This is a genomic window from Pseudomonas benzenivorans (assembly GCF_024397895.1).
In the GTDB taxonomy this organism is placed as follows: Bacteria; Pseudomonadota; Gammaproteobacteria; order Pseudomonadales; family Pseudomonadaceae; genus Aquipseudomonas; species Aquipseudomonas benzenivorans_A.
Genome location: NZ_CP073346.1, coordinates 3,341,353 through 3,395,754 on the forward strand (window position 1 = coordinate 3,341,353; position 54,402 = coordinate 3,395,754).

Sequence of the window (54,402 nt, forward strand, 5' to 3'; positions counted from 1 at the left end):
TCGACTGCATGGTCGGTTCCAGTGCGCTGATGCGCCAGGCCCTGACCCAGGCCGCGCATCATTGCGCCCACCGCCAGGTGGGGGGGCGGGTGCTGAATGAGCAGCCGCTGATGCAGAACGTGCTGGCCGACCTGGCCCTGGAAAGCGAGGCGGCCCTGGCCCTGACCCTGCGCATGGGCCGGGCCCTGGACCGGCCCGAGGACGAGCAGGAGAGCAAGTTCGCGCGCCTGGTCACCGCGGTGGGCAAGTACTGGATCTGCAAGCGCGCCCCGGCGATGATCAACGAGGCCGCCGAGTGCATGGGCGGCGCCGGCTACGTCGAGGACAGCATCCTGCCGCGGCTGTACCGCGAGGCGCCGGTCAACTCGACCTGGGAAGGCTCGGGCAACGTGCAGTGCCTGGATGTGCTGCGGGCCCTGGCCAAGGAGCCCGGGGTGCTGGATGCGCTGTTCGCCGAACTGGGCGACGGCCACGGCGATGCCCGCCTCAGGGCGCATATCCAGGGGTTGCAGGCGGCCTTCGCCGACAAGGCCGATATTCAGTACCGCGCCCGTCAGCTGACCGAGGACGTGGCCCTGGCGCTGCAGGCCAAGCTGCTGCTGGAAGCCGGCAATGCCGCGGTGTCCGATGCCTTTATCGCCAGTCGCCTGGGCCAGGGCGGGCGGGTCTATGGCACCTTGCCGCGGGGACTGGATGCACAGGCCCTGCTGGCGCGCAGCACGCCCCATCTGGTCTGAGCACGTGGCAAGCCCGGCCAGCGTGTTCGACCAGTTGCTCGACTGGCTCGGCGGCGGCCTCGGTCAGGCCGACGGCCGAGCATTTCAACCCTCTGGGCGGCGTGCACGGCGGCTACACGGCCACGCTGTTCGATGCCGCACTGGGACTGGCGGTCTATTCGGCCGCCGAGCCCGACGCGGTCTACGTGACGGCCAGCCTCGAGGTGACCTACCTGCGGCCGCTCGACGCGCAAGCGGTGCCGCTGAGCGTCGAGGCGCAGCTGCTGCATCGCGACGGCCGTCAGGTGATGGCCGAAGCCTCCTTGCAGGACTGCCAAGGGCGCCTCTGCGCCCGGGCGAGCGCGCGCTTCACCCAACCGCTTGACCCCGGGGCGGCCCCGAGGTCGCAGACTGACGGCGAATCCACAGTGGAGTAGCCGTCATGACCCGCCAGCAAGTCTTCCTCGACGAGTACCGCCAGGCCCGGGAGAAACGCGCCGCCGGCGATAGCCGCGGCGAGCTGCAGCATCTGGAGCGCGCCCATATTCTCGGCCAGCCGCGTTTCGTCGATCATCTGCGCAGCCACCTGTGGCTGCTGGCCTGGGCCTGGCGGCAGCGCGACTGGGCGGAGCTCGCCGCGCAATTGTTGCGCCTGCCCGGCAGCCTCGGCTCGCTGTTCGGCCTCTATCCCCTCGGCAACCCCGGAACCCGGCGAGTGGGTGCCTTGACGGCGCAGCCGCTGCCGGACGACCTGAAGGCCCTGCTGCCTTGAGCAACGCCGCGCTATCGCCAGGCCTGACGAAAGGGGCAAGATAGAGGCCTGAGTTCAGCCAGGAAGCACCATTGTGAACCCCAGCTCCGAAGACTTCATCGTCGCCCACAGCGCGGAGGAGGCGGTGGACCGTCTGGCCGCCCTGCACGAGCAAGCCACCGCCGGCCTGAGTCAGGCGCTCAAGCGCTACCTCAAGGCGCGCATCAAGCCCGACGCCGAGCAGCACCACCAGTTCCGCTATCCCGAACTGCGCCTGACCTACCAGGGCCAGGGTGAAGCGCCGGCCAGCGTGCGCGCCTTCGCCAAGGTCCAGATACCTGGCACCTACAGCGTCACCGTGACCCAGCCGGCGGCGTTCCGCAAATACCTGCTGGAGCAGCTGCGGCCGCTGATGCAGGACTTCACCGTGCAGGTGGAGGTGGGCATCAGTCAGCAGAATATTCCCTACCCTTATGTGGTCGAGCAGGGCGATGAACTGGCCGGTTCCGGGGTCACCGCCGCCGAGCTGGCGCGGGTCTTCCCCAGTACCGATCTGTCGGCCGCCACCGACGGCACCGCCGACGGCCTGAACGACTGGGAGAACACCGACCCGCTGCCGCTGGCGCTGTTCGACGCGGCGCGGGTCGATTTCTCCCTGCGCCGTCTGGTGCATTACACCGGCAGCGATTGGCGCCACGTGCAGCCGTGGATCCTGCTGACCAACTACCACCGCTACGTCGACCAGTTCATCCGCCACGGCCTGGACGTGCTGGTCGGTGACTCGCGTTTCGTGCGCATGGTGCTGCCGGGCAATGTGGTGATCGAGCGCGGCATGGCCGAGGGCGAGATGCAGGCGATCATCGAGACGGTGGTCTGGCACCGCTACCAGATGCCGGCCTACCACCTGCAGGCCGCCGACGGCGATGGCATCACCCTGGTCAACATCGGCGTCGGCCCGTCCAACGCCAAGAACATCACCGACCACCTGGCGGTGCTGCGCCCGCACTGCTGGCTGATGATCGGCCACTGCGGCGGCCTGCGCCAATCGCAGACCATCGGCGATTACGTGCTGGCCCACGCCTATATGCGCCGCGATGGCATCCTCGACCGGGTGCTGCCGCCGAACATTCCGCTGCCGGCTCTGGCCGAGGTGCAGCAGGCGCTGCAGGAGGCGGCCCGGCAGGTCACCGGCGAGCAGGGCGACGAGCTGAAGAAGCGCCTGCGCACCGGCACCGTGCTGACCTACGACGACCGCAACTGGGAGCTGCGCTGGGCCCAGGAGCGCCCGTTGATCAACCTGTCGCGGGCGGTGGCGGTGGACATGGAGAGCGGCACCATCGCCGCCCAGGGCTATCGCCTGCGGGTGCCCTACGGCACCCTGCTGTGCGTCTCGGACAAGCCGCTGCACAGCGAGATCAAGCTGCCCGGAGCGGCCGGCGCCTTCTACGAGCGGGCGGTGACCCAGCACCTGCATATCGGCATCGCCGCCCTGGACCTGCTGCGCAGCCAGCTCAACTCGCTGCACTCGCGCAAGCTGCGCAGCTTCGACGAGCCGCCGTTCCGCTAGGTCGGGTAGGGTGCGCCTTGCGCACCAGGCGTCCACACGCAACGGTGCGCAGGGCGCACCCTACCGGGTAGATATCTCCTTATTTACTGGCGTCCAGCACCACCCGGTAGCGCGCCTTGCCGGCGCGCAGGTGGTCGATGGCGTCGTTGACCTTGCTCATGGGGAAGTGCTCGACCTGCGGCAGGATCTGGTGGCGGGCGCAGAACTCCAGCATCTTCGCCATGTTCGCCGGCGACCCCACCGGCGAGCCGGACAGGCTCTTCTGCTGCGGGATCAGGTTGAACACGTGCACCGGGATGGCGCTCGGCGCGATGCCGACGAAGTGCAGGCGGCCCTTGCCGCGCAGGGTGCCGATCAGGGCCGGCCAGTCCAGGTCGGCGCTAGCGGTGATCAGCAGGAAGTCCAGGCTGCCGGCAATCGCCTCCAGTGCGGCGCTGTCGGTGGAGGCCACCACCTTGTGCGCGCCCAGGCGCTTGGCCTCCTCCTGCTTGTTCAGCGAGGAGGTGAAGGCGGTGACCTCGCAGCCCCAGGCGTTGAGAAAGCCCAGGGCCAGGTGGCCGAGGCCGCCGATGCCGACCACGCCGACCCGGTCGGTGGGTTTGACGCCGAACTCCAGCAGCGGGCTGAACACCGTGGAGCCGGCGCAGAACAGCGGTCCCACCAGGCTCGGCTCGAGGCCGTCCGGCAGCGCAACGGCCCAGGCCCAGTGGCTGCGCAGGCGGTCGGCGAAGCCACCGTTGCTGCCGATGATGGTCGGCTTCACCGTGCCGCACAGCTGGTGCGCGCCCTCGATACAGGAGCTGCAATGCATGCAGCTGCCCTTGTACCAGCCGATGCCCACGCGCTGGCCGAGCTTCAGGCCACGGGCCTGCTCGCCGAGGCGCACGATGGTGCCGACCACCTCATGGCCGGGGATGAAGGGGTAGCGGCTCATGCCCCACTCGTTGTCGATCATCGACTGGTCGGAGTGGCAGATGCCGCAGTACTCGACGGCCACCTCGACCTCCTCGGCGCCCAGCGGGCCCGGGTCGTAGCTGTGGCGTTGCAGGGCGGCGCCGGGAGCCATGGCGGCCCAGCCGGTGAAACGCTCGAGTACGGATTCGGAATTGCTCATGGGAACTGCCTCGGTGCGAAGAGAAACAACCCGCTCAGCTTAGTCGCCCTGTCGGGCGCCGGCGCCCCCATCACCGTGGGTGATGATGGGGCAACGCCGTCGGTTACACTGCGGCTCCCGCCCATCGCCGTTGGAAGCGTCATGTCCCGTCCGCCCCGTTCCGCTGCCCATCGCCGCCCATCTGGCCAGCCTGCCGCGCGCCGCGTGGCCAAGGCGCCGCCGAGCGAGCCGCGGCTGATCCTGTTGAACAAGCCGTTCGACGTGCTGACCCAGTTCCAGGACGAGCAGGGCCGTGCCACCCTCAAGGATTTCGTTGCGGTGCCCGGCGTCTATCCGGCCGGGCGCCTGGACCGCGACAGCGAAGGCCTGCTGCTGCTGACCAACGACGGCCGTCTGCAGGCGCGCATCGCCGACCCCAAGCACAAGCTGGCCAAGACCTATTGGGTGCAGGTGGAGGGCGAGCCGACGGCCGAGCAGCTGCAGGCGCTGCGTGATGGTGTGCCGCTCAACGATGGCCCGACCCTGCCGGCCGAGGCGCGGTTGCTGGACGAGCCGCAGCTGTGGCCGCGCGACCCGCCGGTGCGGTTCCGCAAGAGCGTGCCGACCCGCTGGCTGGAGCTGGTGATTCGCGAAGGGCGCAACCGTCAGGTGCGGCGCATGACCGCGGCGGTGGGGCTGCCGACCCTGCGCCTGGTGCGCGTGCGGATCGGCCCCTGGGGGCTGGAGGACTTGCAACCCGGCCAGTGGCGCGAGGTGCCGGCCCAGCTGTAGGCACGGCGCACCCTGCGCACCCTGCGCAGACGAGGCGATGGGGGGCTTCAGCCCTGGATGCCGCGCGTTACTTCGATGATGTAGGTGATGATCGGCTTGGCCAGGAAGGCGAACAGGCACAGGCCCAGGCCGAGGAACAGGATGGCGGTGCCCAGACGCCCGGCCTTGGACTTCTTGGCCAGGTCCCAGATGATGAAAAACATGAACAGCATGAGCCCGCCCACCAGCACGTACATCATCAGGGCTTCGAACTGTTCGGTTTCCATGGGCGCCTCGCGGATAGGACTGGGACAACGAAGGGCGGCGATTATACCCGCCCTGGCCGTGCCCGCAGCCGACGCCGGTCGGCCTGCGGCGATCAGCCGCGCAGGTGCTGCAGCGGCAGCTGGGTGCTGGAGAGAATCTGCTGCAGGACGAAGCTCGAGCGCACGCTGGACACCCCGTCGATGCGGGTCAGGGTGCCGAGGAGAAATTTCTGGTAGTGGTCCATGTCCGGCACCACTACCTTGAGCTGGTAGTCGGCGTCCATCCCGGTGACCAGGCAGCACTCCAGCACCTCCGGGCACTGGCGGATCGACTCCTGGAAATGCTCGAAACGTTCCGGGGTGTGCCGGTCCATGCCGATCAGCACGTAGGCGGTGAGGGTCAGGCCGAGCTGCTTGCGGTCGAGCAGGGCCACCTGGCCGAGGATATAGCCGTCGTCCTGCAGCTGCTTGACCCGCCGCGAGCAGGGCGAGGGCGACAGGCCGATACGCTCGGCCAGGTCCTGGTTGGACAGGGTGGCGTCACGCTGCAATTCGGCGAGGATACTCAGGTCGTAGCGGTCAAGTCTGTGCATGTTCTGTCTGCTTTGTTTGATAAATTGCGTTGAGTGATGCCTGGCTAGTAGAAAATTGCGCAAGCTATGCTTCATTGAGCAATATTAGCAATCATCTGTCGCGGCCGTTGCCCTAAGATTTACCTCAGTTTCACGGCCCGGACGACACGTCCACCCGGCACGCCCAATCAGGTGCGCCGGCGCCGCCGGTCCTACAGGGCCGCCACGGCACCCGGGTCCGCACTGCCCAACCAGGCGGGCGACGAAAGCGGCGACATCATTGCCAGCACAGGACACCATTGCAGAGGGGAGGCCGCGAGGTCTCCCCTTTTTCTTGCCCGCTCGCGGCGTGGCTCAGAGGATGCCGAAGGCCTGGCGCAGCAGATAGCCGGTCAAATAGGCCAGGGCGGCCGCGGTGCCGCCGGTCAGCAGGGTGCTCAGGCCCGAGATCAGCAGCGGCTTGGTGAACACCAGGCTCTTGAGCATGCCGATGGCGAAGAACACCGCAGCGGCCAGGCCCGCGCTGAGGCCGAACTGCCAGGGCAGGGGCAGGCCCGGAACGAAGTACGGCAGCAGGGGAATGGCGCCGGCGAAGATAAAAGTGGCGAAGGTCACCGCCGCCGAGCGCCAGGGGCTGGCTTCGGTCTTCTGCAGGCCGTGCTCCTCCACCAGCATGGTCTCGACCCAGAGCTCACGGTCCTGGCTGATAGTCTCGACTATGGCTTCCAGGGTCTCGCCCTCGAAGCCCTTCTGGCGAAACAGCTGGCGGACTTCCTCCTGTTCGCCGTCGGGTACCCGGTCGATGTGTTCTTCTTCCATGCGCCGGGTCTGCTCGCGGAATTCGCGTTGCGCCTTGATCGCCTCGTAGTTGCTCACCGCCATGCTGAAGCCGTCGGCCAGCAGGTTGGCGAAGCCGAGGATCAGCGCGACGGAGGCAGGGAAGCCGGCACCGAAGGCGCCGGACACCACGGCGAAGGTGGTGATGCAGCCGTCGATGGCGCCGAGCACGGCGTCGGAAATGTCCTGGGAGCGGTTGCCCGTGTTCAGGCGTTTGGCGATCACCTCCGGCTGGTGCTGGCGATAGAGCTCTTCCAGGCTGGTCTTTTTCACGGGCGGGGCCTCCGGACAAGACAGGCCCGTTAAGCATATGCGCAATCCATGGTGGGGCCCTGGGGCGCAAGCGGGCCTCAGGGTTTGACCACCTCCGGCGGGTCGGCGTGGACCAGCACCTCGGCGCGTGGGAATTCACGGGTGATCGCCGCCTCCACCTGGTCGCACAGGCCATGGGCCTGGCTCAGCGACAGCTCGCCGGGCAGCACCACGTGCAGCTGGACGAACCAGTGGGTGCCGGAGATGCGCGTGCGCAGGTCGTGGGCCCCAAGCACGCCGGGCACGCCGCAGGCCAGCAGGTGCATGCGTTCGGTCAGTTCGGGGGCCAGTTCCTGGTCCATCAGCACCGCCACGGCTGCGCGCACGATGCTGATGGCGCTCCACAGGATGTAGCCGGCGATGGCGATGGCGAACAGGGCGTCGGCCTGGGGCCACCCCAGGCTGGCGGCGATGAGCGCGAGCAAGATACTGCCGTTGAGTAGCAGGTCGGAGTGGTAGTGCAGCGAGTCGGCGTGGATCGCCGTGGAGCCGGTCAAACGCACCACATGGCGCTGGAACAGCAGCAGGGCGAGGGTCAGTGCCAGGGACAGCAGCATCACGGCGATGCCCAGGGTCTCGGCCGTCAGCGGCTGCGGATCGAGCAGCCGCTTGACCCCCTGCACCGCAACCAGCACCGAGCTGGCGGCGATGAACAGGGCCTGGCCGAGTCCGGCCAGGGCTTCGGCCTTGCCATGGCCGTAGCGATGGTCCTCGTCCGCCGGGCGCAGGGCGTAGTGCACGGCGAGCAGATTGAGCAGCGAGGCGGCGCCGTCGAGCAGTGAGTCTGTGAGCCCGGCAAGCAGGCTGACCGAGCCGCTCAGCCACCAGGCGATGGCCTTGGCCAGGGCCAGGGTCAGCGCCGTGGCCAGTGCCGCGGCGCTGGCCTGGCGCATCAGCCGCGCATGCTGCGGGGCCAGCTTCAACTTCACGGTGTGTCCGCCTGCGGGGACGACAACTACGCCGCCGGCGTTAGGCCATGGGCGGCCAGTTGCTCGAGGTTTGCGCTGTGCTGGATCAGCCGCGGGTCGTCGAGTGGCAGGCTGTGGCCGGTGTGCTGCTCGATCAGCGCCTTGAGCTTGGCATTGTCGACGCGCCCCTCGGCGTCCACCGCCTGCTTGAGGGTTTCCGGCGCCATGGAGTACTGGCCGTTGGGCAGGTAGATGGCGCCGGTGGCGAAGTCGATGCCGAAGGCGATCAGCCCGGGAATGACGAAGAACAGGATGCCGATGGCATCCAGCGCCACCACTACCGGGTCGACCCGGCCTTCGATCTGTCCGCGCCGGTCGGGGTAGAGCAGCGTGCCGCAGGCGCTCAGCTGGGTCAGCAGGGTGGCGGCGAGGACGCCGCCGATCAGGCGGGTTTGCTTGTGCATCGGGCACCTCCATATGAAAGTCGGCGCCACTATAGCAAGGCGTCTGCGGCAAAACTGCTGCGAGGTGAACGTCACCATCACAAGTCTCGGGGCGCGCGGCGTTGGCCGTTATAATCGCGGCCCTGAACTGGAGCCGTGATGAATTCCCTGCCTATCGATGCCCTGTTGCCCGACCTGCGTGAGGCCCTGGCCCGCCGCCACGAGGCGGTGCTGGAAGCGCCGCCGGGCGCCGGCAAGACCACCCGCGTGCCTTTGGCCCTGCTGCACGAACCCTGGCTGGCCGGGCAGCGCATCCTCATGCTCGAGCCGCGCCGCCTGGCCGCCCGGGCCGCCGCCGAGCGCCTGGCCAGCGAGCTGGGCGAGCGGGTCGGCGAGACCGTCGGCTACCGCATCCGCCTGGACAGCAAGGTCGGCCCGCGCACGCGCATCGAGGTGGTCACCGAGGGCATCCTTACCCGCCGCCTGCAGGACGATCCGGCCCTGGAGGGCGTCGGCCTGGTGATCTTCGACGAATTCCACGAGCGCAGTCTCGACGCCGACCTGGCCCTGGCCCTGTGCCTCAATGGTCGCGCGCTATTTCGTGAAGCAGCGGGGCGTGACGCCGACAGCGGCGAGCCGGCGCTGAAGCTGCTGCTGATGTCGGCGACCCTGGAGGGCGAGCGCCTGGCCGCGCTGCTCGGCGAGGCGCCGGTGCTGCGAAGCGAGGGGCGCATGTATCCGGTGGACATTCGCTGGGGCCAGCCCTGGCAGGCCGGCGAATGGCCCGAGCCGCGGGTGGTGCAGACGGTGCTGCAGGCGCTGGACGACGAGCCGGGCAGCCTGCTGGTGTTCCTTCCCGGGCAGGCGGAGATTCGCCGGGTCAGCCAGCAGCTGGCCGAGGCCCTGGGCGGGCGCGCCGACGTCCGCCTGTGCCCGCTGCACGGCGAGCTGGAACTGGGCGCCCAGCGCGCGGCCATCGAGCCGGCGCCGGCAGGCACGCGCAAGGTGGTGCTGGCGACCAACATCGCCGAGACCAGCCTGACCATCGACGGCGTGCGCGTGGTGGTCGATGCCGGCCTGGCGCGGGTGCCACGCTTCGATCCGGGCAGTGGCATGACCCGTCTGGACACCCAGCGCATCTCCCGCGCCTCGGCCACCCAGCGCGCCGGCCGCGCCGGGCGCCTGCAGCCGGGGGCCTGCTACCGCCTGTGGTCGCAGGCCCAGCACGAGCAGTTGGCGAGCTATGCGGCGGCGGAAATCCTCCAGGCCGATCTGGCCGGCCTGGCCTTGCAGCTGGCGCGCTGGGGCGTCAGCCCGGACGAGCTCATCTGGCTCGATCCGCCGCCGCCGGCCGCCTATGCCCAGGCCCAGGACCTGCTCAAGCGCCTCGGCGCCCTGGACGATCATGGCGTGCTGACCGCCCATGGCCAGGCCATGGCCGAGCTGCCGAGCCATCCGCGCCTCGCCCACCTGCTGCTGCGCGGCCAGGACCTGGGTCTCGGCGCCCTGGCCTGCGACCTTGCCGCGCTGCTTTCGGAACGGGACATCCTGCGTGGCGGCGGGGCGAGCCTGCCCGGAGTGAACCTGCCCGGGGCCGACCTGCACAGTCGGCTGGCCCTGCTTAACGGCGAGCACAAGGCCGCGCGCGGTGCTCAAGGCGCGGTGCAGCGGGCTCGGCAGCTGGCGCGGCAGTTCCAGGGCTACCTGAGGCCGCGCCCGGTCGGCGCGGCCGTGGCGGACCCGGAGCACCCGCGCTGGCTCGGCGCCCTGCTGGCTTTCGCCTATCCGGACCGGGTCGCCTGCCAGCGCCGTGCCGGCGGCGCCGAGTACCGCCTGGCCAACGGCCGCGCGGCGCTGCTCGCCGAGGCCGACGGGCTGATGAAGCACGAATGGCTGGTGCTGGCCGACCTGGGCAGCCGCCAGGGCCAGCGCGAGGAGCGCATCTACCTGGCCGCCGAGCTCGAGCCGGTACTGTTCGACAGCATATTGGCCGAGCAGGTTAGCGACCTGCAGGTGCTCGACTGGGATGAGCGCGAAGGCGTGCTGCGCGCCGAGCGCCAGCGCAAGGTCGGCGAGCTGGTGCTCAGCCGCGAGCCATTGGCCGATCTCGACGAGGCGCAGCGCAGTCGTGCCCTGCTGGGCCTGGTACGGCGCAAGGGCCTGGCGTTGCTGCCCTGGACTCCGGAGCTGCGCCAATGGCAGGCGCGGGTGCAGCTGCTGCGCGATCTCGACCTGGCCGCCCAGGGCAAGAGCGCGTGGCCGGACCTGTCCGATGGCGCGCTGCTGGCCAGCCTGGAGGATTGGCTGCAGCCCTACCTGGGCAAGGTCACCCGCCTCAGCCACTTCGCCAACCTGGATCTGCCGAGCCTGCTGCTGAATCTGCTGCCTTGGCCGCTGCCGCAGCGGCTCGACGAACTGGCGCCGCGCACCCTGCAGGTGCCGTCCGGCTCGCGCATCGCCCTGGACTACAGCGAGCGCCCGCCGGTGCTGGCGGTGCGCCTGCAGGAGCTGTTCGGCCTGGCCGAGACGCCGCGCCTGGCGGGCGGCCGACAGTTGGTCAAGCTGCACCTGCTGTCGCCGGCGCGCCGGCCGGTGCAGGTGACCCAGGACCTGGCCAGCTTCTGGGCCAGTACCTATGCCGAAGTGAAGAAGGACCTCAAGGGGCGCTACCCCAAGCACTACTGGCCGGACGATCCGCTGATCGCCGAACCTACCGCGCGGGCCAAACCGAGAAAATGAGGCGCCGCGGCGTTCAGTTCAGGCTCAGGTCCGCGCCGGCCGCGCGCAGCTCCTGGTAGGCGCGATCCAGGGCATCGCGCAGAGCCTCTGCGCCCGGGGCATGGCGCGAGATGATCAGCTTCAGCGGCAGGCGGTGCAGCTGGACGAAGGGCAGCTCCGGCACGCCCAGTTCGACGCGCGCCTGTTCCACCGGGTCCTGATAGTCCAGGAGGAAGTCGCCGCGTCCGCGCTGGAGCATTTCCAGCGCCGAGACATGGCTGCCGGTGCGATGCTGGCGGATGTCCAGGGCCGGGTCGTCGATCAGCCGGTTGACCGACGGCCAGTAGCTGTAGCCGCTGATCAGGATCAGTCCACGGCCGTACAGGTCGTCGGGGATGCGTGGCAGCAGGGTGTCGCGGCGAAAGTACAGATTGAGCACCGCCTCGCCGAGTTGCGTACGGCTTTCCAGGGTGTGCTCCGCCAGTTCGGGTTTGCCCGGTGCGCCGGGCCAGATATGCACGCCGCCATCCTGCAGTTCACTGTACAGGCGCGCGCTGGGGTAGGCGCGGATATGCGCCTGGTAGCCGGCCTGTTGCAGCAGGCGCTGGGTCAGGCGCAGGGCGGGCCCCTGGGGGCGGCCCTGGTCGTCGCAATAGGAGTAGGGGGGGAACTCATAGAAGCCGACCTGGATCACCGGCTGTGGACTGCCGGCGACGGTCTGGGCCTGGCTGGTCGTAGAGTACAGGGCCGCAACCAGGGCGAGGTATAGGAGTCTTGGCATCGAGTACCCGGCGGCTCTTGGCCGTCTTGTTGTTATCAGGAGTTACTGCCACCGAGAATGGCCAAGTGCCATGGCATTTGTCCAGCACGCGTTGCAGTCATCTTGTATCGGCCTGGTCGAGCGCCGGCAGCAGCAGGCGGGCCAGCACTGGCAGATGCTCGGCGATGCCGCGGGTGTCGTGCTGGCGCACCCGGGCATCCAGCGGCGTCAGGAGTGGGCTGTGGAACAGGTAGTCGAGGGTGCGACCGACGCCGGGCTCGTGCCCATCCTTTGCGAAGTGGGTGTGCCAGGCTGCCTGCCGCGGGCCACTGGCCTGCTCCAGGCTGGGAATCATCGGGTAGCTGCCGGCCAGCCGGCCCAGTGGGTCCGCCGCGTCACCATGGCTGCCCAGGGCCGGCCTGGGCTGCTGCTCCGGCGGCAACGGGTTGAGGTCGCCGCCGAGCAGCCAGGGCGTGCCGTCGTGCTGCAGGCGCGCGAGCAGCCGGGAGGCCCTCGCCACCTGGCGCTGCTGGGTGTCATCGTTCGCGGCGAAGCCATCCAGCTGGGTGTTGATGGCCGCCACTCGGCCGCCGCCGCGCACGGGCAAGTAGCTGACCAGCAGGGCCCGCTGCGGATTGAACGGGCCCCGTAGCGGATTGGCCGGTAGCTGCGGCAACTGCAGGCGCTCGGCGCGGTCGATGCGATAGCGGCTGAGGGTGCCGAGTTTCAGGTCGGCGGCGCCGATATTCCAGGGTTCGGGGATCGCCCCGGCCTTCCGGTAGTGCGCCTGGCTGCGGCAGGGGTACAGCTGGCCCAGGCGCGCCTGCAGCAGTGCCAGCTGGTCCGAATTGGCGCCGTCCTGCAACTCCTGCAGCAGGACCACGTCGGCCCGCTCCTCACGCAGCACCCGCACCACTTCCTCCAGCGCCACCGACCGCTCGCCTGCCAGGTACTGGACGTTCCAGGTCATCACCTTCAGCGCCTGGCCAGGCTGCAGCACCGGTGCCCGGGCGTTGCAGTCGACTGCGGCGGCCTCGCGCGCGGCCGGCCGCCAGGCCAGACCATAGACCAGGGCGAGAAGCAGGGCGAGGACGAGCGGCAGGCCGAACAGGGCGAGGCGCAGCGGGTGCGGCAGGGTCATGGCGGGTGGGTCGGCGGGACCTTGAACTATGCTGGGAGGACGCGAGCATACCGGAGAAGTGCCCCCGCGCCGACCCTGGCTCGCTCACAAGAGGAGGCGGGTATGAGCGAAGCACTGATTGCCCAGCGCGGGCCCTATGCGGTCGAGGTGACAGCCGGCGAAGACTACTTCTGGTGTCGCTGCGGGCGCAGCGCGAAGCAGCCGTTCTGTGACGGCAGCCACAAGGGCACCGGCCTCGCGCCGTTGAAATACCATGCCGAAACCAGTGATACCTTGTACTTTTGCGGCTGCAAGCACACCGGCACGCCACCCTGTTGCGATGGTAGCCATAACCGGTTGTAGTGAGCGCCGGGAGCCGAAGAACAAGAAATGCCGGGGGGCTGGGTATGTACCGCAAGGTGTTCGCCAACAAAGTATTCGATCGCAAGGTGGTGCTGATCACCGGCGGCTGCGCCGGTATCGGCCGCGCGCTGGCCGTGCGGCTGGCCCAGGCCGGGGCGCGCCTGGTGATCTTCGACCTGCAGCAGCAGGCCCTGGACAGCCTGGTGCAGCACCTGGACGACCACCACAACGCCGAGGCCCTGGGCCTGGTCTGTGACGTCGCCGATGCCGACGCCGTGCAGCGCGCCGTGGCTTTGGCCATCGAGCGTTTCGGCGGCATCGACGTGCTGGTCAACAATGCCGGCATCACCCATCGCAGCAGCTTCGCCGACACCGGGCTGGAGGTGTTCCAGCGGGTCATGGCGGTCAACTATTTCGGTGCCCTGCACTGTACCCAGGCGGCGCTGCCGAGCCTGATCGCCCGCGGCGGTCAGGTCATCGTGCTCAGCTCGCTGTCGGGGTTCGCCCCCTTGCTCTACCGCAGCGCCTACAACGCCAGCAAGCACGCCTTGCATGGCCTGTTCGAGACGCTGCGCTACGAACTCAAGGGCTCGGGGGTGAACGTGATGCTGGTGTGCCCGGGCTTCACCGCCACCGACCTGCGCAAGAACGCCCTGGTCGGTGATGGCTCGGTGGCCGCCCAGCCGCCGCTGGCGATGGGCAAGGTGACATCGCCGCAGGACGTCGCCGAGGCTATCTACCATGGCGCGCTCAAGCGCAAGCGCTTGCTGATCCTGTCGAATGTCGACTGGCGCGCGCGGCTGCTGGCGCGCTTCTTTCCCCGGCTCTTCGAGCGGGTGCTGCTGCCTCGTCTGTCGGGCCTCAAACCACAAAGGGCCGGCCGCGCCTGATGCGGGCAGCCTTACTGGCCCTGTTGCTGGTGTTCGGTGGTCCGCTGCAGGCGGCGGAGCCCGAGCCGCTGTTGGTAATGACCGACCTCTGGCCGCCGTTCCGCATGCTCGATGACAACGGCGAACTGCAGGGCCTGGATATCGACCTGCTGGAGCAGTTGAGTCAGCGCACCGGTCTGCGATTCGAAGTGTTGCGCGCGCCCTGGGCGCGCGGGCTGGCGGCCCTGGAGCAGGGCAAGGCGGATCTGATGACCGGCCTGGCCAAAACCGCCGAACGCGAAGCCTATGTCCGCTACCTGCCGCGCCCCTACTACGCCTGTGCGCCGCGCTTCTACACCGCCCCCGAGCAGGCGCCGGCGCTGCTCCGCTATGACCAGCTGGCGCAGTTGAATGTCGGTCAGGTGCTGGGCTCGGCCTATTTCGAACCCTTCGACTCGGACCAGAACCTGCGCAAGACCGCGGTCAACAACGAGGCCCAGCTGCTCGGGATGCTCGCCCGCGGGCGCCTGGGGGCGGTGATAGGCACCGACTGCCAGGTCGATTACGAACTGCGCGATCCGCGCTGGGCCGCGCGCATCGCCAAGGCGGCGTATCGCCCGGCGGCGCGCACCGAGCTGTACATCGGCTTCTCCCGGCGCCGGCCGCTGCAGGCCGAGTACCGACGGGTGAGCGAGGCGCTCGAACAGTTGCGCGCCGAAGGCTGGATCGCCGAGGCGGCCCGGCGTTACCGGGTACAGGTTCCCTGAAGTCCAGCGGCTATCGGCTACGCCCTTACTCCAGGTGCGCGTTCGGGTCCCAGAAGGTCGCCTCGATCTTGTGGCCGTCGAGGTCGCGGACGAAGCAGCCGTAGTAGGGCTCGCCATAGTCCGGACGCGGTCCGGGGGCGCCCTCGTCGCGGGCGCCGGCGGCCAGTGCCGCGCGGTAGAAGGCATCCACCGCGTCGCGGTCGGGGGCGATGAAACCTATGTGGCTGCCATTGCCGACGCTGGCGGGGCGTCCGTCGTGGGGCCGCTGTACCCAGAACTCGGGGTATTCGCGGCCGTAGGCCACGGCGCCCGGGTGGGCCAGAATGCGCCGGCAGCCGAGCGTTGGCAGCACCTGGTCATAGAAGGCGACGGCTTCGTCGAAGCGATTGCTGCCCAGGGAAATGTGGGAAAGGATGCTGGGATTGGCGTCGGCCATGGGACCGCCCTCCTTGGAAAACGACCCTGACAGCCTAGCCCGTTTTCAGCCTTCCGCCGGCAGGGCGCTGCGCAGCATGAACAGGCGAAACAGCACCACGGTGGCGAACAGCTGCAGGAAACCATTGAGGCTGTAGAGCAGCAGGCCGTACAGCAGGTCGGGCTGCTCGTCCGCGCCGGCCTGGGTCGCCCAGTCGACCAGCCACAGGGGCACCATCACCCCGAGCACGCACAGCAGGATCGGCCAGAAGTAGCCGGTGGTCAGTTCGAAGCTTTCCTGCAGCGCCTTCAGCGGGCCGAGGCCGCGCAGGATCAGCAGGAACTCGGCGAACGACAGCTTGATCATGATCCACAGCCCCGGAAGGATGAACAGCGAGGCGCCGAGCATGATCGCCAGGGCGCTGAGCCCGGCCAGCAGGGCGAAGCGCGGCCACAGGCCGAGGCTGGCGGCGAGCAGGTCGCGCAGGCGCGGCGGTTGGCCCTGGCTGCGGGCATCGAGGAAGAGGATCAGCGCGCCGGTGTACAAGGGGTAGAACAGCAACCCCACCAGCAGGCGATAGGGCATCGCCGACTCGAGTCCCACCTGGCTGGTCACCTGCTGCTGCACCACGGCCTCGAGCACCACCAGGGGCAGGCACAGGCTCGCGATGGCCAGCAGGTTATGGCTGAAGAAGTACAGGGCGTCGCGCAGGGCGAGGAGGGGATTCATCGGTGGGGTCGTGTCGGATGAGCTGCTCGTCACTCTAGCCGATCCCGTCGGCCGCTCAAAATAGCGACTTAGGTAGAACGGTAGCGCAGCGATGGGGCGCTCAGCCCGGCCAACAGGCGCGCCAGTTCGCCGGTGGCCAGCTCCACGGTCAGTTCCGGCGGGCCGGGGGCGAACACCGAGTCGACCTAGGGGTCGTTGCGTGGCCGCGCCAGGTCGCGGATGCCTTGCTGCATATCGATGACCAGCAGCGCCGCGGCGGGCAGGTGATGAACGTCTGTCTGAGGCATTTCGACTGTCCTGGGTCGTGGGCTGGCATACTGGGCGTCGAATTTAACCTGGGCGCCGCCGCCCGTCAGCCGCCTGCCGAGGATTCCCGGTGAAGAAAATCGCCGTATTCGCCGACGTTCAGAACCTCTACTACACCGTGCGCCAGGCCCATGGCTGCCACTTCGACTACGCCGCACTGTGGGCCGACATCAGCCGCCACGGCCAGATCGTCGAGGCCTACGCCTACGCCATCGACCGTGGCGACGCCAAGCAGCAGCAGTTCCAGCAAATCCTGCGCAACCTCGGTTTCACCGTGAAGCTCAAGCCCTATATCCAGCGCAGCGACGGCTCGGCCAAGGGCGACTGGGACGTCGGCATCACCATCGACATCATGGACGCCGCGCCGCGGGTCGACGAGGTGGTGCTGGCGTCCGGCGACGGCGACTTCGACCTGCTGCTGGACAAGGTGCGCAGCTACGGCGTCGAGGCGGTGGCCTACGGCGTGCCGGGGCTGACCGCGCAATCGCTGGTGCGCGCGGCCAGCCGCTACGTGCCGATCGAAGGCGCACTGCTGCTGAGGAACTGAGCCATGCCTGCCGAACGTATCGCCGTGCTCGACTTCGAGACCACCGGTCTGGCGCCGGCCCAGGGCGCGCGCGCCACCGAGATCGGCGTGGCCATGCTCGAGGGCGGGCGCATCGTCGGCCGCTACCAGAGCCTGATGAACAGCGGCGTGCGGGTGCCGCCGTTCATCGAGCAGCTCACCGGCATCAGCAACGCCATGCTGCGCGACGCGCCGCCGGCGGCGCAGGTGATGCACGAAGTGGCCGACTTCGTCGGCGATGCGCCGCTGCTGGCGCACAACGCCTCCTTCGACCAGAAATTCTGGGATGCCGAGCTGGCCCTGGTCGGCCGTCAGCGCCGCCAGCCCTTCGCCTGCTCACTGCTGCTGGCGCGGCGCCTGCTGCCCCAGGCGCCGAGCCACAAGCTCGGCGTGCTCAACCGCTGGGCGCGGCTGCCGGACACCGGTCAGGCCCACCGCGCCCTTGCCGACGCGGAGATGGCCGCCAACCTGCTGGGCTTCATGGCGACGCTGCTGCGCGAGCGCCATGGCATCCCCCGGGTCAGCCACGAACTGCTGTGCCGCCTGCAGAAGGTGCCGGCGGCGAAGATCGGACTGGCCCTGCTGCAGGTGCGCGAGGCCTAGAGCCGCCGGCTCGCCCCTGCGGGCTTATTGCCTTGCAACACAATGGCGGGCCGGCGCGACGCCAACTTGCGTTAGGGTGAAGTCCCGCCTCGATGCTCAGTCGGGGCGCCCATGCAGAGGAGGCATGCCCATGTTCGGCCTGTTCAAGAGCGACCCGCTGAAGAAGCTGCGCAAGCAGTACGATGCAAAGCTCGAGGAGGCGATGAACGCCCAGCGCAATGGCAACATTCGCGGCTACGCGCAGCTCAGCGAGGAAGCCGACGCGCTTTGGAAGCAGCTCGAGCCGTTGGAAAAGTCCCAGTCCTAGCCACGCGTTGCCTGCCCGCAACAGCCTGCGGCCGATGACTGAGCCGAGCGCCAGTAGGCGCCGGCCTGTTAAACTGCGCGCCTTTGCTCTCGCGCGCTGACGCCCGGTTGAATCACCATGACTTTCGCCTCCCTCGGCCTGATCGAGCCGCTGCTGCGCAGCCTCGCCGGCCTCGACTACCAGACCCCGTCCCCCGTCCAGACCCAGGCCATTGGGCCGATCCTCAAGGGCCGCGACCTGATGGCCGCGGCGCAGACCGGCACCGGCAAGACCGCCGGCTTCGCCCTGCCGCTGCTGCAGCGGCTGATGATGGAGGGACCGGTGGTGTCCGCCAACTCGGTGCGCGCCCTGGTGCTGGTACCGACCCGCGAGCTGGCCGAGCAGGTGCAGCAGAGCTTCCAGGCCTACGGCCAGCACCTGCCCCTGCGCAGCTACGCGGTGTACGGCGGGGTCAGCATCAATCCGCAGATGATGAAGCTGCGCAAGGGCCTGGACGTGCTGGTGGCCACCCCCGGGCGGCTGCTCGACCTGTACCGGCAGAACGCGGTGAAGTTCAACCAGCTGCAGACCCTGGTGCTCGACGAGGCCGACCGCATGCTCGACCTGGGCTTCGCCCGCGAGCTGGACGAGCTGTTCTGCGCCCTGCCGAAAAAGCGCCAGACCCTGCTGTTCTCGGCGACCTTCTCCGAGGCGATCCGCGCCATGGCCAAGGAGCTGCTGCGCGACCCGCTGTCCATTGAGGTCAGCCCGCGCAACGCCGCGGCCAAGTCGGTCAAGCAGTGGCTGATCCCGGTGGACAAGAAGCGCAAGGCCGAGCTGTTCCTGCACCTGTACCAGGCCAAGCGCTGGAGCCAGGTGCTGGTCTTCGCCAAGACCCGCAAGGGCGTCGACGAGCTGGAGGCGCAGTTGCTGCAGGCCGGCATCGACGCCGAGGCGATCCACGGCGACAAGCCGCAGCCGACCCGCCTGCGTGCCCTGCAGCGCTTCAAGCAGGGCGAGGTGCGGGTGCTGGTGGCCACCGACGTGGCGGCCCGCGGCCTGGACATCGACGACCTGCCCCTGGTGGTCAACTTCGACCTGCCGATCGTCGCAGAGGACTACGTGCACCGCATCGGCCGCACCGGCCGCGCCGGCGCCACGGGTCAGGCGGTCTCCTTGGTGTGCGCCGACGAGGTGGAACACCTGGCGGCCATCGAGACCCTGATCAACCAGGTGATCCAGCGCGTCGACGAGCCGGACTTCATCCCCGACCACAGGGTGCCCGTCACCCAGGCCGGCGGCCTGGTGCTGAAGAAACCGAAGAAGCCCAAGCAGAAACTCATACCCGGCGCGGGCAAAGCCGTCGGCAAGGGCAAGGTGCACCTCGGCAACTGGTTCGAGGAGGACGACACGCCCAAGGCCAAGGCGGTGCGCAAGGTGCCGAGCCTCGGCGGCAAGCCGGCCAAGGGCGGCCGCAAGCCGTAGGGTGCGCCGTGCGCACCGGGTATCTGTGGTTAGTGGTGCGCGCGGCGCACCCTAGCGGTTGTGCAGCCAGTCGAGCATGCCCAGCCCGGCGGCCCGGCCGCTGGCGAAGCAGGCGGTGAGCAGGTAGCCGCCGGTCGGCGCCTCCCAGTCGAGCATCTCGCCGGCGCAGAACAGCCCCGGCATCGCCTCGAGCATCAAGCCTTTGTCCAACGCCTCGAATGGCACGCCGCCGGCGCTGCTGATCGCCTCATCCAGCGGCCGTGGCCGCACCAGGGTAAGCGGCAGGGCCTTGAGCGCGGCGGCCAGGCGCGCCGGCTCGGTGAAGCAGCCTTTCGCCGCCAGCTCGCGCAGCAGGGCGGCCTTGACCCCATCGATGCCGACCTGGCGATGCAGGTGCTTGGCCATGGAGTGGGCGCCGCGCGGCTTGCTCAGCGCCGCCTGCACCTTGGCCAGCGGGCTCTGCGGCAGCAGGTCGAGTGTCACGGTGGCGCGGCCTTGCTGGTTGATCCGCTGGCGAATGGCGGCCGACAGGGCGTAGACCAGGCTGCCTTCCACCCCGGTTTCGGTGAGCACGAACTCGCCCAGGCGCGGCGGTTCGTCGCCCAGGCGCAGGCTGACGTTCTTCAGCGGCGCGCCGGCGAACTTCTCCCGCAGCAGCTGACTCCAGCCCGTTACCTCGAAGCCGCAATTGCTCGGCTGCAGCGGCGCGGTCTTGATGCCGCGGGCCTGCAGCAGGGGCACCCAGGCGCCATCGGAGCCCAGTCGCCCCCAGCTGCCGCCGCCCAGGGCCAGCAGGGTGGCGTCCGCCCGCAGGTTGATCTCGCCGGCGGGCGTGGCCAAGCGCAGGGCGCCGTCCGCCTTCCAGCCCAGCCAGCGATGGCGGGTGTGGATCTGCACGCCCAGCTCGCGCAGGCGCTTGAGCCAGGCGCGCAGCAGCGGTGCGGCCTTCATGTCGGTGGGAAACACCCGCCCCGAGGTGCCGACGAAGGTGTCGATGCCCAGGCCGTGAATCCAGGCGCACAGGGCCTCGGCGTCGAAGTCTGCGAGCAGTCGGCTGATCTCGTTCTGGCGCTGGCCGTAGCGGCCGAGGAACGCACTCTTGGCTTCCGAGTGGGTGATATTCATGCCGCCGACCCCGGCCAGCAGAAACTTGCGCCCCACCGACGGCATGGCGTCATACAGCTCGACCCGAATGCCGGCCAGGGCCAGGACCTCGGCGGCCATCAGGCCGGCGGGGCCGCCGCCGATGATGGCGGCGCGGGGAACGGAATGAGGGGCCGAGTCGGTCATGGGCAGGTCGCTGGCAGGTGAAAAGCGCGCATTCTACCCCAGCGCATTGCCGGTGCCTCGACCGAACCGGCGGCAGGGCGCGGCATGTACCACGCCCCGCGCTCAGGCCGGTTGGCTCGTCGGCGGACGCTTCAGAACCACTGGTCGTTGCGTTTGCGCCGGCGGGTCATCGACGGCAGGATCAGCCCGAGCAGCAGGCCGGCGCCGGCGATGCCGCCGCCGTAGACCAGGTAGCGCATCAGCAGGCGGCTGTTCTCATCGCCGAGGCGGGCCTGGGTGCTGCGCAGCTCCGACTGGGTCGCGCTCAGCTCGGCGGCCAGGGCCTGGCGGGTGCTCTGCAGTTCGTCGATCAGCGCCTTGCGCGAGTCCAGGGTTTCCTGCATGCCCTGGACCCGGGTCTTCCAGCTGTCGTCGATGCCCTTGAGCTGGGCGCCGAGCTCGGCCACCTGCTGCTCCAGCTGGGGCAGGCGCTCGGCCTGACCGGGCATTTCCTGCAGGTCGCGGCTGGGAATCCACACGCTGTCGCCGGATTCGCTGCGCACCTTGCTGTAGTCGCCCTGGGTGGCGAGCAGCTCGACCTTCTGCCCGGACTTGAGGGTGCCGACGATGCGATAGCCGTCGGTCGGGCCGCTGCGCACGTAGGTCTGCAAACTGTCGCTGACCCAGCGCTCGCTGCCGGCGGCCTGGGCCAGGCCACTGGCCAGCAGGCCGAGCAGGGCGCCGGCGAAGACGCGGCGCAGGCGCCGGGAAAGGCCGGAGCCCTGAGCGGAAAGGTGATGAGCTGGGGACATGGCGATCTTCACATGAATAAGGGTAAAGGCCCCGCTGACCGGGCCGGTGAAAGCAGGGCCGCAGCCCCGCGCGTGGTGCCAGCCGATCCGGCTGGCGCGCCCGGTGCGGTCGGGCGAGAGGAGGGGGAATCGATCTGGACCCGCCGCGTCATCCCTGAGGCCTCCCGCACACAGACAGCGCATGCCGCCGTGGGTTCACTCGTTTCGGCGAGGCGTCCTGCCGGGCGGCCGCGTCGATAGGGACTGGCGATGGCCAAGACGGGGGCACGAGGCGAGCCGGGGCAGGCCTGGCTCGACGCCATTGAGCGGTGCGATCAGCTCGGTGCCGGGGTCTTGCGTGGGCGCCTGGTCCCCGCCTTGGCCTTGCCCGGCCGGCGCTTCTTCTTCCAGGGCGCCGCGTCCGATCCGGCCGCCGCCGGGCCGCTGATGTTCAGGCGCAGGCCGGTGCAGCGCTCGACCTGCTTGCTCATCCAGGCCGACTGCTTGGCGACGAAGTCCTCCAGGCTCATCTCGCCGCTCTGCACCATGTCCAGGGCCTGCTCCCAGATGGCCGTGGTGCCGGGGTCGGCGATGGCGCGGGGCACCGCATCGATCAGGCTGAAGGCCGCCGGGGTGGCGGCCAGGGCCTTGCCTTGCTTGCTCAGATAGCCGCGCTCGAGCAGGCCCTGGATGATCCCGGCGCGGGTCGCCTCGGTGCCGATGCCGGTGGTGTCCTTGAGCTTCTGCTTGAGCCGCGGATCGTCCACCAGCTTGGCGACGTTCTTCATCGCCTTGATCAGGTCGCCCTCGGTGAAGGGTTTAGGCGGCTGGGTCTGCTGGTCCTTAAGCTGCACCTTGGCGACGGCGCAGACCTGGCCCTCGCGCAGCGGCGGCAGGGCCTGCGCCTGGGCCGCGTCGTCGCCCTTGGCCGCCGCCAGCGCTTTGGGCAGGGCGCGCTTCCAGCCGGGCTCGACGATCTGCTTGCCCACCGCGCGCAGGGCCTGGCCGGCGCAGTCGAAGTCGGCCTGGGTTCGGTCGTATTCGTGGTTGGGCAGGAACTGCGCCAGGTAGCGGGCGCGGATCAGTTGGTAGACCGCGCGCGGCTTGCCGCTCAGGCGCGCCGAGGCGAGCGCCGCGGCGGTGGGGATGATGCCGTGGTGGGCGCCGACCTTGGCGTCGTTCCAGGCCCGCGAGCGACGCTGCGCATCGACATGTGGCAGCAGCTCGGCCAGGGCCGGGTCGGCGCGGCCCAGGGCCTCGAGGATCGCCGGCGCCTCGCCGTGCTGGCTCAGCGGCAGGTAGCCGCAATCGCTGCGCGGGTAGGTGATGAGCTTGTGGGTCTCGTAGAGCGCCTGGGCGATGTCCAGGGTCTCCTGGGCGCCCAGGCCGAGGCGCTTGGAGCAGACCTCCTGCAGGGTGCCCAGGTCGAACGGCAGCGGCGCGACCTCGCGCAGCCGCTCGGTGCGCAGGCGCACCAGGCGGGCGCTGGCGGCGGCCGTCATGGCATGCGCCGCCTCCCGGGCCAAGGCCGGGTTCAGGCAGCGGCCCTGCTCGTCGCAGGCGTCCGGGTTGGCGCGCCACTGGGCGGTGAAGGCGATGCCGTCGCTGGCAAGCTGCACCTCGATGGCCCAGTAGGGCACCGGCACGAAGGCGGCGATGCTGCGGTCGCGGTCCACCACCAGGCGCAGGGTCGGCGTCTGCACCCGGCCCACCGGCAGCACGCCTTGGTAGCCGGACTGGCGGCCGAGCAGGGTGAACAGCCGGCTCATGTTCATGCCGATCAGCCAGTCGGCGCGCGAGCGGCCGAGCGCCGCGTGGTACAGGTTGAAGGTCTCGGCGCCGGGCTTGAGGGCCGCCAGGGCCTTGCGGATCGAGGCCTCGTCCAGCGCCGACAGCCACAGGCGCTGGATCGGCCCGCGATAGCGGCAATGCTCCACCAGCTCGCGGGCGATCATCTCGCCCTCGCGGTCGGCATCGGTGGCGATCACCAGCTCCCTGGCCTCGCCGAGCAGCCGCTTGACCGCCTTGAACTGGCCGGCGGTCTTGCTCTTGACCAGCATCTTCCACTGCTGCGGGACAATCGGCAGGTCGGCGAGGTTCCAGCGCTTGTAGCGGGCGTCGTAGGCGTCCGGCGGCGCGGTTTCCAGCAGGTGGCCGATGCACCAGGTCACGGTGACGTTGCTGCCGAGCCAGCAGCCGTCGCCACGCCGGCTGGCGCCTAGCACCTGGGCGATGTCCTTGGCCTGGGAGGGTTTTTCACACAAGAAGAGACGCATGGCGGCTGGCATCGATGATCGCGATGGTGCCAAGCATGGGCAGGAAAGGCCGTTTGGGCAATATTTATCTGTATGTTTGTACAGCTATTGAGCTATGCATCGTTCAGCCCAGGTTGTGCTCGGCCCAGACGCTGGCCGCACTGTGATGGAGGATGCCGTGGCGCCGCGCCAGGGCTGCGCGGTCCTGGTCGTAGCCGCCACCGATCACTCCCATCACCGGGATGTCCCGGCCGAGGCAGTGCCTGAGTACCGCCTCGTCGCGGGCCGCGAGGCCCTGGTCGGTCAGCTGCAGGTAGCCGAGGGCGTCGTCCCGGTGCACGTCGACGCCGGCGTCGTACAGCACGATGTCCGGCTGGTACAGCGGCAGCAGGTAGTTCAACGCATCGTCCGCCACCTTCAGATAGTCGGCGTCGCCCATGCCTCGGGGCAGCGGGATGTCCCAGTCGCTCCGGGCCTTGCGTGCGGGGAAGTTCTGCTCGCAGTGCAAGGACACGGTGATCGCCTCCGGGCAGTCGGCGAGCAGGCGGGCGGTGCCGTCGCCCTGGTGCACGTCGCAGTCGAAGATCAGCACGCACTGGGCCTTGCCGGCCGCCAGCAGGTAGCGGGCGATCACCGCCAGGTCGTTGAAGATGCAGAAGCCGGCCGGATGATCGTAGTGGGCGTGGTGGGTGCCGCCGGCCAAGTGGCAGGCCAGGCCGTGCGTGAGCGCCAGCTCGGCGGTCAGCAGCGAGCCGCCCACGGCGCGCACCGTGCGCCGGGCCAGGGCTTCGCTCCAGGGCAGGCCGAGGCGGCGCTGGTCCTCGCGGGGCAGCTCGCCGCTCAGGTAGCGCTCGATATAGGCCGGGCAGTGGGCCAGGGCCAGCACCTCGGCAGGGCAGAGTTCGGGGCGCAGCAGCTCGGCATCGGCGACCAGGGCGCTGTCCACCAGGTGGTCGCGCAGCAGGCGGAACTTCTCCATGGGGAAGCGGTGCCCGGCCGGGAAGGGTGGGCTGTAGTCGTCGTGGTAGACCAGCGGCAGGCGCATACAATAGGGCTCTTTATGTAGCGTCCGAGTATGGCGGCGCTGCGCCTGGCGACTCAAGTGGAGGGCCGATGCCTGCTCCAATCGAACTGCATACTTCGCGCCTGTTGCTGCGCCGCTGGCGCGCCGAGGACCGTGGGGCCTTCGCCGCGCTGAACGGCGACCCCGAAGTGATGCGGCATTTCCCCGCCTGCCTCGGCCGAGAGGAAAGCGACCGCCTGGCCGAGCGCCTCGAGGCGGACTTCGCCGAGCACGGCTTCGGCTTCTGGGCCTTGGCGCGCAAGGACGATGGCGCCTTCATCGGCTTTACCGGCCTGCGCCCGGTGACCTTCGACGCGCCCTTCTGCCCGGCGGTGGAGATCGCCTGGCGCCTGACCCGCGACCACTGGCGCCAGGGGCTGGCCAGCGAGGCGGCGCGAGCGGCCCTGGCCTGGGGCTTCGGGCCGCTGGGCCTGGAGCAGATCGTCAGTTTCACCGCGGTGGAGAACCTGGCGTCCCAGGGCGTGATGCGGGCCATCGGCATGCAGCATGAGCCGGCGCAGGACTTCGCTCATCCGGCGCTGCCGGCAGGCCATCGACTGTCCCGGCATGTGCTCTATCGCCTGAGCCGCGCCGACTGGGAGGCAGGCCGATGAACGAGATCGAGCAGGTGCGCGCCTACCACCAGCTGAGCAAGCACCAGCCGCAGCGCTTCGCCCCGGGCCCGGGCCAGCTGGACTGGGCGACCCAGCCGGCGCCGTTTCGCCGCTACGCCGGCGCCCGGTTGATCGAGCTGTACCAGCGTCCGCTGGAGGAGTCGCCGGGCTACGACGCGGTGTTTGCCGCGCCCCTGGGCACGCCGGCGCCGCTGAATCGGGCCAGCGTCTCCCAGCTGCTGTATGACAGCCTGGCGCTGTCGGCCTGGAAGGAGGCCGGCGGCAGCCGCTGGTCGCTGCGGGTCAATCCCTCGTCCGGCAACCTGCACCCGACCGAGGCCTACCTGCTGCTTCCCGCCGGCAGCCTGGAGACGGGGGCGCTGCTGGCCCACTATGCGCCGGATGCCCATGGCCTGGAGGTGCGCGCCGAGCTGCCGCCGGCCTTGGCCGCGCAACTGGCCCAGGCGCTGCCGGCCGGCGGCCTGCTGCTCGGCCTGGCCAGCATCCCCTGGCGCGAGGCCTGGAAGTACGGCGAGCGGGCCTACCGCTACTGCCAGCACGACCTCGGCCACGCCCTGGCCGCCGTCGCCATCGCCGCCAGCGTGCTGGGCTGGCAGGTGCGCCTGCTGCGCGGGGTGGCCGAGGCGCGTCTGGACGCCATCCTGGGGTTGGATCGCGACGGTTTCCACGAGTCCGAGCACGGCGACTGCCTGCTGTGGGTCGGCCCGCCCCAGGACGCCGAGTTCGCCTTGCCCACGCCGTTGCTGCGGGCCCTGGCGTCCCTCGAGTTGAGCGGCGCGCCCAATCGCCTGTCGCGCCAGTATCGCCAGTGGCCGGAACTGAGCCGCGTCCACTCCCTGTGCCGCGCCCCGGCCCTGACCGCGGTGAGCTGGCGCACGGAGCCGGGCCGTGAGCTGGCGGACAACCCCGGCCTGCCGCTGCGGCCGATCCTGCACCGGCGGCGCAGCGCCCAGGCCATGGACGGCAAGAGCGGCATCCAGGCCGAGCTGCTGCTGGCCTGGCTGCGCCGGCTGCTGCCGGAGCACTCGCCGGTGCCCCTGGGGCTGAGCGGCGAGCCGGCCCAGGTCGACCTGCTGCTGTTCGTCCACCGGGTCCAGGGGCTGATGCCTGGCCTGTACTGGCTGGCGCGCTGCGACGGTCAGGTGCAGGACGGCTTGCGCGAGGACTTTCTCTGGCAGCGGGTCGATCCCGAGCTGCCCCTGTACCGCCTGCTCGAGGGCGACGCCCGCGGCCTGGCCGGTTTCCTGTCCTGCGGCCAGGACATCGCCAGCGACGGCTGCGTCGCGGTGGCCATGCTGGCGCGCTTCGACCAGGCCCTGTCGGCGGGCCCCTGGCGCTATCCGCGGCTGTACTGGGAGTGCGGGCAGATCGGCCAGCTGCTGTACCTGGAGGCCGAGGCGGCGGGGCTGTCGGCCACCGGCATCGGCTGCTATTTCGACGAGGCGGTGCATGAATTGCTCGGACTTGCCGACAGCCGCTGGCAAAGCCTTTACCATTTCACCCTTGGCCGGGCCGTGTGGGACGAGCGCTTGAGCGACCTGCCGGCCTACCCTGAATTACGATTGCCGCCGCACTAGCGCGGCCCGAGGAGACGCAGCATGAGTCAGGTATTGGACGAATTGGTCGCCCTGTTGAGCCTGGAAGCCATCGAGGAAAACCTCTTCCGCGGGGTCAGCCAGGACCTGGGCTTCCGCCAGCTGTTCGGCGGCCAGGTGCTCGGCCAGTGCGTGTCGGCGGCCAGCCAGACGGTCGAGGACGATCGCCACGTGCACTCGCTGCACGGCTATTTCCTGCGTCCGGGCGACGCCAGCCTGCCAGTGGTCTACCAGGTCGACCGGGTGCGTGACGGCGGCAGCTTCAGCACCCGACGGGTGATGGCGATCCAGAAGGGCAAGCCGATCTTCAGCTGCAGTGCTTCATTCCAGTACGACGAGGAAGGCTTCAATCACCAGAATCTGATGCCCGATGTGCCGGGCCCGGAAGGCCTGCAGTCGGAGACCGAGCTGGCCAGCCTGGTGGCGGACACGCTGCCCGAGCGCATCCGCGAGCGGGTGGTGGGCGCCAAACCGATCGAGATCCGCCCGGTGACGGTGGCCAATCCTTTCGCCCCCGAGCGCAGCGAGCCGGTCAAGCACGTGTGGTTCCGCGCCGCCGGCGAGCTGCCGGACGACCCCCAGCTGCACAAGTACCTGCTGGCCTACGCCAGCGACTTCAATCTGCTGACCACCTCGATGCTGCCCCACGGCGTGTCGGTGTGGCAGAAGTTCATGCAGGTCGCCAGCCTCGACCATTCGCTGTGGTTCCACAGCAATCTGCGCATGGACGACTGGTTGCTCTACTCGATGGACAGCCCCTGGGCCGGCAACGCCCGCGGCTTCTCCCGCGGCAGCATCTTCAACCGCCAGGGCCAGTTGGTCGCCTCGGTGGCCCAGGAAGGCCTGATTCGCCTGCGCGAGGACTGGAAGTGAAACTGGCCGCGGCGCGCCACTGGGTGTTCGACATGGACGGCACCCTGACCCTGGCGGTGCATGACTTCGCGGCGATCCGCCGGGTCCTTGGTATTCCCGTCGAGGCGGACATCCTCCACCACCTGGCGGCGTTGCCCGAGGATGAGGCGGCGGCCAAGCATGCCTGGCTGCTGGAGCACGAGCGGGAGCTGGCGCTGGCTGCGCGACCGGCCCCCGGGGCGGTGGAACTGGTGCGTACGCTGCGAGACCGCGACTGCCAGCTCGGCATCCTCACCCGCAACGCCCACGAGCTGGCCCTGCTGACCCTGCAGGCGATCGGCCTGGGCGACTGCTTCGACACCCGCGATGTGGTCGGCCGCGGCGAGGCGCCGCCCAAGCCCCATCCCGGCGGCCTGCTGCAGCTGGCCGAGCGCTGGCAGGTGGCGCCGAGCGAGCTGGTGATGGTCGGCGACTTCCGCTTCGACCTGGAGTGCGCCCGCGCCGCCGGGGCCTGCAGCGTGCTGGTCAACCTGGCGGAGAACCTCTGGCCCGAGCTCAGTGATGGCTTCGCTCGCGATTGTGCCGAGCTGTTGGAACAGGTGCGCTGAGGTCTAGCCCAGCGCCGTGGGGGCGACCAGCAGTTCGGCGCGGGCCAGCAGTTGCACGTGACCGCCGACCCTGACCCGACCCTCCACGCCGACGCACACCTCCAGGGTGCTGGGCCTGTGCAGGAAGCGGCCCTGGTTGAGACGGAAGGCTTCGCCGCGTGCATGCAGCCCCTGTTCGACCAGGTAGGCCGCGACCGGGCCGGCGGCGCTGCCGGTGGCAACGTCCTCGATCACCCCGGCCGGGTCCCAGGTGCGCCCCTCGCGGTTGTCGACATCGAGCAGGAACACGAAGGCGGCGCCGCACGCGCGCAGCTCGGGGTCGAGCAGTCGGCGCTGCTTGGCCCTGGCCAGCCCGGCGGCCGTGACCGGCAGCAGCAGGTAGGGCAGGCCGGTGCTGACCACTGTGGGTGGGTAGCGCAGGTCCAGCTGGTCGTCAGCCAGGCCGAAGGCATCGGCCACCGTACGAGCAGCGGCGGTATCCAGCCGTTGGCCGAATTCGGCCTGGCCCTGGTCCATCTCGGCGTAGAAGCCCGGGCCATGGCGCCGGGTGGTGACGTGCACGCTCTTGGCACTCAGCTGCAGGGTCCATTCGGCGAGTTCGGCGAGTTCGGCAGGCGCGTGCAGGTGGTGCAGCAAGGCGGCCGCGCCGATGATCGGATGGCCGGCGAAGGGCAGTTCCTCTTCTGCGGTGAAGATCCGCGCCTCGAACTGTCCTGTGCCGTGACCGGGCAGCAGAAAGATCGACTCGAATTGGCGCAGCTCCTGAGTCAGCCGCTGCATGGCGGTGGCGGACAGGGTGCGTGCATCGGGGAATACCGCCAGACCGTTGCCCGTCAGCGGCTGTTCGGCGAAGACATCCAGTTGCCAGTAGTGCATGGCTGAGTCCTTGTGGTGATTTGCCGTCGCAGCCCAGTCCGCGACAGCGCTGGGGCGCGCATGGTATCAGGCCGCTCAGGGGCAACGACCGCCGGACTCCAGGTCCCTGAGGATCGGGCAGTCCGGGCGCTGGTCGCCCTGGCAGTGCTCCATCAGCTCCTGCAGGGTGTCGCGCAGGCCGCTCAGTTCGGCGATCTTGTGGTTGAGCTCGGCGATATGCCCGGCGGCCAGGGCCTTGACGTCGGCGCTGGCGCGCCCGCGGTCCTGCCACAGGGCCAGCAGCTGGGCCACCTCGGCGAGGGAGAAGCCCAGGTCGCGGGCGCGCTTGATGAAGGCCAGGCGGTGCAGGTCCTGGGCACCGTACTGGCGGTAGCCGCTGTCGGTCCGGCCGGCGGCCGGCAGCAGGTCGATGGACTCGTAGTAGCGGATCATCTTGGCGCTGAGCCCGCTCTGGCGCGCGGCCTGGCCGATATTCATGGGCGCTGCTCCTCGTGCCGGGGCTTCCAGGTCTTGAGCAGCAGGGCATTGCTCACCACGCTGACGCTGGAGGCGGCCATGGCGGCGCCGGCGATCATCGGGTTGAGCAGGCCGGCGGCGGCCAGGGGGATGCCCACCAGGTTGTAGATGAAGGCCCAGAACAGGTTCTGGCGGATCTTGTTGTAGGTGCGCCGGCTGATGTCCAGGGCGGCCGGCACCAGGCGCGGGTCGCCGCGCATCAGGGTGATGCCGGCGGCGTGCATGGCCACGTCGGTGCCGCTGCCCATGGCGATGCCGACATCCGCGGCGGCCAGGGCCGGGGCGTCGTTGATGCCGTCGCCGACCATCGCCACAGTCCCGCGTGCCTTGAGCTCGCCGACCAGGCTGGCCTTGTCCGCCGGCAGCACCTCGGCGTGCACCGCGTCGATACTCAGGATCTGGGCCACCGCCTGGCAGCTGCCGCGGTTGTCGCCACTGATCAGGTGGCTGGCGATGCCACGGGTCTTGAGCCGGGCGACCGCCTCGGCCGCGCCGTCCTTGAGGGTGTCGCCGAAGGCGAACAGGCCCAGCACCCGGGGTTCGGGGGACTGTTCCAGCAGCCAGGACAGGGTGCGACCCTCGGCCTCCCACTGCTGCGCCTGCTCGGCCAGCTCGCCCGGCTGCAGCCCGTTGTCCTCGAGCAGGCGGCGATTGCCCAGGGCCAGGCGCCGCTCGCCGATCTGCCCGGCGATGCCGCGGCCGGCCAGGGCCCGACTGTCGGCCACCTCGGGCAACTCCAGCCCGCGTTCGTCGCAGGCGTCCAGCACCGCCTTGGCCAGGGAGTGCTCGCTGCCGCGCTGCAGGCCGCCGGCCAGTTGCAGCAGCTGCCCCTCGTCGCCATCGACGGCCTGCAGGTGGGCGATCTTCGGCGTGCCTGAGGTCAGGGTGCCGGTCTTGTCGAAGGCCACGGCGGTCACGCCGTGGGCCACCTCCAGGGCTTCGGCGTCCTTGATCAGGATGCCGTGGCGCGCGGCCACGCCGGTGCCGGCCATGATCGCGGTCGGGGTGGCCAGGCCCAGGGCGCAGGGGCAGGCGATCACCAGCACCGCCACGGCATTGAGCAGGGCCGTGGCCAGGGAGGCGCCGAGCAGCAGCCAGGTCAGCAGGGTGGCCAGGGCGATCAGCAGCACCGCCGGGACGAATACCTGGCTGACCCGGTCCACCAGCTTCTGGATCGGCGCCTTGGCCGCCTGGGCGTCCTCCACCAGGCGGATGATCTTGGCCAGCACGGTTTCCGCGCCCAGGGCCGTGGTTTCCACCAGCAGGCGGCCCTCGCCGTTGATCGCCCCGGCGGTGACCGTATCGCCCGGCTGCTTGGCCTGGGGCAGGCTCTCGCCGCTGATCAGCGCCTCGTCGGCGTGGCTCTGGCCCTCGAGCACCTGGCCGTCCACCGGAAAGCGCTCGCCGGGCTTGACCAGCACCCGGTCGCCCAGGGCCAGCTCGCTCAGCGCCACCATCTTCTCGCGGCCGTCCTTGACGCGCAGCGCCTGGTCCGGACGCAGCGCCTGCAGGGCGCGGATGGCGCTGCTGGTCTGGCGCTTGGCGCGGCTCTCCAGGTACTTGCCGAGCAGGATCAGGGCGATGATCACCGCCGCGGCCTCGAAGTACAGCGCCGGCATCTGTCCGGCCGGGGTCACCGCCCACTGGTACAGGCTCAAGCCGTAGGCGGCGCTGGTGCCGATGGCCACCAGCTGGTCCATGTTGCCGGCGCCGGCGCGCAGGGCCTGCCAGGCGGCGCGGTAGAAGCGCGCGCCGAGGATGAACTGCACCGGCGTGGCCAGGACGAACTGGACCCAGGCCGGCAGCATCCAGTGCAGGCCGAAGGGCTCGAGCAGCATCGGGATCACCAGCGGCAGCGCCAGGGCGATGGCCGCCAGCAGGTGCCAGCGCTCGCGCTGCAGCAGTCGCTCGGCGCTGGGGCGGGTCGGCTTGTCGATATCCAGCAGGCTGGCCGAGTAGCCGGCATCGGCGATTGTCCGCACGAGCGACTGCGGATCGGTTCCCGGCGCGATGCGCAGTTGCGCCTGCTCGCTGGCGAGGTTGACGCTAACCGCCAGCACCCCCGGATGCTTGGCCAGGGCGCGCTCGACGCGGCCGACGCAGCTGGCGCAGGTCATGCCGTCGATGGCCAGTTCCAGAGGCTCGCTCGGCACCTGGTAGCCGGCGCCCTCGACCGCGGCGATCAGCGCGGCCAGGCTGTCCTCGGGGGCCTCTATGCGCGCCTGCTCGCTGGCCAGGTTGACGTTGGCACTGGCGACCTGGGGCAGCTTGCGCAGGGCGCGCTCGACGCGGCCGGCGCAGCTGGCGCAGGTCATGCCGGCAACGGGTAGATCGAAGGTGGTCAGGCTGGACATGGACGGTCTCCCTTGGGTTCGCCCCTAGGATCAACCTTGACCCATGGGTAAGGTCAAGCCCCGTTCACGGCCTGCCCGGTGCCGCCAGCAGGTGGAACCCACTGGCGTCCTGGGCGATGCGCAGGCGCCGTACTTCGCCGGCCCGCAGGCTGAGGTGCTGGCGGCTGGGTGGAGCGATGCCCGGTTGGCAGCTGCCGGTGCCCAGGGTGGCCAGGCGCAGCGCGACCTCGCCGGGTGGCAGGTTGAAGGCCACTGACTGGCCCTGATGCAGGCGGGCGGCCAACTGGTCGTGCAGGTACAGGCCGATTTCACAGGGCGTGGCCACGACCAGGCGCTCGCGCGAGACGATCAGCATTGCGTGGCCTTCGGCCTGGGCGGTGGACGGTACCAGGATCGAGGCGACCGAGCCCAACAGGCCGGCGAGCAGGGCAAGGTTGCGGCGCGACATGCTGCGGCTCCTTTTCAACGGGGAAGCCCTGAGCTTGGTCGAGCATCGCCTGGCGGGCAAGCGCAGGGCTTGACCTTGTCCTTGGGGCAAGGCGGACACTGGCCTCGGGCAAGCGGCTATCCCGGCCGGGCCATGGGCAACATGAGGAGTGAGCGATGCAGGTGTTCAAGGTGCAGGGCATGAGTTGTGGCCATTGCGTGCGGGCCATCACCCAGGCCATTCAGGATCGCGACCCGGCGGCCGAGGTACAGGTCGACCTGGCTGAAGGCGAGGTGCGGGTGGCCAGTCCGCTGCCCAGCGAAGAGCTGCTCGAGGCGATCTTCGACGAGGGCTATGCCGTCAGCCTGGCCTGAGCGGCGGAGGGGCGAGCGGGCTCATACCCGCCAGTCGCGGATCAACCCGCGCAGCACCGCATCGATCAGCCCGCCGGCCTCCTGCAGCGGGTCGAACAGCGCCGGGTCGCGGGTCCAGTCGGTGAACAGGCCGACCACCTGGGCATGCAGGGCGCGGGCGCCCAGGCGCGGGGTGACGCCTGGCTGCAGGCGCGCCTGACAGGCGGGGCGGCTCAGCAGCTTTTCCACCAGGCCGATGAACAGGTTGACGAAGTCGCCGTGCTGGCGCTCGGCCTCGCGCAACTCTTCGGTGAACTCGCAGCGGTGCAGGAGGATGGTGAAGATGCGCCGCCTCTGCTGGTCGCGGGCCAGGTTCTCGATGGCCTCGATGATCAGGTTGCGCAGCGACAGCAGGGGGTCGCCGCCGTCGCAGCCGGCCAGGCGCTCGGCCAGCTGTTCCGGCGGCAGGCGCACCTGGTTGAGCAGGGCGTTGAACAGGTCCGCCTTGTTGGCGAAGTGCCAATACACCGCGCCGCGGGTCACCCCGGCCTGGCGGGCGATGTGTTCCAGGCTGGTATGGGCCACGCCCTGTTCCAGAAACAGGTTCTCGGCGGCGGCGAGAATTTCGGCGCGGGTCTGCTCGGCTTGCTCTTTGGTGCGGCGCATGGCGGTCGGGGGTGTTCCGGCTAGGCTCAAGGTTTGTGCAACAGTCTGTCGTGATTTTAGCGCCAGTCAGTCGTTTACAAACAGTCCTGTATGTAACTAGCATCCCCTCCCTTCTGCACTCTGCCCCGCGCTGTCCCGGAGACACCCATGTCCTTTGTTCGCCACCTTCCTCTCGCCCTCGGCGTTCTCGCCTGCAGTTACTGGCTGCCAGCCGTCCAGGCGGCCGATGCGCCGCCGCCCCCGGAAGTGCTGGTGGAAACCGTCGAGGCCGGCGAGTTGCCCCTGGTTTTCGAATACGCGGCACGCACCGCGGGCTTTCGCGAGGTGCAGGTGCGCGCCCAGGTCAGCGGCATCCTGCAGGAGCGCACCTACCTGGAGGGCAGCCAGGTCAAGCAGGGCCAGGTGATGTTCCGCATCGACCCGCGCACCTACCAGGCCGCCCTGGCGCGGGCCAAAGGCGCGCTGGCCCAGGAGCAGGCGCGCTACCGGCAGACCGAGCGCGACCTCAAGCGCATCCGCGAGCTGCAGCAGAAGGGCTTCGCCAGCGAAAGCGAGCTGGACAATGCCATCTCCAACTTCGAGCAGAGCAAGGCCAATATCCAGGCCGCCGAGGCCGAGGTGCAGTCCAAGCAGATCGACCTCGACTACACCACGGTGAAGGCGCCGATCTCGGGCATCACCAGCAAGGAAACGGTGTCCGAGGGCAGCCTGATGGTGGCCGGCGATCCGAATGCCAGTCTGCTGGCCCGGATCACCCAGCTCGACCCCATCTACGTCAACTTCGCCGCCCCTGACCGCGACGTGGAAAACGTGCGCGGCAGCCTGCAGAGCGGCGCCCTGACCCTGGACGGCGAGCAGATGCGTGTGGAGATCCAGTTCGGCGACGGTTCCAGCTACCCGCTGGAAGGCAAGGTGGATTTCACCGACAGCCTGGTCGACCGCAGCACCGGCACCGTCAGCGTCCGCGCCGTGGTGCCCAATCCGGGGCAGCAGCTGCTGCCAGGCCAGTTCGTGCGGGTGCTGGTCAAGGGCCTCAGCCTGCCCGACGCCATTACCGTGCCGGAGCGCGCGGTCGCCCAGGGCCCGCGCGGCACCTTCGTCTACGTGGTGGACGAACAGGGCATCGCCCGTCAGCGCCAGGTCGGCACCGGGCGCACCGCCGGCGGCCGCTGGGTGATCGAATCGGGCATCAGTGCCGGCGAGCGGGTGATAGTCGAGGGCCTGCCCAAGGTGCGCCCGGACGCCCCGGTCAGGGTCGCCGAAGCCGCCACCGACAAGCAGTCCTGAGGAGCGTTGCCCGTGATCTCACGCTTCTTTATCGACCGCCCGGTGTTCGCCGCGGTCATCTCGGTGGTCATCATGCTGGCCGGCCTGATGGCCATGCGCGCGCTGCCGATCGCCCAGTACCCGGAGATCCTGCCGCCCCAGGTGTCGGTCAGCGCCAGCTATGCCGGGGCCAGCGCCCAGGTGATCGCCGAAACCGTGGCCGCGCCGCTGGAGCAGTCGATCAACGGCGTCCAGGGCATGATCTACCAGCAGTCCAACTCCGGCGGCAATGCCATGAGCCTGGCGGTGTACTTCCAGGTCGGCACCGACCCGGATCAGGCCACCATCGACGTCAATAACCGGGTGCAGGCGACCCTGGCCAAATTGCCGGAAGAGGTGCGCCGGCAGGGGGTCAAGGTGGAGAAGAAGTCCTCGGACATCCTCCAGGTGGTCAACCTGTTCTCCCCCGACGGTTCGCGCGATCCGGTGTATATCAGCAACTACGCGCTGATCAACGTGATCGACGAACTCAAGCGCCTGCCCGGGGTCGGCGATGCCCGCCAGTTCGGCTCCAAGGACTACTCCATGCGCATCTGGCTGCGCCCGGACAAGCTGGCGCAGTACAACCTGACCCCCAGCGACGTGGTCGCGGCCATTCGCGAGCAGAACTCGCAGTTCGCCGCCGGCAGTTTCGGCCAGCAACCGCTGCAGCAGGAACAGGACTTCACCTACACGGTGACCACACAGGGCCGCTTCACCGACCCCGCGGAGTTCGAGAGCGTGATCCTGCGCTCGGATGCCACCGGCGCCAGCCTGCTGCTCAAGGACGTGGCGCGGATCGAGCTGGGCGCCCAGGACTACTCGCTGATGACCTCGCTCAACGGCCAGCAGAACGCCGCCTTCGGCATCTACCTGCAGCCGGGGGCCAACGCCCTGGACACCGCCCAGGCCGTGCGCGACACCCTGGCGCGCCTGGCGCAGAAGTTTCCCGAGGGCATCACCTACAAGATCCCCTACGACACCACCCAGTTCGTCAAGGTGTCCATCGAGGAGGTGATCCACACCTTCTTCGAGGCCCTGGTACTGGTGGTGCTGGTGGTCTTCCTGTTCCTGCAGAACTGGCGCGCCACGCTGATCCCGTTGCTGGCGATCCCGGTATCGCTGATCGGCACCTTCGCCGGCATGTACCTGCTGGGGTTCTCGATCAACCTGCTGACCCTGTTCGGCATGGTGCTGGCGATCGGCATCGTGGTGGACGACGCCATCGTGGTGATCGAGAACGTCGAGCGGGTGATGCGCAGCGACAAGCTGGGGCCGCGCGAGGCGACCATCAAGGCCATGCAGGAGGTGACCGGGCCGATCGTCGCCATCGTCCTGGTGCTCTGTGCGGTGTTCGTCCCGGTGGGTTTCCTCGGCGGCCTGGCCGGGGAGATGTACAAGCAGTTCGCCATTACCATCGCCGTGTCGGTGGTGATCTCCGGCATCGTCGCCCTGACCCTGAGCCCGGCGCTCTGCGCGCTGCTGCTCAAGCCCGGGCAGCATGAGCCGGCGGCGCCGCTGCGCGCCTTCAACCGGCTGTTCGAGCGCCTGACCGACGGCTACAGCGCCGGTGTGCGCTTCTTCCTCAAGCGCACGGCGGTGGGCCTGTTGCTGTTCGGCGCGATGATCGCGCTGATGCTGGTGTTGTTCGGCCGGGTGCCATCCTCCCTGGTGCCGAGCGAGGATCAGGGCTACGTGATCAACGCCTACTTCCTGCCGCCGGCGGCGTCCCTGACCCGCACCGAAGCGCTGACCAGCGATGTCACCGAGCAGCTGATGGCCCATCCGGCGGTGGAGAACGTGGTGACCTTCGCCGGCTTCGACATCCTTACCTTCGGCACCCGCAGCAATGCCGGGGTGTCCTTCGTGCCGCTCAAGGACTGGAGCGAACGCACCACGCCGGAACTCGACGCGCGCAACCTGCCCCGCGAGTTCATGGGCATGGGTGCGGCGCAGAAGGATGGCGTGGTGATGACCTTCAACCCGCCGCCGATCCGCGGCATGAGCACCACCGGCGGTTTCGAGGGTTATATCCAGGACCGCAGCGGGGCCGGCACCGCGCAGCTGGCGCAGAAGGTCACGGCGTTCCTCGAGGCGGCGCGCCAGCGTCCCGAGCTGGCGGGGGTGCAGAGCACCTTCAGCGCCAACGTGCCGCAGTACTACATCGACCTCGATCGCACCAAGGCGCGGGCCCTGGGGGTGCCGATCAACGAGGTGTTCACCGCCATGCAGGCGACCTTCGGCAGTTACTACGTCAACGACTTCAGCCTGTACGGCCGCACCTTCCAGGTCAGCCTGCAGGCCGAGGCGGACTTCCGCCGCAAGCCGGAGGACCTGTCCCAGGTCTACGTGCGCGCGGCCGGTGGCGAGCTGGTGCCGCTGTCGACCCTGGTCAAGGTGCAACGGGTGCTCGGTCCCGACACCTACGCGCGCTTCAACGTCTACCCGGCGGCGAAGATCCTCGGCGGGCCGGCGCCCGGCTACAGCTCCGGTCAGGCCCTGGCGGCGGTGCAGCAGGTGGCCGACGAGGTGCTCGGCAGCGACTACAGCATCGGCTGGACCGGCTCGGCATTCCAGGAACAGGCGACCCAGGGCTCGGGCAGCACCGCCTTCGTCTTCGGCCTGATCATGGTGTTCCTGATCCTAGCGGCCCAGTACGAGCGCTGGACCCTGCCGCTGGCGGTGGTCACCGCGGTGCCCTTCGCGGTATTCGGGGCGATCCTCGCGGTGTGGCTGCGCGGCATCGAGAACGACGTGTACTTCCAGGTCGGCCTGCTCACCCTGATCGGCCTGGCGTCGAAGAACGCCATCCTCATCGTCGAGTTCGCCGTGCTCTGCCGGCAGCAGGGCATGGGCATCCTCGAGTCGGCGCTGGAGGCGGCGCGCCTGCGCTTCCGGCCGATCATCATGACCTCCCTGGCCTTCATCCTCGGCGTGCTGCCGTTGGCCATCAGCAGCGGCGCCGGCTCGGCCAGCCGTCATTCGATCGGCACCGGGGTGATCGGCGGCATGCTGGCGGCCACCGTGCTGGCGATCTTCCTGATCCCGATGTTCTACCTGCTGGTCGAATCCCTGGCCGAGAAACTGACCGGGAGGCGCAAGGAGAAGCTGTAGGGTGCGCCGCGCGCACCGAAGCAGGCCGGCGTCTTCTGGTGCGCACGGCACACCCTACTCGGCAGATAGCCGGGCGCATCCTGCGGGAGAGCGAATGAACCTACGCCTGTTGCTGATCCTCGGCGCCTTGTGCGCCTTCGGCCCCCTGGCCATCGACTTCTACCTGCCGAGCTTTCCGACCCTGGCGCGCGCCTTCGCCACGGATGTCGAGCATGTGCAACTGTCGCTGGCCGCGTACTTCGTCGGCCTGGCCATCGGTCAGCTGATCTACGGCCCCCTGGCCGACCGTTTCGGTCGCCGCCGGCCGCTGCTGGCCGGCGTGCTGCTGTTCGCCCTGGCCTCCCTGGCCTGCGCATTGGCGACCAGCCTGGAGACCCTGGTCGTCGCGCGCTTCGTCCAGGCCCTGGGTGGCTGCGCCGGCATGGTGGTGACCCGTGCGGTGGTGCGCGACCTGTGCGACCCGATCGCCTCGGCCAGGGTGTTTTCCCAACTGGTGCTGGTGATGGGCGTCGCGCCGATCCTGGCGCCGCTGGCCGGCGGCCTGCTGCTGAGCAGCCTGGGTTGGCAGTCGATCTTCGTCTGCCTGGCGCTGTTCGCCACACTCTGCTGGCTGGCGGTGGCGCTGTGGCTGCCGGAGACCCTGAGCCGGAAGGTAACGCCAGCCCCGCTGAGTGGCGCTTTGGGCGAGTACCGCCGGCTGCTCGGTGATCGCCCCTTTATCGGTCACGCCCTGACCGGCGGCCTGTCGATCGCCGGGATGTTCGCCTATATCGCCGGCTCGCCCTTCGTCTTCATCGAACTCTACGGCGTGCCGGCGGCGCACTACGGCTGGCTGTTCGGCAGCAATGCGGCCGGCTTCATCCTCGCCGCGCAACTGAATGCCTGGCTGGTGGCGCGCCATGGGCCGGGTTACTGGCTGCGGCGCCTGGTGTGGTTTTACCTGGGCTGCGGCCTGGCGTTGCTGGTCATCGCCCTCAGCCAACCGCCGGTGCTCTGGCCGCTGCTGGTTCCATTGTTCGGCTGCATCGCCAGCCTCGGCGTGCTCCTGCCGAACGCCACGGCCTGCGCCATGGCCGGCCAGGGCCGCCATGCCGGCAGCGCCTCGGCCCTGCTCGGCAGTCTGCAGTTCGCCATCGCCGCCAGCGCGGCGGCCCTGGTCGGGGCGCTGCACGACGGCAGCGCCTGGCCGATGGCGACAGTGATCTGCGGCTGCGGCGTGCTGGCCACGCTGGCGTCGCTCTATACCCTGTGGGCCGAGCGCCGCCTGGAGCGTCCGCTGGTCGACGGTCCGGTCTAGCTTGCCGCGAGGGGCAGGGGGTGGGGCGCCTGCAAGCGCGCCTCGAGGGTGGCGACGAATGCCCGGGCCTCGGCCTCGCTGCGAAAGCTCACCTGGTTCTTGCCGAAGCGGACTTGCCAGCAGGAGCCTTGGGACTTGCTCGGTGACTGAATGCTGATGTTCACGATCGGGCACCTCCTCGTACGGGAAAGGCCAGTCTAGTTAGCTGCGCTGAATTTTCCCCGGGCAGTTGCCGGCGGGCGACCGGTGGTCAGCGCTGCTGCGCGCTGCGCTGCACCGCGAGCCCGGCCAGCTGGGCGAATCCGCTGACCAGGGCGATGTCGCCGCTGCTCGGCCGGCTGGGCCGGTCGTAATAGATGGCCAGGGTGCCGATGGCGCGGCCCTGGTCATCCTTGAACGGCACCGACCAGCAGGCACGCAGCCCGGCCGCGCGGGCCTCGGTGCGGTAGTCGCGCCAATAGGGGTGGTTGTCGAGGTCCTCGGCGATCACCAGCTCGCCGCTGTAGGCTGCATGGCCGCAGGAGCCGACCTCGGCCCCGGCCTGGACCCCGTCGATGGCCTGCCGGTAGGCCTCGGGCAGATCGGGGGCGGCGGCGAGGTGCAGGCGCTGCTGCGGGTCCTGCAGCATGATCGCCGCGCGCACCTGCGGGATCAGCGCCTGCAGGCGCCGGCAGGTGTCTTCCAGCACCCGCTCCAGCGGCTGGCGCTCGAACAGCGCCTCCAGCAGGGCAACGCGGGCCTGCTGCAGCTGCTGCTTGAGGTGATGCTCGTGGTTGTCGCGCAGGCTGCCGCTGAGGCTGCCGTCCGGCCGGCGGCTGAGCTGCAGGTCGACCCAGCGCGGCTGGCCATTGCGGGTCAGCAGGCGGTAGTCGCCGCGCAGGCCGGTCTGTCCGCCATTGGCAACGGCGTTCAGCTGTTCGGCCAGACGCGTGCCGTCCGCACTCTCGAAGAAACGCACCAGCTGCCGTCCGAGGCTCTCGTAGCCGACGTAGCCGCTGAGGCGTTCCCAGGCCGGATTGAGGAAGCTCAGGTGCCCAGCGGCGTCGATCTTGACGATGACTTCGGCCAGCTGTTCGACCAGCTCGCGGTAGCCGGCCTCGCTGGCGCGCAGCTGGTCGTCGAGCTTCTTGTGCTCGCTGATGTCGATATCCATGCAGTACAGCTCGGGGCGGTCGAGGCTGTCGCGGCGCAGCGAGCGGCTGGAGTAGACCCATACCGGACTGCCGTCCTTGCGCTGCAACTGCATTTCCGCCGCCGGGGTCGGCGGACCGCCGAGCAGCCAATGGTTGATCGCGCTGGCCACCTGGTTGCGCGCCGGCAGCGGCACGATCAGGTCCTCCAGGCGGTTGCCCATGGCCTCCTGCACGCTGTAGCCGTACAGCTGGGTACTGGCGGCGTTCCAGTAGACCACCCGGCGCTCGCGGTCGTAGCCCTGCACGGCGATGCGCGGGGTCTGCTCGAACAGCTGCCGGAAGCGCTGCTCGCTCTCGCGCAGGGCCGCCTCGTCGCGCTTCTGGCTGCTGATGTCCTGTAGGGTGCCGAGGATCTGGCCGTCGCCGTCGACCTCGCCGCGCAGCATCAGCCAGGTGACCTGCTGGCGGTGCGGCTGGTGCAGCCGTGCACTGATGGTCAGCGCCTTGTGTTGGGCGATCAGCGCCTGGAACGCGCGCTGAACGGCCTGGCGATCGGCGGGGTGGAGCCAGTTGAGCAGTTGTTCGAGGCTGCTCGAGGCGTTGCCGGCATCGCGGCCCAGCAAACCCAATGCCTCCGGACTCCAGTGGAAGCGGCCGTGGTACTCCCAGCTGCCCAGGGCGGCATTGCGCTGGGCTTGCTGCAGCAGCCGGCTGTTGCGCGTCAGCACGCCGAGCAGTTGGCCGTGGGCCTGACGTTCGCGGTAACTAACGAAGAAGATCAGCAGACCGCTGAGCAGCACGAAGGCCAGGCCCTTGGCGGACTGCAAGCTGAGGATTAGTTTGGGGTCGGTCACCGCGAGCGTCAGCAAGTAATCGCCGGACAGGATCCAGGCGGTGCCGAAGAGGGCATAGACGCCAGCCAGGCGCAGTGGGGCTACTAGTTCGGGTCGCATCCTTACCGCCGATATATCGGATGTGCGCGAGCGCATGTCGGACCTGCCGCGTGCGGCCTGTCGCGATGCTGATTGCAGTCTAGTTGGAAGGTGAGCGGCCGGGGGCGAGGTGCATCGAAGGCGCCTGGCCCGAGCGGCCAGGCGTCAAGATAGCAGGACTGCGAACTAATTGCCGTCGTTAGCGCGTCCCAGTTCCAGGTAATTGACCCGGTGCAGCTGGCCCTGGCTGTCGAGGTAGGTGATGGTGGCAGGCACCACGCCCGTCTTGTCCGAGTTGTCGGTGATGTGGATGACCTTGCGTACATCCAGGGTCATGCCGTAGTGGTAGTCCACCGCCGGGACCTGGCTGTAGTCCGGACCCTGGGTAGGCTGGGCGAGCGCCGTAGCCGAGCAGCCGACGGCGACGATGAGTGCTAAGGGGATTAGGCGTTTCATCTTGGAGACCTCCTGACGTTGCCCCACGTAGTTTTTGACGTGGCAACGGCGACGCCGTTACGGGTCCCTGCTGACCGTTGGTCGGCAGGGACCCGTGCGGAGCGAAGCGCCGGCTCAGAAGCCTTCGAGGACGATCTTGCCCTTGGCCTGGCCGCTCTCCAGCAGGCTGTGGGCGCGGCGCAGATTGGCTGCGTCGATACGCCCGAAGTGCTCGCCGAGGGTGGTTTTCAGGGTGCCGGCGTCGACCAGCTGGGCCACCCGCTCGAGCAGCCGATGCTGCTCGATCATGTCCGCGGTCTCGAACAGCGAGCGGGTGAACATCAGCTCCCAGTGCAGCGACAGGCTCTTGCGTTTGAGCTTCATGACATCCAGCGGTTGTGCCGGGTCGTCGATCAGCGCCAGGCGACCTTGTGGCGCCAGGGCCTCGACCAGCTCGTCGAAATGCTGGTCGGTCTGGGTCAGGCTGGCGACGTGGGTCACCTGGTTGATCCCGATGCGCTCGAGTTCAACGCTGAGGGGCTGGCGATGGTCGATGACATGGTGGGCGCCGAGCTCGCGCACCCAGGCCTGGGTCTCGGGGCGCGAGGCCGTGCCGATCACCGTCAATCCGGTCAGCTGGCGGGCCAGTTGCACCAGGATCGAGCCGACGCCGCCGGCGGCGCCGACGATCAGCAGGCTCTGGCCCTGATCGCCGTTGCACTCGGCAATCTGCAGGCGCTCGAACAGCAGTTCCCAGGCGGTGATCGCCGTCAGCGGCAGCGCCGCGGCCTCGGCGAACGTCAGGCTCTTGGGCATGTGGCCGACGATGCGCTCATCGACCACGTGCAGTTCACTGTTGGCACCGGCGCGGTTGATGGCGCCGGCGTAGAAGACCCGGTCGCCCGGCTGGAACAGGCTGACTTCGCTGCCCACGGCGCTGACCACGCCGGTCGCATCCCAGCCGAGCACCTTGGCCTCACCGTTCTGCGGCGCCACGTTCTTGCGGATCTTGGTATCCACCGGGTTGACCGAGATGGCCTTGACCTCGACCAGCAGGTCGCGCGGCCCCGGGATCGGCTCGGGCAGTTGAACGTCCTGCAGCGCCTCGGGCTGGTCGGCAGCAAGGGATTGGTAATAGGCGATGGCTTTCATGGGGGCTCCTTGGCGGATAAGTGGCGTCTGTTGCAGTTCGGACTGTTCCAGCAGGCTCAGTTTCGCCATGGCGGCGGTGCCCTGGACGGGGCGTGTGGCTGGGGCGGCCAGCAGGGGCCGCGGCCGTGGCCTGGCTGGACGGCGATTCGCGAGGTGTCCATGCTCGGTTATTTGATTGACGAGAAAAACAGCCTGCAGATAGAGTCTCTTTCAATATTTTTTTGATAATGGTGCCTCGATGCTGCGTTTCGATGACCTGCAGCTGTTCGTGCGCACGGCCGATCTCGGCAATCTCTCGGCGGCCGCGCGGCGGCTGGACATTTCGCCGGCAGTGGCCAGTGCCGGCCTCAAGCGCCTGGAGCGGCAGCTGGAGGTGCGCCTGTTCAACCGCTCCACCCGCAGCCTGCGCCTGACGCCCGAGGGCGAGCTGTTTCTCGGCCATGCCCGGCTGGCCCTGCAGAGCCTGGACGATGGTCGGCAGCAGCTGGCGGGTAGCAGGGTCGGCATCAGCGGCCCGCTGCAGCTGTCGGCGCCATCGGACTTCGGCCGCAACACCCTGCTGCCCTGGCTCGACGAGTTCCAGCTGGCCCATCCGCAGCTGCAACTGCGCCTGCTGCTCGGCGACCGGGTCAGCGACCTGTTTCGCGACCCGGTGGACATCGCCCTGCGCTACGGTGCGCCCGACGATTCCAGCCTGGTGGCCCTGCCGATCGCGACGGGCAACCGCCGCGTGTTGTGCGCGGCGCCGTCGTACCTGGCGCGGCATGGCGAACCGCAGACGCCGGAAGAACTGGCCGGGCACAATTGCCTGCTCTATATGCTGGGCGGCCGGGTGCATGAGCGCTGGCGCTTCCAGGATGGCAAGCGCGAGCAGAGCGTCAACGTGACCGGCGACCGTTGCAGCGATGACGCCGATGTGGCGCGACGGTGGGCGGTGGCCGGCTTCGGCCTGGTCTACAAGTCCTGGCTGGACGTGGCCGGCGATGTGCAGGCCGGCCGGCTCAAGGTGCTGATGACGCAGTGGCAAGGCGAGTCGACGCCGCTCAACCTGATCTGCGCCCATCGCGCCCAGCTGAGCAAGCCGGTGCACCTGCTGCGTGAGTTCGTCCAGGCTCGCTGTGCCGACCTGCTGGCGCGGGCGCCCTGGGCGACCTAAGCTTGCGCCGGACCGGCTGCGGCAACCCGCCACAGTCCGGCGCCCTTGCCGCGCCTCCTCCACCTGCTAGAGTCGCCCGCCATGAAACTGGCCCGCTCCGACCGTTCGCTGCTCGCCTGGATGCTGTATTTCAGCGTCCTGTTCAGCGCGCTCGCCTGCAGCATCGGCCACGGTCAGATGGCCGGCCTGCAGCTCAGCGGTCTGGACGGCGTCTATTGCTCCCTGGACGGTGGCAGCGCTTCGGGCAGCGATTTCGGCGACGCCGGCCTGGCGTCGCAGGGGGCTGCCGGCGGTGCCGGTTGCGCCCTGTCCTCGACCTTCAGCGCACTGATCCTGGCGGCCTTCTTCGGCCTGCTCGGGTTGCTTTGCGCCGCCCGCCAGCCGGCGGTCGTGACCTTGCGCGCCGCCCGGCCGGTGCGCTTTCTCTGGCCCTCGGCCAATCCCCGCGCCTCTCCTTCGTTGTAGCAACCTGTGCCGGCACAGCTGGCGCCCGTCCCATGCCCGGACTCCTGGCACCCGTAGCGCTCGAATGCCGATGCGTCCTGCGGGCGCGAGTCCTCCGTTGCGCTACACCGGAGCCTGACCATGCACCCATCCACTGCTTCGTTCTACAACCTGGCCTGGCGCTGGCATTTCTATGCCGGGCTGTTCGTCATTCCGTTCCTGATCCTGCTGTCGCTGACCGGGATCATCTACCTGTTCAAGCCGCAGCTGGATCAACTGATGTACGCCGACCTGCTGCAGGTGCCGGTGGCCGAGCAACGCCTGAGCGCCGACCGGCAACTGGCCGCGGTGCGCCAGGCCTATCCCCAGGCGACCGTGAGCAAATATCTGCCGCCCCGCGGGGAGGGGCGGAGCGCGCAGTTCGTCATCGCCGAACAGGGGCGCGAGCTCAACCTGTTCGTCGATCCCTACCGCGGCACGCTGGTGGGCAGCCAGGACGCCCGGGACAACCTGCAGGCCATCGCCCGCCGCCTGCACGGCGAACTGATGATCGGCACCCTCGGCGATCGCCTGATCGAGCTGGCCGCCGGCTGGGGCATCGTCCTGGTGGTGTCCGGACTCTACCTCTGGTGGCCGCGCCTGGCCAGCCGCGGCCGCCTGTTCTGGCGCGACCTGCATGCGGTCACCGGCTTCTGGGGCTCGCTGCTGCTGCTGTTCATGCTGCTCACCGGGATGACCTGGACCGGCTTCTGGGGCGAGCGTTTCGCCGGTGCCTGGAACCACTTCCCGGCGGCCATGTGGAACGAGGTGCCGCAGTCCGACCTGCAGGCCCGCAGCCTCAACAGCAGTGCCCGACAGACCGTGGCCTGGGCGGTGGAAAACACCCCGCTGCCGCTTTCCGATCCCCATGCCGCGCACCAGGCGGCGGGCTCGGTCGACGCTTCTCCCACCGCCCAGATCGGCCTGCAGCAGGTGGTCGACACCGCCGCGGCGCGCGGCGTGCAGAGCGGCTACAGCATCAGCCTGCCCAGGGGCGAGACGGGGGTGTACAGCGTTGCCCTGTTCGCCGACGACCCGCGCCACGATGCGACCCTGCACCTCGACCAGTACAGCGGCGCGGTGCTGGCCGACGTGCGCTGGCAGGATTACGGTGTGGTGGCGCGGGTGGTGGAGACCGGCGTGGTGCTGCACGAGGGCAAGCTGTTCGGCCTGGCCAACCAGCTGCTGATGCTCGGCGTCTGCCTGATGGTGCTGCTCAGCGCCGTCAGCGGCCTGATCATGTGGTGGCGCCGGCGTCCCCAGGGCAGTCTCGGCGTGCCGCCGCTGCGTCACGATCTGCCGCGCTGGAAGACGGCCATCGTCATCATGTTGCTGCTCGGCGCTGTCTTTCCGCTGGTGGGGGCATCGCTGCTGCTGATCTGGGCGTTGGACTGGCTGCTACTCTCGCGTTTGGGGTCGACGCCCAAGCTGCAGGCCGGTTGAGCCATGACCGCACTGGCGTCCTTTCGCTTCAGTTGGAATACGAGACTCACCATCCCAAGGAGAAACACCATGCCCATGAAGAAAACCCTGCTGCTGGCCGCGTTGCTCGGTACCAGCCTGTTGGCCGGCGCCCATGAATACAGCGCGGGCGAACTGCACGTCGCCCACCCCTGGTCGCGGGAGATGCCGCCGGTGGCGCCGACCGCCGCGGCCTATTTCGTGGTGCACAACCGGGGCCAGCAGGCCGACCGCCTGGTCGGCGTGCAGACGCCGGTGGCCGGCAAGGCCGAGATGCACGAGCACGTGCACGCCGATGGGCTCATGAAGATGCAACAGGTGCAAAGCGTCGAGGTGCCGGCCGGGGGCGAACTCAAGTTCGCGCCCATGGGTTACCACGTCATGCTGTTCGACCTGAAGCAGCAGGCGAAGGAAGGCGAGCGCTTCCCGCTGACCCTGACCTTCGAGAAGGCGGGGGAAATCCAGGTGGACGTGGCGGTAGAGAAGGAACCGCCGGCCGAGGAAACCGCTCACCACTAAGAGGCGCGGTGCGCCGAGGTGACCCGGCGGATCTAGCGCTAGCGCTGGCCGCTCAGCAACAGGCTCACCCGGCCTTCTGCCTTGAGACTGTCGAAGGCCGCGCGGGTGCGGTTCACGGTTTCATCGGCGGTCGCCAGGCTGTAGGCCATGTACAGTCCCATCGAAATGGCGTCCAGGGTGTAAGCCGGCTCGAGGCTGGCGCAGTCGACGCGCACGTCTTCGCACAGCATGGCGACATCGCGCTCCGGCATGGCCACCAGCTCGATCTGTTGGTTCAGTAGTTTCTGAAAGTTGTCGCGGTTGGTCGCCGAGACCACCAGCTTGCTGAAGCCCTGGTTGCGCAGGTATTTCTGCCGCACATCGTCGCGCAGCACGCCAATGCTGTATTGCCGGGCGTCCGTCAGGGTGCGCACCTGGATGTCCTGGCGGGCCCGCAGTTTGTACAGGTGGTAGTCGATGCGGGTGATTTCGCCCACCCATTTGAACAGCGGCTCGCGCTCCGTGGTGCGGGCGATCAGGTAGATCAGCACGTCGGGCTGCTGCAGCGCCATGTCGTAGGCCCGCGCCCAGGGATAGAGCGCGAGGCTGTAGTCGCTCAGCCCCGCCCGTTGCAAAGTGGCTTCCACCACGGCGCTGGCAGGCCCCGCCACGCGGCCGTTTTCCAGGTAGCTGTACGACGTGTCCTCGGTGACGACCTGGATGCCCTGTGCCTGGCAGCAGGCACAGGCCAGGGTCAGCAATACGGCACTGCAGACGGATTGAACGAATGTCATGGGCAGCCTCCTAAGTGTCGTCACTGGGCTATTCGGTCGCGGCCCAGGCGCTTGGCCCGGTATAACGCCTCGTCGGCGCACTGCAGCAGCTGATCGAAACGGTCCATGAGTTGGGGGTCGTACTGCGCGACGCCGATGCTCAGGGTCAGGTAGGGCTCCACCTGCGAGCTGCTGTGCGGCACGGCCTGGGCGGCGAGGTCCTGGCGCAGGCGTTCGGCGGCCTTGTGCGCCTGGTCGAGGTCGGCGCCCGGCAGCAGCACGGCGAACTCCTCACCGCCGAGCCGTGCCACCAGCTCGCCGGCGCGGCCGAAGACGTGCTTAAGCCGTTCGGCCAGCCGTTGCAGGCACTGGTCGCCCTGGGCATGGCCGTAGGTGTCGTTGTAGAGCTTGAAGCAATCGATGTCGCACATCAGCACCGATAGCGGTTGGTTCAGGCGGGTGGCGCGGCGCAGCTCGATCTCCTTCATCTCATCGAAGTGCCGCCGGTTGGCCAGTCCGGTCAGCGGATCGCTGCGGCTGAGCTCCTCGAGGCGGCTGTTGGCCTGGCGCAGTTCGGCCGTGCGCTCTTCCACCAGCTCGGCCAGGCGATCGCGGTGGGCGGCGAGGTCGAGTTCGTCGCGCCGCTGCTGCTGGAGGTAGTCAGACAGCTTGCCCTGCAGGTTGTTGACTCCGGCCTCCAGCAGGCTCAGCTCGTCCCGGCGCGAGGCCTTGCGCTCGATGCGCAATAGCCGCTTGAGGTTGGCGGGCGACAATTCGCCCAGGTGCTGCGCGATATGCCGCACATGCACGGTGACCGAGCGGTTGAACATCCACATGATCAGCCCTGCCAGCAGCAGCGACTGGATCACCTGGGTGATCACGATGCTGGTCACGTCGCTCAGCAGGCGCTGCCAGAGCAGCCGCTCGTCGCCCTCGATGACCAGCTCGCCGAGGTTCTGCGTGGCGCCGGGGTAGGGCTCATAGGTGAGCGTCTGCTGCAGCGATGGCACCAGTGTCGAGGGCTGGCGCTCGGCGCGCTGCTGGGTCAGGACTTCGGGGGGGCGGCCGGCGCGCAGGATGCTCAGTTGCACCCGGCCTACCGGCGCGGCTTGGGCGACGCTGTCCAGCTGGGTCTGCAGGGCATCGCGATCCATCTCCCAGATCGCCTTGGACAGGGTGCGCTGAAACACCTGATCGATCAGCTTCAGCTCGGCGGTCATCGCCGCCAGGTTGCTGTTCCAGGCCGACACGCTGCGCAGGGTTACGGCAAGCAGGGTGAACAGCAGGCAGAAGATCAGCGTCGCCAGCACCAGGCGGCGGCCGAGCGAGCTGCAGGCCAGCGCTGGGGCGGGCTTCTGGTCGAGGCGCGGTTTGGCAGCCGCTGAGTCCATGCTAGAGCCACCGCTGGGCGATGGCATCGTAGGTGCCGTTGTCGCGGATGGTTTTCAGGCCCTGGCGAAAGCGCTCGACGAGCGCGTCCGAGGTCTGCGGGCTGAAGGCCATGCTCAAACCCTGGTCATCGCCCAGGTCGGGCAGGCTCAGCACCGGCACCAGCGTCTCGTCCGGATCGTCCCCGGCCCGGCGCACCAGATAGAAAGCGTTGAGTTCGTTGGCAATCCACAGGTCGATACGCCCCAGCGTCAGTTTTTCGTAGTTGTGCGCATACCTGTTGCTCGACTGCAGGTTCTCGCCGACGGCAAAGCCCTTGTCCAGCAGGTGCTGTTCGCCGGCATCGTCCTTGACGGTACCGATCTGGTAGCGGCGCGCCTCGTCGAGTTGCCCGAGCTGGATGTCGCGCTGGGGCAGCGTGAACAGATACCAGCGGACCGGCGCGATGGTGCCGACCCACTTGAACAGCTTCTCGCGCTGGCGGGTGCGGGCGATCGAATAGATCAGTACGTTCTCGGTGTTCTGCGCGATGTCGTAGGCCCGGGCCCAGGGCATGGACTGGATATGCGCCTGCACACCGACTTCCTGCAGCACGGCCTGCACGACTTCGGTGCTCATGCCGGTGAGTCGACCGTCCTGGGTCATGTTGTAGGGGGGCAGTTCCTCGGTGAGGATCTGAATCGCCTCGCCGGCCGGGGCCAACGAAGGCAGGCAGGCCAGCGCCGCAATCAGCCAGCGGCGCGTGGTGGGTCCGATGAGCTTGATACATTCCATGTGTTCGGCAACCTGCAAGGGCAAACAGGTAAGGTGTGTGGCCACTATATTGCTATCTGTGGGGTGGTGCACTCACTTCTGTTTCGGCGCCTTGGGCAAAAACTTCAACCTCGGCGCGCGCAGCCGATCACCGGCGATTCAGGTCAGCCGCGCGTCCAGGCTGTTCTGCGCCAGGCGCTCGGCCTGCTCGCGGGTCATGCCCAGGTGCTCGTGCAGGGCGGCGAAGTTCTCGCCGGCGTAGCCGCCGAAGTAGGCCGGATCGTCCGAATTGACCGTGACCTTCACGCCGCGCTCGAGCATCTCGAGGATGTTGTGCTGACCCATGTCCTCGAACACCCGCAGCTTGACGTTGGACAGCGGGCAGACGGTCAGGGGGATCTGCTCGTCGATGATCCGCTGCATCAGCCGCTCGTCCTCGATGGCGCGCACGCCGTGGTCGATGCGCTGGATCTTCAGCAGGTCCAGGGCCTGCCAGATGTACTCGGGCGGGCCTTCCTCGCCGGCGTGGGCGACGGTGAGGTAGCCCTCGCTGCGCGCCTTGTCGAACACCCGCTGGAACTTGCTCGGCGGATGGCCCTTTTCCGAGCTGTCCAGGCCCACGGCGATGAAGGCCTCGCGGAACGGGCGGGCCTGCTCCAGGGTCTTGAACGCCTCCTCCTCGGAAAGATGCCGGAGGAAGCTGAGGATCAGACCGGAACTGATGCCCAGTTGTTGTTGGCCGTCCTTGAGCGCCTGGCGGATGCCGCCGAGCACCACCTCGAAGGGTATGCCGCGGTCGGTGTGGGTCTGCGGGTCGAAGAACGGCTCGGTGTGGATCACGCCTTGCGCCTTGCACTTCTGCAGGTAGGCCCAGGTCAGGTCGTAGAAGTCCTGCTCGTGACGCAGCACGTCGGCGCCCTGGTAGTAGAGGTCGAGGAACTCCTGCAGGTTGTTGAAGGCGTAGGCGCCGCGCAGGGCCTCGACGTCGTTCCAGGGCAGGGCGATCTTGTTGCGTTCGGCCAGGGCGAACAGCAGTTCCGGCTCCAGCGAGCCTTCCAGGTGCAGGTGCAGTTCGGCCTTGGGCAGGGCGTTGAGCCAGTCGTACATGGTCGGTTCTCTCGGTCAGGCGTGGGTCGTCGACAGTCTAACCGCTCGGTCAGGATGGCGGGAGCGTCATGGCCGCCCTCGGCGGCCAGACGCCTGGGCCATGGCACTCAGCCGGCGATCAGTGCCTTGGCCGCCTGGCGGTGATCGGCGATCAGCCGGGCCACATCCAGGCCTTCGACCTGGCCGTCGATGACCCGCCAGCGGCCGCCGATCATCATCCGGTCGGCGCGGTCGGCGCCGCACAGCAGCAGGGCCGACAGCGGGTCGTGGCTGCCGGAGAAGCGCAGCTCGTCGAGCTTGAAGAAGGCCAGGTCGGCCTGCTTGCCCACCGCCAGCTCGCCGATGTCGCTGCGCCCCAGCAGCTTGGCCGATCCCTTGCTCGCCCAGCCCAGGGCCAGTTCCGGGGTGATCCGCTCGGCGCCGTAACGCAGGCGTTGCAGGTACAGGGCCTGGCGCGCCTCGAGGATCAGGTTGGAGGCGTCGTTGGAGGCCGAGCCGTCGACGCCTATGCCGATCGGTGCGCCGGCCGCCTGCAGCTCCAGGGTCGGGCAGATGCCCGAGGCCAGGCGCATGTTCGAGCAGGGGCAGTGGCTGATACCGGTGCCGGCGGCGCCCAGGCGGGCGATTTCCTCCGGGTTGAAGTGGATGCCGTGGGCCAGCCAGGTGCGCGGGCCGAGCCAGCCGACGCTGTCCAGGTAATCGACGGTGCGCAGGCCGAAGCGCTGCAGGCAGAACTCCTCCTCGTCCAGGGTCTCGGCCAGGTGGGTGTGCAGGCGCACGTCGAGCTTGCCGGCCAGCTCGGCGCTGGCGCGCATGATCGCCGGGGTCACCGAGAAGGGCGAGCAGGGCGCCAGGGCGATCTGGATCTGCGCGCCGGCGCCGCGCTCGTGGTATTGGCCGATCAGGCGCTGGCTGTCGGCGAGGATCACCTCGCCCTGCTGCACCGTCTGCTGCGGCGGCAGGCCGCCATCGGCCTCGCCCAGGCTCATCGAGCCGCGGGTGAGCATGGCGCGCATGCCCAGCTCGCGGACCACCCCGACCTGCACGTCGATGGCGTGCTCCAGGCCGTCGGGGAACAGGTAATGGTGGTCGGCCGCGGTGCTGCAGCCCGACAGCAGCAGTTCGGCCAGGGCCACCTTGGTCGCCAGGGCCAGCTGTTCCGGGGACAGCCTTGCCCACACCGGGTACAGGGTCTTGAGCCAGGGGAACAGCGGCTGGTTGACCACCGGCGCCCAGGCGCGGGTCAGGGTCTGGTAGAAGTGGTGGTGGGTATTGATCAGGCCGGGCAGCACCACGTGCTCGCGGGCGTCGAAGGCATGGCTGCAGGGGGCTGCGGGCTGTTGGCCGGCGGCCAGCATTTCGACGATCAGGCCGTCTTCGACCACCAGGCCGCCGGTGGCGTCCAGGTCGTTGGCGGTGAAGATGGCCAGGGGGTTCATGATCCAGGTACGGGTGGCTGCCATGAGCAGGCTCCTCTGAGGGTGAGTTCAGGTTAGCCAGCTCAGTGTTGACCCTGTCTGCTGATCCAGGTGCGTGCGAAGACGCGCTGTCGAAGATACCTGTCCGAAAGGTCAGGATCAACCCCCGGCTGTGACCTGCGTCAGAGGCGCCGCGTTGTGATGCGTCCGCGGCTGATGCCGGCGAGCAACTGCTGCAACTCGTCGACGCGCGCCTCGGGCAGGGCCAGTTGCAGTTCGGCACCCTCGGCGTCGAACTGCTCATGCTCCAGCAGTGCCTCCAGGTCGCTCAGGCGCGCCTTGAGCAGCGGCAGTTCGGCGAAGGCGCAGTGGAAGGCGAGGCGGCTACGCTGCACCAGTTCGGCGCGTTCGCCGGCCTGCAGGCATTTGCTGGCGCTGCCGCCGTAGGCCCTGGCCAGGCCACCGGTGCCGAGCTGGATGCCGCCGTACCAGCGGATCACCAGCACCGCCACCTGGTCGCAGTCCTGGCCCTCGATGGCGGCGAGAATCGGCCGGCCGGCGGTGCCGCCCGGTTCGCCGTCGTCGTTGAAGCGGTACTGCTGGCCGACCTTCCAGGCCCAGCAGTTGTGGCTGGCGCTCGGGTCGCTGGCACCCTCGATAAAGGCCTGGGCCTCGGCCGCGCTGGCGACCGGGGCGGCGAGGGCGAGGAAGCGGCTCTTGCGGATGTCCTCGCGGTACTCGCAAGGCGCGAGCAGGGTGAAGGCCATCAGACTGCCGCGGGCGGCGTCAGGCCGCAGCCCTTGAGGATGATGCGCACCAGGTTGTCGCCGGCTTCGGCGAACTCCTGCTTGGTCAGGCGCGAGCGGCCGGTGACGCGGCAGATCTGCGAGGCGAAGTCGGCGTAGTGCTGGGTGCTGCCCCACAGCAGGAAGATCAGGTGCACCGGGTCGACCGGGTCCATCTTGCCGGCGGCGATCCAAGCCTCGAACACCGCGGCGCGGCCGCGAAACCAGGTGCGGTAGTCCTGATCGAAGTAGGCCGACAGGCATTCGCCGCCGCTGATCACCTCCATGGCGAAGATCCGCGAGGCCTTGGGGTAGCGGCGGGAGAAGTCCAGCTTGGCGCGGATATAGCGGTCCAGGGCCTCGGCCGGGTCGTCGTCGACGCTCAGGCTGTTGAAGGCGCTGTCCCACAGCTCGAGGATATTGCTCAGCACCGCCAGGTACAGCCCCAGCTTGTTGCTGAAGTAGTAGTGCAGGTTGGCCTTGGGCAGGCCGACGGTCTGGGCGATGGTGTTCATGCTGGTGCCCTTGAACCCGTGGCGGGCGAACTCCTCCTCGGCGGCGGCGAGGATCGCCTCTTCGTTCTTCTGGCGGATGCGCCCGGCGGGCTTGTCGGCGGAGTTGGCGCTGTGCGGGGGAATTGCAAGGGTCATAGACGGTACCGAAATCTTCGTGAGGCGGAGCCTGTGCACAGATAACCCAGTGTCGCCGGGGTGACAAGCGCCTGGGGCGGAAAAAACACAGTCGCGGGCCGACTGCCGTCGCCTGGTCGGCGGTCAACCGCGGCGCTTGGTGCCGATCAGGGCCGCCGTCCGCCCAGGTACCAGCCCAGCGCCGCCCAGAGCGCGGCCAGGCCGGCGCCGACCAGGGCCGCCACCAGCACGCCCTGGGCCAGGCCGTCGAGCAGCGCCTTGAACCAGGCGCTGAGGGCGTCGCCGCCGCGGTAGACCACGGTGTCGATGAAGTTCTTGGCCTTGTACTTGCTGTGCGCATCGAGCGGGGCGAAGAGCATTTCCCGGCCCGGACGGACGAAGGCGTACTCGCCGACCCGCCGAACGATCATCAGCGCCGCCAGCACGGCGAAGGTCGGCGCCAGGGCCAGGCCGACAAAACCCAGGCAGACCAGCAGCGGTACCCCTGCCAGCAGGGCGCGCAGGCCGAGCTTGTCGGCCACCCGGCCGGTGACGAACAGCTGGGCCAGCAGCGACAGCGCCTGCACGGTGAAATCGATCAGGCCGAACACCCGCACCTGCTCGATCGGGTCCGGAAAGCGCTGTTGCACCAGGCGTGCCTGTTCGAAGTAGAGGAAGGTGCTGGCGCTGGCCAGGAGGATGACGAAGGCGGCGACGCCCAGCAGGTAGGGTGAGGCCAGCACCCGACCGATGCCGCTGAAGGGGTTGCCCGGCACCGGCTCGCGCGGGTCCTCGCTGGGCGGCGCGCCGGGGCGCCCGGCGCCGCCGAGCGGGCGCCAGGCCATCAGCAGATGCTTGGCGGCCAGGGCGCCGGCTAGCAGCAGGGCGGCGCCCAGCAGCAGGCCACTGTGGCCGATGGCGCCGACCGCCAGGGTGCTCAGCGCCGGTCCCAGCAGGCCGCCGCAGCTGGCGCCGGCGGCGATGAAGGCGAACAGCCGGCGGGCCTGGGCGGCGTCGAACACGTCGCTCATCAGGCTCCAGGCCACCGACACCACGAACAGGTTGTAGACCGACAGCCACACGTAGAACAGCCGCGCCAG

At 69.0% G+C, this 54,402-nt stretch carries 57 protein-coding genes (2 of these 57 cut by a window edge); 26 read left to right on the top strand and 31 right to left on the bottom strand.

The features are described from left to right. From KDW96_RS15660 to amn, 4 genes are all read left to right on the top strand, one after another. A protein-coding gene (locus KDW96_RS15660; RefSeq protein WP_255837153.1) for an acyl-CoA dehydrogenase family protein crosses the window boundary here: on the top strand, positions 1–737 show its 3' portion. Its footprint begins 913 nt before the window's first position; 737 of the gene's 1,650 nt are visible here — the last part of the coding sequence; its start codon lies beyond the left edge, outside the window; it ends in the stop codon at positions 735–737. A 101-nt stretch (positions 738–838) separates the two neighbouring features. Beyond that, the gene (locus tag KDW96_RS15665) at positions 839–1,153 is read left to right on the top strand and encodes a PaaI family thioesterase (RefSeq protein WP_255837154.1); all 315 of its coding nucleotides are present in this window, start codon (positions 839–841) and stop codon (positions 1,151–1,153) included. A 5-nt stretch (positions 1,154–1,158) separates the two neighbouring features. Continuing rightward, a complete protein-coding gene (locus KDW96_RS15670; protein ID WP_255837155.1) occupies positions 1,159–1,488 on the top strand; it encodes a DUF3703 domain-containing protein in 330 nt (109 codons plus the stop codon). A gap of 73 nt (positions 1,489–1,561) precedes the next feature. Next, on the top strand, positions 1,562–3,034 hold the full coding sequence (amn, locus tag KDW96_RS15675) for an AMP nucleosidase (RefSeq protein WP_255837156.1): 1,473 nt from the start codon (positions 1,562–1,564) through the stop codon (positions 3,032–3,034). Between the two features lie 79 nt (positions 3,035–3,113). On the opposite strand, the gene ahr is transcribed toward amn, so the two are convergent. Continuing rightward, entirely contained in the window at positions 3,114–4,148 is a 1,035-nt protein-coding gene (gene ahr / locus KDW96_RS15680; RefSeq protein WP_255837157.1) for an NADPH-dependent aldehyde reductase Ahr, read from the bottom strand. 204 nt (positions 4,149–4,352) lie between these two features. Here ahr and KDW96_RS15685 point away from each other — a divergent pair, with 204 nt between their 5' ends. After that, the gene (locus KDW96_RS15685; protein ID WP_255840541.1) at positions 4,353–4,919 is read left to right on the top strand and encodes a pseudouridine synthase; all 567 of its coding nucleotides are present in this window, start codon (positions 4,353–4,355) and stop codon (positions 4,917–4,919) included. A gap of 47 nt (positions 4,920–4,966) precedes the next feature. Here KDW96_RS15685 and KDW96_RS15690 read toward each other — a convergent pair whose 3' ends face one another. The 5 genes from KDW96_RS15690 to pmcY all read right to left on the bottom strand — a co-directional run bounded on the left by KDW96_RS15690 (position 4,967) and on the right by pmcY (position 8,257). Continuing rightward, positions 4,967–5,185 carry a DUF2788 domain-containing protein gene (locus tag KDW96_RS15690; protein WP_255837158.1) on the bottom strand — a complete coding sequence of 73 codons (219 nt, stop codon included), beginning with the start codon at positions 5,183–5,185 and terminating at the stop codon, positions 4,967–4,969. Positions 5,186–5,277: 92 nt separating this feature from the next. Next, positions 5,278–5,757, bottom strand: a complete 480-nt coding sequence (locus KDW96_RS15695) for an Lrp/AsnC family transcriptional regulator (RefSeq protein ID WP_255837159.1) — start codon at positions 5,755–5,757, stop codon at positions 5,278–5,280. Between the two features lie 333 nt (positions 5,758–6,090). Beyond that, a complete protein-coding gene (locus KDW96_RS15700) occupies positions 6,091–6,846 on the bottom strand; it encodes a VIT1/CCC1 transporter family protein (RefSeq protein ID WP_255837160.1) in 756 nt (251 codons plus the stop codon). A 77-nt stretch (positions 6,847–6,923) separates the two neighbouring features. Beyond that, positions 6,924–7,778, bottom strand: coding sequence for a cation diffusion facilitator family transporter (locus KDW96_RS15705; protein WP_370295460.1), 855 nt, complete (start codon positions 7,776–7,778; stop codon positions 6,924–6,926). A 62-nt stretch (positions 7,779–7,840) separates the two neighbouring features. Further along, positions 7,841–8,257: a periplasmic Zn2+ metallochaperone PmcY gene (pmcY, locus tag KDW96_RS15710; protein ID WP_255837161.1), complete on the bottom strand. Its 417-nt coding sequence runs from the start codon at positions 8,255–8,257 to the stop codon at positions 7,841–7,843. A 138-nt stretch (positions 8,258–8,395) separates the two neighbouring features. On the opposite strand from pmcY, the gene hrpB reads away from it, so the two are divergent. Next, positions 8,396–10,975 carry an ATP-dependent helicase HrpB gene (gene hrpB, locus KDW96_RS15715; protein WP_255837162.1) on the top strand — a complete coding sequence of 860 codons (2,580 nt, stop codon included), beginning with the start codon at positions 8,396–8,398 and terminating at the stop codon, positions 10,973–10,975. Positions 10,976–10,988: 13 nt separating this feature from the next. On the opposite strand, the gene KDW96_RS15720 is transcribed toward hrpB, so the two are convergent. Beyond that, a complete protein-coding gene (locus KDW96_RS15720; protein ID WP_255837163.1) occupies positions 10,989–11,735 on the bottom strand; it encodes a substrate-binding periplasmic protein in 747 nt (248 codons plus the stop codon). Positions 11,736–11,832: 97 nt separating this feature from the next. Continuing rightward, positions 11,833–12,855: an endonuclease/exonuclease/phosphatase family protein gene (locus KDW96_RS15725; protein ID WP_255837164.1), complete on the bottom strand. Its 1,023-nt coding sequence runs from the start codon at positions 12,853–12,855 to the stop codon at positions 11,833–11,835. Between the two features lie 102 nt (positions 12,856–12,957). On the opposite strand from KDW96_RS15725, the gene KDW96_RS15730 reads away from it, so the two are divergent. From KDW96_RS15730 to KDW96_RS15740, 3 genes are read left to right on the top strand one after another with little or no spacing between them, the layout of a single operon-like run. Further along, on the top strand, positions 12,958–13,197 hold the full coding sequence (locus KDW96_RS15730; protein ID WP_255837165.1) for a CDGSH iron-sulfur domain-containing protein: 240 nt from the start codon (positions 12,958–12,960) through the stop codon (positions 13,195–13,197). 44 nt (positions 13,198–13,241) lie between these two features. Then, positions 13,242–14,087 carry an SDR family oxidoreductase gene (locus tag KDW96_RS15735; RefSeq protein ID WP_255837166.1) on the top strand — a complete coding sequence of 282 codons (846 nt, stop codon included), beginning with the start codon at positions 13,242–13,244 and terminating at the stop codon, positions 14,085–14,087. Next, a complete protein-coding gene (locus KDW96_RS15740; protein WP_255837167.1) occupies positions 14,087–14,833 on the top strand; it encodes a substrate-binding periplasmic protein in 747 nt (248 codons plus the stop codon). The genes KDW96_RS15735 and KDW96_RS15740 overlap by 1 nt, the downstream gene beginning before the upstream one ends. 25 nt (positions 14,834–14,858) lie before the next feature. Here the strand turns inward: KDW96_RS15740 and KDW96_RS15745 are convergent, their stop codons facing one another. Next, complete coding sequence (locus KDW96_RS15745; protein ID WP_255837168.1) at positions 14,859–15,269, bottom strand: VOC family protein; 411 nt, start codon at positions 15,267–15,269, stop codon at positions 14,859–14,861. Positions 15,270–15,314: 45 nt separating this feature from the next. Continuing rightward, positions 15,315–15,977, bottom strand: coding sequence for a YciC family protein (locus KDW96_RS15750; protein WP_255837169.1), 663 nt, complete (start codon positions 15,975–15,977; stop codon positions 15,315–15,317). A gap of 376 nt (positions 15,978–16,353) precedes the next feature. Here KDW96_RS15750 and KDW96_RS15755 point away from each other — a divergent pair, with 376 nt between their 5' ends. The 4 genes from KDW96_RS15755 (at position 16,354) to rhlE1 (ending at position 19,222) form a co-directional block, all read left to right on the top strand. Further along, entirely contained in the window at positions 16,354–16,830 is a 477-nt protein-coding gene (locus KDW96_RS15755; RefSeq protein ID WP_255837170.1) for an NYN domain-containing protein, read from the top strand. A gap of 3 nt (positions 16,831–16,833) precedes the next feature. After that, the gene (locus KDW96_RS15760; RefSeq protein WP_255837171.1) at positions 16,834–17,451 is read left to right on the top strand and encodes a 3'-5' exonuclease; all 618 of its coding nucleotides are present in this window, start codon (positions 16,834–16,836) and stop codon (positions 17,449–17,451) included. A gap of 130 nt (positions 17,452–17,581) precedes the next feature. After that, positions 17,582–17,758: a DUF6435 family protein gene (locus KDW96_RS15765; RefSeq protein WP_255837172.1), complete on the top strand. Its 177-nt coding sequence runs from the start codon at positions 17,582–17,584 to the stop codon at positions 17,756–17,758. A 117-nt stretch (positions 17,759–17,875) separates the two neighbouring features. Then, on the top strand, positions 17,876–19,222 hold the full coding sequence (gene rhlE1, locus KDW96_RS15770) for an RNA helicase RhlE1 (RefSeq protein WP_255837173.1): 1,347 nt from the start codon (positions 17,876–17,878) through the stop codon (positions 19,220–19,222). 51 nt (positions 19,223–19,273) lie between these two features. Here rhlE1 and KDW96_RS15775 read toward each other — a convergent pair whose 3' ends face one another. From KDW96_RS15775 to KDW96_RS15790, 4 genes are all read right to left on the bottom strand, one after another. Continuing rightward, positions 19,274–20,512, bottom strand: coding sequence for a TIGR03862 family flavoprotein (locus KDW96_RS15775; protein ID WP_255837174.1), 1,239 nt, complete (start codon positions 20,510–20,512; stop codon positions 19,274–19,276). 131 nt (positions 20,513–20,643) lie between these two features. Continuing rightward, a complete protein-coding gene (locus KDW96_RS15780; protein WP_255837175.1) occupies positions 20,644–21,303 on the bottom strand; it encodes a TIGR04211 family SH3 domain-containing protein in 660 nt (219 codons plus the stop codon). A 314-nt stretch (positions 21,304–21,617) separates the two neighbouring features. Next, positions 21,618–23,558 carry a DNA topoisomerase III gene (locus tag KDW96_RS15785; RefSeq protein ID WP_255837176.1) on the bottom strand — a complete coding sequence of 647 codons (1,941 nt, stop codon included), beginning with the start codon at positions 23,556–23,558 and terminating at the stop codon, positions 21,618–21,620. A 103-nt stretch (positions 23,559–23,661) separates the two neighbouring features. Then, a complete protein-coding gene (locus KDW96_RS15790; protein ID WP_255837177.1) occupies positions 23,662–24,582 on the bottom strand; it encodes a histone deacetylase family protein in 921 nt (306 codons plus the stop codon). 68 nt (positions 24,583–24,650) lie between these two features. Between KDW96_RS15790 and KDW96_RS15795 the strand changes: the two genes are divergently transcribed. From KDW96_RS15795 to KDW96_RS15810, 4 genes are read left to right on the top strand one after another with little or no spacing between them, the layout of a single operon-like run. Further along, on the top strand, positions 24,651–25,214 hold the full coding sequence (locus KDW96_RS15795; RefSeq protein WP_255837178.1) for a GNAT family N-acetyltransferase: 564 nt from the start codon (positions 24,651–24,653) through the stop codon (positions 25,212–25,214). Next, positions 25,211–26,812: a SagB/ThcOx family dehydrogenase gene (locus KDW96_RS15800; RefSeq protein ID WP_255837179.1), complete on the top strand. Its 1,602-nt coding sequence runs from the start codon at positions 25,211–25,213 to the stop codon at positions 26,810–26,812. Before KDW96_RS15795 ends, KDW96_RS15800 begins: the two co-directional genes overlap by 4 nt. Positions 26,813–26,833: 21 nt before the next feature. Next, a complete protein-coding gene (gene tesB / locus KDW96_RS15805; RefSeq protein ID WP_255837180.1) occupies positions 26,834–27,703 on the top strand; it encodes an acyl-CoA thioesterase II in 870 nt (289 codons plus the stop codon). Next, positions 27,700–28,290 carry an HAD family hydrolase gene (locus KDW96_RS15810; RefSeq protein WP_255837181.1) on the top strand — a complete coding sequence of 197 codons (591 nt, stop codon included), beginning with the start codon at positions 27,700–27,702 and terminating at the stop codon, positions 28,288–28,290. Before tesB ends, KDW96_RS15810 begins: the two co-directional genes overlap by 4 nt. A 3-nt stretch (positions 28,291–28,293) precedes the next feature. Here KDW96_RS15810 and KDW96_RS15815 read toward each other — a convergent pair whose 3' ends face one another. The 4 genes from KDW96_RS15815 to KDW96_RS15830 all read right to left on the bottom strand — a co-directional run bounded on the left by KDW96_RS15815 (position 28,294) and on the right by KDW96_RS15830 (position 32,484). Beyond that, positions 28,294–29,166: a PhzF family phenazine biosynthesis protein gene (locus KDW96_RS15815; RefSeq protein WP_255837182.1), complete on the bottom strand. Its 873-nt coding sequence runs from the start codon at positions 29,164–29,166 to the stop codon at positions 28,294–28,296. Between the two features lie 75 nt (positions 29,167–29,241). Further along, positions 29,242–29,643 carry a Cu(I)-responsive transcriptional regulator gene (gene cueR, locus KDW96_RS15820; RefSeq protein ID WP_255837183.1) on the bottom strand — a complete coding sequence of 134 codons (402 nt, stop codon included), beginning with the start codon at positions 29,641–29,643 and terminating at the stop codon, positions 29,242–29,244. Next, positions 29,640–32,036 carry a heavy metal translocating P-type ATPase gene (locus tag KDW96_RS15825; protein WP_255837184.1) on the bottom strand — a complete coding sequence of 799 codons (2,397 nt, stop codon included), beginning with the start codon at positions 32,034–32,036 and terminating at the stop codon, positions 29,640–29,642. Before KDW96_RS15825 ends, cueR begins: the two co-directional genes overlap by 4 nt. A gap of 64 nt (positions 32,037–32,100) precedes the next feature. Next, positions 32,101–32,484, bottom strand: coding sequence for a hypothetical protein (locus tag KDW96_RS15830; protein ID WP_255837185.1), 384 nt, complete (start codon positions 32,482–32,484; stop codon positions 32,101–32,103). 155 nt (positions 32,485–32,639) lie between these two features. Here KDW96_RS15830 and KDW96_RS15835 point away from each other — a divergent pair, with 155 nt between their 5' ends. Then, on the top strand, positions 32,640–32,837 hold the full coding sequence (locus KDW96_RS15835; protein ID WP_255837186.1) for a heavy-metal-associated domain-containing protein: 198 nt from the start codon (positions 32,640–32,642) through the stop codon (positions 32,835–32,837). A gap of 21 nt (positions 32,838–32,858) precedes the next feature. Here the strand turns inward: KDW96_RS15835 and KDW96_RS15840 are convergent, their stop codons facing one another. Beyond that, complete coding sequence (locus tag KDW96_RS15840; protein ID WP_255837187.1) at positions 32,859–33,482, bottom strand: TetR family transcriptional regulator; 624 nt, start codon at positions 33,480–33,482, stop codon at positions 32,859–32,861. A 147-nt stretch (positions 33,483–33,629) separates the two neighbouring features. On the opposite strand from KDW96_RS15840, the gene KDW96_RS15845 reads away from it, so the two are divergent. The 3 genes from KDW96_RS15845 (at position 33,630) to KDW96_RS15855 (ending at position 39,198) form a co-directional block, all read left to right on the top strand. Continuing rightward, entirely contained in the window at positions 33,630–34,769 is a 1,140-nt protein-coding gene (locus KDW96_RS15845) for an efflux RND transporter periplasmic adaptor subunit (RefSeq protein ID WP_255837188.1), read from the top strand. Between the two features lie 12 nt (positions 34,770–34,781). Further along, the gene (locus tag KDW96_RS15850) at positions 34,782–37,901 is read left to right on the top strand and encodes an efflux RND transporter permease subunit (RefSeq protein WP_304665557.1); all 3,120 of its coding nucleotides are present in this window, start codon (positions 34,782–34,784) and stop codon (positions 37,899–37,901) included. Positions 37,902–37,995: 94 nt separating this feature from the next. Next, the gene (locus KDW96_RS15855; protein WP_255837189.1) at positions 37,996–39,198 is read left to right on the top strand and encodes a Bcr/CflA family multidrug efflux MFS transporter; all 1,203 of its coding nucleotides are present in this window, start codon (positions 37,996–37,998) and stop codon (positions 39,196–39,198) included. On the opposite strand, the gene KDW96_RS15860 is transcribed toward KDW96_RS15855, so the two are convergent. From KDW96_RS15860 to KDW96_RS15875, 4 genes are all read right to left on the bottom strand, one after another. Beyond that, positions 39,195–39,362 (bottom strand): hypothetical protein, encoded by a 168-nt coding sequence (locus tag KDW96_RS15860; RefSeq protein ID WP_255837190.1) that lies wholly within the window; start codon positions 39,360–39,362, stop codon positions 39,195–39,197. The genes KDW96_RS15855 and KDW96_RS15860 overlap by 4 nt on opposite strands. Before the next feature lie 86 nt (positions 39,363–39,448). Then, complete coding sequence (locus KDW96_RS15865) at positions 39,449–41,284, bottom strand: bifunctional diguanylate cyclase/phosphodiesterase (RefSeq protein WP_255837191.1); 1,836 nt, start codon at positions 41,282–41,284, stop codon at positions 39,449–39,451. A 165-nt stretch (positions 41,285–41,449) separates the two neighbouring features. After that, positions 41,450–41,719 (bottom strand): DUF2790 domain-containing protein, encoded by a 270-nt coding sequence (locus tag KDW96_RS15870; RefSeq protein WP_255837192.1) that lies wholly within the window; start codon positions 41,717–41,719, stop codon positions 41,450–41,452. A gap of 114 nt (positions 41,720–41,833) precedes the next feature. Further along, positions 41,834–42,850 carry a zinc-binding alcohol dehydrogenase family protein gene (locus KDW96_RS15875; protein WP_255837193.1) on the bottom strand — a complete coding sequence of 339 codons (1,017 nt, stop codon included), beginning with the start codon at positions 42,848–42,850 and terminating at the stop codon, positions 41,834–41,836. A gap of 30 nt (positions 42,851–42,880) precedes the next feature. On the opposite strand from KDW96_RS15875, the gene KDW96_RS15880 reads away from it, so the two are divergent. The 5 genes from KDW96_RS15880 to KDW96_RS15900 all read left to right on the top strand — a co-directional run bounded on the left by KDW96_RS15880 (position 42,881) and on the right by KDW96_RS15900 (position 46,469). Further along, positions 42,881–43,075, top strand: coding sequence for a hypothetical protein (locus tag KDW96_RS15880; protein ID WP_255837194.1), 195 nt, complete (start codon positions 42,881–42,883; stop codon positions 43,073–43,075). A 13-nt stretch (positions 43,076–43,088) separates the two neighbouring features. Continuing rightward, a complete protein-coding gene (vimR, locus tag KDW96_RS15885; protein WP_255837195.1) occupies positions 43,089–44,006 on the top strand; it encodes a transcription regulator VimR in 918 nt (305 codons plus the stop codon). Between the two features lie 81 nt (positions 44,007–44,087). Next, positions 44,088–44,471: a DUF2946 family protein gene (locus KDW96_RS15890; protein ID WP_255837196.1), complete on the top strand. Its 384-nt coding sequence runs from the start codon at positions 44,088–44,090 to the stop codon at positions 44,469–44,471. 120 nt (positions 44,472–44,591) lie between these two features. Then, positions 44,592–45,932, top strand: coding sequence for a PepSY-associated TM helix domain-containing protein (locus tag KDW96_RS15895; RefSeq protein ID WP_255837197.1), 1,341 nt, complete (start codon positions 44,592–44,594; stop codon positions 45,930–45,932). A gap of 69 nt (positions 45,933–46,001) precedes the next feature. Then, a complete protein-coding gene (locus KDW96_RS15900; RefSeq protein ID WP_255837198.1) occupies positions 46,002–46,469 on the top strand; it encodes a copper chaperone PCu(A)C in 468 nt (155 codons plus the stop codon). A 38-nt stretch (positions 46,470–46,507) separates the two neighbouring features. On the opposite strand, the gene KDW96_RS15905 is transcribed toward KDW96_RS15900, so the two are convergent. From KDW96_RS15905 to KDW96_RS15940, 8 genes are all read right to left on the bottom strand, one after another. Next, positions 46,508–47,242, bottom strand: coding sequence for a substrate-binding periplasmic protein (locus KDW96_RS15905; protein WP_255837199.1), 735 nt, complete (start codon positions 47,240–47,242; stop codon positions 46,508–46,510). A gap of 20 nt (positions 47,243–47,262) precedes the next feature. Beyond that, complete coding sequence (locus KDW96_RS15910; RefSeq protein WP_255837200.1) at positions 47,263–48,612, bottom strand: GGDEF domain-containing protein; 1,350 nt, start codon at positions 48,610–48,612, stop codon at positions 47,263–47,265. A gap of 1 nt (position 48,613) precedes the next feature. Beyond that, positions 48,614–49,384 (bottom strand): substrate-binding periplasmic protein, encoded by a 771-nt coding sequence (locus tag KDW96_RS15915; RefSeq protein WP_255837201.1) that lies wholly within the window; start codon positions 49,382–49,384, stop codon positions 48,614–48,616. Positions 49,385–49,522: 138 nt separating this feature from the next. After that, positions 49,523–50,470 carry an adenosine deaminase gene (locus KDW96_RS15920; protein ID WP_255837202.1) on the bottom strand — a complete coding sequence of 316 codons (948 nt, stop codon included), beginning with the start codon at positions 50,468–50,470 and terminating at the stop codon, positions 49,523–49,525. 107 nt (positions 50,471–50,577) lie between these two features. Further along, a complete protein-coding gene (locus tag KDW96_RS15925; RefSeq protein ID WP_255837203.1) occupies positions 50,578–51,933 on the bottom strand; it encodes an 8-oxoguanine deaminase in 1,356 nt (451 codons plus the stop codon). Between the two features lie 137 nt (positions 51,934–52,070). Beyond that, positions 52,071–52,655 carry an IMPACT family protein gene (locus KDW96_RS15930; RefSeq protein ID WP_255837204.1) on the bottom strand — a complete coding sequence of 195 codons (585 nt, stop codon included), beginning with the start codon at positions 52,653–52,655 and terminating at the stop codon, positions 52,071–52,073. Continuing rightward, positions 52,655–53,323 (bottom strand): TetR/AcrR family transcriptional regulator, encoded by a 669-nt coding sequence (locus KDW96_RS15935; protein WP_255837205.1) that lies wholly within the window; start codon positions 53,321–53,323, stop codon positions 52,655–52,657. Before KDW96_RS15935 ends, KDW96_RS15930 begins: the two co-directional genes overlap by 1 nt. Before the next feature lie 146 nt (positions 53,324–53,469). Then, positions 53,470–54,402: the 3' portion of an NTP/NDP exchange transporter gene (locus tag KDW96_RS15940; RefSeq protein ID WP_255837206.1), read on the bottom strand. The gene runs 345 nt beyond the window's last position; the window shows 933 of its 1,278 coding nt (coding positions 346–1,278); its start codon lies beyond the right edge, outside the window; its stop codon occupies positions 53,470–53,472.

Bases quoted from the DNA above. Each gene is read 5' to 3' on its own strand.
- KDW96_RS15670 (WP_255837155.1), top strand. From the start codon at position 1,159: ATGACCCGCCAGCAAGTCTTCCTCGACGAGTACCGCCAGGCCCGGGAG.
- ahr (WP_255837157.1), bottom strand. From the start codon at position 4,148: ATGAGCAATTCCGAATCCGTACTCGAGCGTTTCACCGGCTGGGCCGCC.
- KDW96_RS15690 (WP_255837158.1), bottom strand. From the start codon at position 5,185: ATGGAAACCGAACAGTTCGAAGCCCTGATGATGTACGTGCTGGTGGGC.
- KDW96_RS15695 (WP_255837159.1), bottom strand. From the start codon at position 5,757: ATGCACAGACTTGACCGCTACGACCTGAGTATCCTCGCCGAATTGCAG.
- KDW96_RS15705 (WP_370295460.1), bottom strand. From the start codon at position 7,778: ATGCGCCAGGCCAGCGCCGCGGCACTGGCCACGGCGCTGACCCTGGCC.
- pmcY (WP_255837161.1), bottom strand. From the start codon at position 8,257: ATGCACAAGCAAACCCGCCTGATCGGCGGCGTCCTCGCCGCCACCCTG.
- hrpB (WP_255837162.1), top strand. From the start codon at position 8,396: ATGAATTCCCTGCCTATCGATGCCCTGTTGCCCGACCTGCGTGAGGCC.
- KDW96_RS15720 (WP_255837163.1), bottom strand. From the start codon at position 11,735: ATGCCAAGACTCCTATACCTCGCCCTGGTTGCGGCCCTGTACTCTACG.
- KDW96_RS15725 (WP_255837164.1), bottom strand. From the start codon at position 12,855: ATGACCCTGCCGCACCCGCTGCGCCTCGCCCTGTTCGGCCTGCCGCTC.
- KDW96_RS15730 (WP_255837165.1), top strand. From the start codon at position 12,958: ATGAGCGAAGCACTGATTGCCCAGCGCGGGCCCTATGCGGTCGAGGTG.
- KDW96_RS15735 (WP_255837166.1), top strand. From the start codon at position 13,242: ATGTACCGCAAGGTGTTCGCCAACAAAGTATTCGATCGCAAGGTGGTG.
- KDW96_RS15740 (WP_255837167.1), top strand. From the start codon at position 14,087: ATGCGGGCAGCCTTACTGGCCCTGTTGCTGGTGTTCGGTGGTCCGCTG.
- KDW96_RS15745 (WP_255837168.1), bottom strand. From the start codon at position 15,269: ATGGCCGACGCCAATCCCAGCATCCTTTCCCACATTTCCCTGGGCAGC.
- KDW96_RS15750 (WP_255837169.1), bottom strand. From the start codon at position 15,977: ATGAATCCCCTCCTCGCCCTGCGCGACGCCCTGTACTTCTTCAGCCAT.
- KDW96_RS15760 (WP_255837171.1), top strand. From the start codon at position 16,834: ATGCCTGCCGAACGTATCGCCGTGCTCGACTTCGAGACCACCGGTCTG.
- KDW96_RS15765 (WP_255837172.1), top strand. From the start codon at position 17,582: ATGTTCGGCCTGTTCAAGAGCGACCCGCTGAAGAAGCTGCGCAAGCAG.
- rhlE1 (WP_255837173.1), top strand. From the start codon at position 17,876: ATGACTTTCGCCTCCCTCGGCCTGATCGAGCCGCTGCTGCGCAGCCTC.
- KDW96_RS15775 (WP_255837174.1), bottom strand. From the start codon at position 20,512: ATGACCGACTCGGCCCCTCATTCCGTTCCCCGCGCCGCCATCATCGGC.
- KDW96_RS15780 (WP_255837175.1), bottom strand. From the start codon at position 21,303: ATGTCCCCAGCTCATCACCTTTCCGCTCAGGGCTCCGGCCTTTCCCGG.
- KDW96_RS15785 (WP_255837176.1), bottom strand. From the start codon at position 23,558: ATGCGTCTCTTCTTGTGTGAAAAACCCTCCCAGGCCAAGGACATCGCC.
- KDW96_RS15790 (WP_255837177.1), bottom strand. From the start codon at position 24,582: ATGCGCCTGCCGCTGGTCTACCACGACGACTACAGCCCACCCTTCCCG.
- KDW96_RS15795 (WP_255837178.1), top strand. From the start codon at position 24,651: ATGCCTGCTCCAATCGAACTGCATACTTCGCGCCTGTTGCTGCGCCGC.
- KDW96_RS15800 (WP_255837179.1), top strand. From the start codon at position 25,211: ATGAACGAGATCGAGCAGGTGCGCGCCTACCACCAGCTGAGCAAGCAC.
- tesB (WP_255837180.1), top strand. From the start codon at position 26,834: ATGAGTCAGGTATTGGACGAATTGGTCGCCCTGTTGAGCCTGGAAGCC.
- KDW96_RS15815 (WP_255837182.1), bottom strand. From the start codon at position 29,166: ATGCACTACTGGCAACTGGATGTCTTCGCCGAACAGCCGCTGACGGGC.
- cueR (WP_255837183.1), bottom strand. From the start codon at position 29,643: ATGAATATCGGCCAGGCCGCGCGCCAGAGCGGGCTCAGCGCCAAGATG.
- KDW96_RS15825 (WP_255837184.1), bottom strand. From the start codon at position 32,036: ATGTCCAGCCTGACCACCTTCGATCTACCCGTTGCCGGCATGACCTGC.
- KDW96_RS15830 (WP_255837185.1), bottom strand. From the start codon at position 32,484: ATGTCGCGCCGCAACCTTGCCCTGCTCGCCGGCCTGTTGGGCTCGGTC.
- KDW96_RS15835 (WP_255837186.1), top strand. From the start codon at position 32,640: ATGCAGGTGTTCAAGGTGCAGGGCATGAGTTGTGGCCATTGCGTGCGG.
- KDW96_RS15840 (WP_255837187.1), bottom strand. From the start codon at position 33,482: ATGCGCCGCACCAAAGAGCAAGCCGAGCAGACCCGCGCCGAAATTCTC.
- KDW96_RS15845 (WP_255837188.1), top strand. From the start codon at position 33,630: ATGTCCTTTGTTCGCCACCTTCCTCTCGCCCTCGGCGTTCTCGCCTGC.
- KDW96_RS15855 (WP_255837189.1), top strand. From the start codon at position 37,996: ATGAACCTACGCCTGTTGCTGATCCTCGGCGCCTTGTGCGCCTTCGGC.
- KDW96_RS15865 (WP_255837191.1), bottom strand. From the start codon at position 41,284: ATGCGACCCGAACTAGTAGCCCCACTGCGCCTGGCTGGCGTCTATGCC.
- KDW96_RS15870 (WP_255837192.1), bottom strand. From the start codon at position 41,719: ATGAAACGCCTAATCCCCTTAGCACTCATCGTCGCCGTCGGCTGCTCG.
- KDW96_RS15875 (WP_255837193.1), bottom strand. From the start codon at position 42,850: ATGAAAGCCATCGCCTATTACCAATCCCTTGCTGCCGACCAGCCCGAG.
- vimR (WP_255837195.1), top strand. From the start codon at position 43,089: ATGCTGCGTTTCGATGACCTGCAGCTGTTCGTGCGCACGGCCGATCTC.
- KDW96_RS15890 (WP_255837196.1), top strand. From the start codon at position 44,088: ATGAAACTGGCCCGCTCCGACCGTTCGCTGCTCGCCTGGATGCTGTAT.
- KDW96_RS15895 (WP_255837197.1), top strand. From the start codon at position 44,592: ATGCACCCATCCACTGCTTCGTTCTACAACCTGGCCTGGCGCTGGCAT.
- KDW96_RS15900 (WP_255837198.1), top strand. From the start codon at position 46,002: ATGCCCATGAAGAAAACCCTGCTGCTGGCCGCGTTGCTCGGTACCAGC.
- KDW96_RS15905 (WP_255837199.1), bottom strand. From the start codon at position 47,242: ATGACATTCGTTCAATCCGTCTGCAGTGCCGTATTGCTGACCCTGGCC.
- KDW96_RS15910 (WP_255837200.1), bottom strand. From the start codon at position 48,612: ATGGACTCAGCGGCTGCCAAACCGCGCCTCGACCAGAAGCCCGCCCCA.
- KDW96_RS15915 (WP_255837201.1), bottom strand. From the start codon at position 49,384: ATGGAATGTATCAAGCTCATCGGACCCACCACGCGCCGCTGGCTGATT.
- KDW96_RS15920 (WP_255837202.1), bottom strand. From the start codon at position 50,470: ATGTACGACTGGCTCAACGCCCTGCCCAAGGCCGAACTGCACCTGCAC.
- KDW96_RS15925 (WP_255837203.1), bottom strand. From the start codon at position 51,933: ATGGCAGCCACCCGTACCTGGATCATGAACCCCCTGGCCATCTTCACC.
- KDW96_RS15930 (WP_255837204.1), bottom strand. From the start codon at position 52,655: ATGGCCTTCACCCTGCTCGCGCCTTGCGAGTACCGCGAGGACATCCGC.
- KDW96_RS15935 (WP_255837205.1), bottom strand. From the start codon at position 53,323: ATGACCCTTGCAATTCCCCCGCACAGCGCCAACTCCGCCGACAAGCCC.